The sequence below is a fragment of the Oceanobacillus alkalisoli genome, from assembly GCF_021556485.1.
In the GTDB taxonomy this organism is placed as follows: Bacteria; Bacillota; Bacilli; order Bacillales; family Amphibacillaceae; genus Oceanobacillus; species Oceanobacillus alkalisoli.
On record NZ_JAKGBW010000011.1, the window covers coordinates 1 to 57,671 of the forward strand.

The 57,671-nt window shown below is 40.7% G+C and carries 60 protein-coding genes and 2 riboswitches (1 of these 62 running past the window's edge); of the genes, 25 read left to right on the top strand and 35 right to left on the bottom strand.

The window, feature by feature from the left end:
* Window positions 1–239 precede the first annotated feature (239 nt).
* Window positions 240–344, top strand: a riboswitch (SAM riboswitch).
* 74 nt (window positions 345–418) lie between these two features.
* From LZD48_RS11290 to LZD48_RS11305, 4 genes are all read left to right on the top strand, one after another.
* Entirely contained in the window at window positions 419–1,171 is a 753-nt protein-coding gene (locus tag LZD48_RS11290) for a cyclase family protein (RefSeq protein WP_438822761.1), read from the top strand.
* A gap of 33 nt (window positions 1,172–1,204) precedes the next feature.
* Window positions 1,205–2,323, top strand: a complete 1,119-nt coding sequence (locus tag LZD48_RS11295) for a 5-methyltetrahydropteroyltriglutamate--homocysteine S-methyltransferase (protein ID WP_235762860.1) — start codon at window positions 1,205–1,207, stop codon at window positions 2,321–2,323.
* Between the two features lie 146 nt (window positions 2,324–2,469).
* Complete coding sequence (locus tag LZD48_RS11300; protein WP_235762861.1) at window positions 2,470–3,390, top strand: ABC transporter ATP-binding protein; 921 nt, start codon at window positions 2,470–2,472, stop codon at window positions 3,388–3,390.
* Window positions 3,377–4,333 (top strand): ABC transporter permease, encoded by a 957-nt coding sequence (locus LZD48_RS11305; RefSeq protein WP_438822762.1) that lies wholly within the window; start codon window positions 3,377–3,379, stop codon window positions 4,331–4,333. Before LZD48_RS11300 ends, LZD48_RS11305 begins: the two co-directional genes overlap by 14 nt.
* Window positions 4,334–4,375: 42 nt before the next feature.
* On the opposite strand, the gene LZD48_RS11310 is transcribed toward LZD48_RS11305, so the two are convergent.
* Both LZD48_RS11310 and crcB read right to left on the bottom strand, forming a co-directional pair.
* On the bottom strand, window positions 4,376–4,741 hold the full coding sequence (locus LZD48_RS11310; protein WP_310739814.1) for a fluoride efflux transporter FluC: 366 nt from the start codon (window positions 4,739–4,741) through the stop codon (window positions 4,376–4,378).
* On the bottom strand, window positions 4,738–5,112 hold the full coding sequence (gene crcB / locus LZD48_RS11315) for a fluoride efflux transporter CrcB (RefSeq protein WP_235762863.1): 375 nt from the start codon (window positions 5,110–5,112) through the stop codon (window positions 4,738–4,740). Before crcB ends, LZD48_RS11310 begins: the two co-directional genes overlap by 4 nt.
* 345 nt (window positions 5,113–5,457) lie before the next feature.
* On the opposite strand from crcB, the gene norA reads away from it, so the two are divergent.
* The 10 genes from norA to LZD48_RS11365 all read left to right on the top strand — a co-directional run bounded on the left by norA (window position 5,458) and on the right by LZD48_RS11365 (window position 16,765).
* On the top strand, window positions 5,458–6,630 hold the full coding sequence (gene norA / locus LZD48_RS11320; RefSeq protein ID WP_235762864.1) for a multidrug efflux MFS transporter NorA: 1,173 nt from the start codon (window positions 5,458–5,460) through the stop codon (window positions 6,628–6,630).
* 61 nt (window positions 6,631–6,691) lie between these two features.
* Window positions 6,692–6,793: riboswitch (TPP riboswitch) on the top strand.
* A 491-nt stretch (window positions 6,794–7,284) separates the two neighbouring features.
* Window positions 7,285–7,875, top strand: a complete 591-nt coding sequence (locus tag LZD48_RS11325; protein WP_235762865.1) for a YkoF family thiamine/hydroxymethylpyrimidine-binding protein — start codon at window positions 7,285–7,287, stop codon at window positions 7,873–7,875.
* A 17-nt stretch (window positions 7,876–7,892) separates the two neighbouring features.
* The gene (locus LZD48_RS11330) at window positions 7,893–8,498 is read left to right on the top strand and encodes an ECF transporter S component (RefSeq protein WP_235762866.1); all 606 of its coding nucleotides are present in this window, start codon (window positions 7,893–7,895) and stop codon (window positions 8,496–8,498) included.
* Window positions 8,479–10,071: an ABC transporter ATP-binding protein gene (locus tag LZD48_RS11335; protein ID WP_235762867.1), complete on the top strand. Its 1,593-nt coding sequence runs from the start codon at window positions 8,479–8,481 to the stop codon at window positions 10,069–10,071. Before LZD48_RS11330 ends, LZD48_RS11335 begins: the two co-directional genes overlap by 20 nt.
* Complete coding sequence (locus tag LZD48_RS11340; protein WP_235762868.1) at window positions 10,055–10,834, top strand: energy-coupling factor transporter transmembrane component T family protein; 780 nt, start codon at window positions 10,055–10,057, stop codon at window positions 10,832–10,834. Before LZD48_RS11335 ends, LZD48_RS11340 begins: the two co-directional genes overlap by 17 nt.
* A 240-nt stretch (window positions 10,835–11,074) precedes the next feature.
* Window positions 11,075–12,802 (top strand): ABC transporter substrate-binding protein, encoded by a 1,728-nt coding sequence (locus tag LZD48_RS11345; protein ID WP_235762869.1) that lies wholly within the window; start codon window positions 11,075–11,077, stop codon window positions 12,800–12,802.
* Window positions 12,803–12,904: 102 nt separating this feature from the next.
* Complete coding sequence (locus LZD48_RS11350) at window positions 12,905–13,861, top strand: ABC transporter permease (RefSeq protein ID WP_235762870.1); 957 nt, start codon at window positions 12,905–12,907, stop codon at window positions 13,859–13,861.
* A 17-nt stretch (window positions 13,862–13,878) separates the two neighbouring features.
* Window positions 13,879–14,796, top strand: coding sequence for an oligopeptide ABC transporter permease (opp4C, locus tag LZD48_RS11355; RefSeq protein WP_235762871.1), 918 nt, complete (start codon window positions 13,879–13,881; stop codon window positions 14,794–14,796).
* 5 nt (window positions 14,797–14,801) lie between these two features.
* The gene (locus LZD48_RS11360) at window positions 14,802–15,791 is read left to right on the top strand and encodes an ABC transporter ATP-binding protein (protein ID WP_235762872.1); all 990 of its coding nucleotides are present in this window, start codon (window positions 14,802–14,804) and stop codon (window positions 15,789–15,791) included.
* A complete protein-coding gene (locus tag LZD48_RS11365; RefSeq protein WP_235762968.1) occupies window positions 15,791–16,765 on the top strand; it encodes an ABC transporter ATP-binding protein in 975 nt (324 codons plus the stop codon). The genes LZD48_RS11360 and LZD48_RS11365 overlap by 1 nt, the downstream gene beginning before the upstream one ends.
* A gap of 107 nt (window positions 16,766–16,872) precedes the next feature.
* On the opposite strand, the gene LZD48_RS11370 is transcribed toward LZD48_RS11365, so the two are convergent.
* From LZD48_RS11370 to LZD48_RS11380, 3 genes are all read right to left on the bottom strand, one after another.
* Window positions 16,873–17,169 carry a hypothetical protein gene (locus LZD48_RS11370; RefSeq protein WP_235762873.1) on the bottom strand — a complete coding sequence of 99 codons (297 nt, stop codon included), beginning with the start codon at window positions 17,167–17,169 and terminating at the stop codon, window positions 16,873–16,875.
* 646 nt (window positions 17,170–17,815) lie between these two features.
* A complete protein-coding gene (locus LZD48_RS11375; RefSeq protein WP_235762874.1) occupies window positions 17,816–18,607 on the bottom strand; it encodes an MBL fold metallo-hydrolase in 792 nt (263 codons plus the stop codon).
* A gap of 67 nt (window positions 18,608–18,674) precedes the next feature.
* Entirely contained in the window at window positions 18,675–19,253 is a 579-nt protein-coding gene (locus LZD48_RS11380) for a nitroreductase family protein (RefSeq protein WP_438822763.1), read from the bottom strand.
* A 415-nt stretch (window positions 19,254–19,668) separates the two neighbouring features.
* Here LZD48_RS11380 and LZD48_RS11385 point away from each other — a divergent pair, with 415 nt between their 5' ends.
* The 3 genes from LZD48_RS11385 (at window position 19,669) to LZD48_RS11395 (ending at window position 22,687) form a co-directional block, all read left to right on the top strand.
* A complete protein-coding gene (locus LZD48_RS11385) occupies window positions 19,669–20,865 on the top strand; it encodes a quaternary amine ABC transporter ATP-binding protein (protein WP_235762876.1) in 1,197 nt (398 codons plus the stop codon).
* A complete protein-coding gene (locus LZD48_RS11390) occupies window positions 20,855–21,715 on the top strand; it encodes an ABC transporter permease (RefSeq protein ID WP_235762877.1) in 861 nt (286 codons plus the stop codon). The genes LZD48_RS11385 and LZD48_RS11390 overlap by 11 nt, the downstream gene beginning before the upstream one ends.
* Before the next feature lie 72 nt (window positions 21,716–21,787).
* Entirely contained in the window at window positions 21,788–22,687 is a 900-nt protein-coding gene (locus LZD48_RS11395) for a glycine betaine ABC transporter substrate-binding protein (protein WP_235762878.1), read from the top strand.
* A gap of 568 nt (window positions 22,688–23,255) precedes the next feature.
* Here the strand turns inward: LZD48_RS11395 and LZD48_RS11400 are convergent.
* From LZD48_RS11400 to LZD48_RS11430, 7 genes are all read right to left on the bottom strand, one after another.
* Complete coding sequence (locus LZD48_RS11400; protein WP_235762879.1) at window positions 23,256–24,455, bottom strand: acyl-CoA dehydrogenase family protein; 1,200 nt, start codon at window positions 24,453–24,455, stop codon at window positions 23,256–23,258.
* Between the two features lies 1 nt (window position 24,456).
* Window positions 24,457–24,993, bottom strand: a complete 537-nt coding sequence (locus tag LZD48_RS11405; protein WP_235762880.1) for a MaoC family dehydratase — start codon at window positions 24,991–24,993, stop codon at window positions 24,457–24,459.
* 25 nt (window positions 24,994–25,018) lie between these two features.
* A complete protein-coding gene (locus tag LZD48_RS11410; protein WP_235762881.1) occupies window positions 25,019–26,176 on the bottom strand; it encodes a CaiB/BaiF CoA transferase family protein in 1,158 nt (385 codons plus the stop codon).
* A gap of 22 nt (window positions 26,177–26,198) precedes the next feature.
* Window positions 26,199–27,056 (bottom strand): HpcH/HpaI aldolase/citrate lyase family protein, encoded by an 858-nt coding sequence (locus LZD48_RS11415; RefSeq protein ID WP_235762882.1) that lies wholly within the window; start codon window positions 27,054–27,056, stop codon window positions 26,199–26,201.
* A 175-nt stretch (window positions 27,057–27,231) separates the two neighbouring features.
* Window positions 27,232–27,891, bottom strand: coding sequence for a GntR family transcriptional regulator (locus tag LZD48_RS11420; protein ID WP_235762883.1), 660 nt, complete (start codon window positions 27,889–27,891; stop codon window positions 27,232–27,234).
* Between the two features lie 132 nt (window positions 27,892–28,023).
* Window positions 28,024–28,476: a DUF3887 domain-containing protein gene (locus tag LZD48_RS11425; RefSeq protein ID WP_235762969.1), complete on the bottom strand. Its 453-nt coding sequence runs from the start codon at window positions 28,474–28,476 to the stop codon at window positions 28,024–28,026.
* Window positions 28,477–28,498: 22 nt separating this feature from the next.
* Window positions 28,499–29,845, bottom strand: a complete 1,347-nt coding sequence (locus LZD48_RS11430) for an alpha/beta hydrolase (RefSeq protein WP_235762884.1) — start codon at window positions 29,843–29,845, stop codon at window positions 28,499–28,501.
* 291 nt (window positions 29,846–30,136) lie between these two features.
* Between LZD48_RS11430 and LZD48_RS11435 the strand changes: the two genes are divergently transcribed.
* Both LZD48_RS11435 and LZD48_RS11440 read left to right on the top strand, forming a co-directional pair.
* Window positions 30,137–31,195 (top strand): AEC family transporter, encoded by a 1,059-nt coding sequence (locus tag LZD48_RS11435; RefSeq protein WP_235762885.1) that lies wholly within the window; start codon window positions 30,137–30,139, stop codon window positions 31,193–31,195.
* 52 nt (window positions 31,196–31,247) lie between these two features.
* Complete coding sequence (locus tag LZD48_RS11440) at window positions 31,248–32,276, top strand: 2-hydroxyacid dehydrogenase (RefSeq protein ID WP_235762886.1); 1,029 nt, start codon at window positions 31,248–31,250, stop codon at window positions 32,274–32,276.
* Between the two features lie 50 nt (window positions 32,277–32,326).
* On the opposite strand, the gene LZD48_RS11445 is transcribed toward LZD48_RS11440, so the two are convergent.
* From LZD48_RS11445 to LZD48_RS11470, 6 genes are all read right to left on the bottom strand, one after another.
* Entirely contained in the window at window positions 32,327–33,055 is a 729-nt protein-coding gene (locus tag LZD48_RS11445; protein ID WP_235762887.1) for a response regulator, read from the bottom strand.
* Window positions 33,033–34,673, bottom strand: a complete 1,641-nt coding sequence (locus LZD48_RS11450) for an ATP-binding protein (protein WP_235762888.1) — start codon at window positions 34,671–34,673, stop codon at window positions 33,033–33,035. Before LZD48_RS11450 ends, LZD48_RS11445 begins: the two co-directional genes overlap by 23 nt.
* Window positions 34,674–34,842: 169 nt before the next feature.
* On the bottom strand, window positions 34,843–34,947 hold the full coding sequence (locus LZD48_RS11455) for a YjcZ family sporulation protein (RefSeq protein ID WP_235762889.1): 105 nt from the start codon (window positions 34,945–34,947) through the stop codon (window positions 34,843–34,845).
* Window positions 34,948–35,180: 233 nt separating this feature from the next.
* Window positions 35,181–37,073: a PTS fructose transporter subunit IIABC gene (locus tag LZD48_RS11460; protein WP_235762890.1), complete on the bottom strand. Its 1,893-nt coding sequence runs from the start codon at window positions 37,071–37,073 to the stop codon at window positions 35,181–35,183.
* 14 nt (window positions 37,074–37,087) lie between these two features.
* Complete coding sequence (pfkB, locus tag LZD48_RS11465; protein ID WP_235762891.1) at window positions 37,088–37,990, bottom strand: 1-phosphofructokinase; 903 nt, start codon at window positions 37,988–37,990, stop codon at window positions 37,088–37,090.
* Window positions 37,987–38,736 carry a DeoR/GlpR family DNA-binding transcription regulator gene (locus LZD48_RS11470; RefSeq protein WP_235762892.1) on the bottom strand — a complete coding sequence of 250 codons (750 nt, stop codon included), beginning with the start codon at window positions 38,734–38,736 and terminating at the stop codon, window positions 37,987–37,989. Before LZD48_RS11470 ends, pfkB begins: the two co-directional genes overlap by 4 nt.
* 594 nt (window positions 38,737–39,330) lie before the next feature.
* Between LZD48_RS11470 and LZD48_RS11480 the strand changes: the two genes are divergently transcribed.
* Window positions 39,331–39,555, top strand: a complete 225-nt coding sequence (locus LZD48_RS11480; protein ID WP_235762893.1) for a hypothetical protein — start codon at window positions 39,331–39,333, stop codon at window positions 39,553–39,555.
* 574 nt (window positions 39,556–40,129) lie between these two features.
* On the opposite strand, the gene nadX is transcribed toward LZD48_RS11480, so the two are convergent.
* From nadX to LZD48_RS11500, 4 genes are all read right to left on the bottom strand, one after another.
* Window positions 40,130–40,906, bottom strand: coding sequence for an aspartate dehydrogenase (nadX, locus tag LZD48_RS11485; protein WP_235762894.1), 777 nt, complete (start codon window positions 40,904–40,906; stop codon window positions 40,130–40,132).
* Between the two features lie 155 nt (window positions 40,907–41,061).
* Entirely contained in the window at window positions 41,062–41,817 is a 756-nt protein-coding gene (locus LZD48_RS11490; protein ID WP_235762895.1) for a DUF1129 family protein, read from the bottom strand.
* Complete coding sequence (locus LZD48_RS11495; protein ID WP_235762970.1) at window positions 41,801–42,130, bottom strand: PadR family transcriptional regulator; 330 nt, start codon at window positions 42,128–42,130, stop codon at window positions 41,801–41,803. Before LZD48_RS11495 ends, LZD48_RS11490 begins: the two co-directional genes overlap by 17 nt.
* 151 nt (window positions 42,131–42,281) lie before the next feature.
* The gene (locus tag LZD48_RS11500; protein ID WP_235762896.1) at window positions 42,282–42,827 is read right to left on the bottom strand and encodes a DUF4256 domain-containing protein; all 546 of its coding nucleotides are present in this window, start codon (window positions 42,825–42,827) and stop codon (window positions 42,282–42,284) included.
* A gap of 131 nt (window positions 42,828–42,958) precedes the next feature.
* Here LZD48_RS11500 and LZD48_RS11505 point away from each other — a divergent pair, with 131 nt between their 5' ends.
* The 3 genes from LZD48_RS11505 to LZD48_RS11515 all read left to right on the top strand — a co-directional run bounded on the left by LZD48_RS11505 (window position 42,959) and on the right by LZD48_RS11515 (window position 43,955).
* A complete protein-coding gene (locus tag LZD48_RS11505) occupies window positions 42,959–43,315 on the top strand; it encodes a DMT family transporter (RefSeq protein WP_235762897.1) in 357 nt (118 codons plus the stop codon).
* Between the two features lies 1 nt (window position 43,316).
* On the top strand, window positions 43,317–43,631 hold the full coding sequence (locus tag LZD48_RS11510; RefSeq protein ID WP_235762898.1) for a DMT family transporter: 315 nt from the start codon (window positions 43,317–43,319) through the stop codon (window positions 43,629–43,631).
* 75 nt (window positions 43,632–43,706) lie between these two features.
* Window positions 43,707–43,955, top strand: coding sequence for a hexameric tyrosine-coordinated heme protein (locus LZD48_RS11515; protein WP_235762899.1), 249 nt, complete (start codon window positions 43,707–43,709; stop codon window positions 43,953–43,955).
* 135 nt (window positions 43,956–44,090) lie between these two features.
* Here LZD48_RS11515 and LZD48_RS11520 read toward each other — a convergent pair whose 3' ends face one another.
* The 9 genes from LZD48_RS11520 to LZD48_RS11560 all read right to left on the bottom strand — a co-directional run bounded on the left by LZD48_RS11520 (window position 44,091) and on the right by LZD48_RS11560 (window position 53,665).
* A complete protein-coding gene (locus LZD48_RS11520; RefSeq protein WP_235762900.1) occupies window positions 44,091–44,795 on the bottom strand; it encodes a hypothetical protein in 705 nt (234 codons plus the stop codon).
* 35 nt (window positions 44,796–44,830) lie between these two features.
* Complete coding sequence (locus LZD48_RS11525; protein WP_235762901.1) at window positions 44,831–45,715, bottom strand: ABC transporter ATP-binding protein; 885 nt, start codon at window positions 45,713–45,715, stop codon at window positions 44,831–44,833.
* A complete protein-coding gene (locus LZD48_RS11530) occupies window positions 45,699–46,253 on the bottom strand; it encodes a histidine phosphatase family protein (protein ID WP_235762902.1) in 555 nt (184 codons plus the stop codon). The genes LZD48_RS11525 and LZD48_RS11530 overlap by 17 nt, the downstream gene beginning before the upstream one ends.
* 503 nt (window positions 46,254–46,756) lie before the next feature.
* Complete coding sequence (locus LZD48_RS11535) at window positions 46,757–47,767, bottom strand: ABC transporter ATP-binding protein (RefSeq protein ID WP_235762903.1); 1,011 nt, start codon at window positions 47,765–47,767, stop codon at window positions 46,757–46,759.
* Between the two features lie 15 nt (window positions 47,768–47,782).
* The gene (locus LZD48_RS11540; RefSeq protein WP_235762904.1) at window positions 47,783–48,706 is read right to left on the bottom strand and encodes a S66 peptidase family protein; all 924 of its coding nucleotides are present in this window, start codon (window positions 48,704–48,706) and stop codon (window positions 47,783–47,785) included.
* Window positions 48,707–49,068: 362 nt separating this feature from the next.
* Window positions 49,069–50,745, bottom strand: a complete 1,677-nt coding sequence (locus LZD48_RS11545) for a peptide ABC transporter substrate-binding protein (protein ID WP_235762905.1) — start codon at window positions 50,743–50,745, stop codon at window positions 49,069–49,071.
* 19 nt (window positions 50,746–50,764) lie between these two features.
* Window positions 50,765–51,769, bottom strand: coding sequence for an ABC transporter ATP-binding protein (locus LZD48_RS11550; RefSeq protein ID WP_235762906.1), 1,005 nt, complete (start codon window positions 51,767–51,769; stop codon window positions 50,765–50,767).
* An 8-nt stretch (window positions 51,770–51,777) separates the two neighbouring features.
* A complete protein-coding gene (locus tag LZD48_RS11555; protein WP_235762907.1) occupies window positions 51,778–52,728 on the bottom strand; it encodes an ABC transporter permease in 951 nt (316 codons plus the stop codon).
* A gap of 1 nt (window position 52,729) precedes the next feature.
* Window positions 52,730–53,665 carry an ABC transporter permease gene (locus tag LZD48_RS11560; RefSeq protein ID WP_235762908.1) on the bottom strand — a complete coding sequence of 312 codons (936 nt, stop codon included), beginning with the start codon at window positions 53,663–53,665 and terminating at the stop codon, window positions 52,730–52,732.
* A gap of 165 nt (window positions 53,666–53,830) precedes the next feature.
* Here LZD48_RS11560 and LZD48_RS11565 point away from each other — a divergent pair, with 165 nt between their 5' ends.
* Both LZD48_RS11565 and LZD48_RS11570 read left to right on the top strand, forming a co-directional pair.
* Window positions 53,831–54,157, top strand: coding sequence for a four-helix bundle copper-binding protein (locus tag LZD48_RS11565; protein WP_235762909.1), 327 nt, complete (start codon window positions 53,831–53,833; stop codon window positions 54,155–54,157).
* A gap of 134 nt (window positions 54,158–54,291) precedes the next feature.
* Entirely contained in the window at window positions 54,292–55,062 is a 771-nt protein-coding gene (locus tag LZD48_RS11570) for a GNAT family N-acetyltransferase (protein ID WP_235762910.1), read from the top strand.
* 63 nt (window positions 55,063–55,125) lie between these two features.
* Here the strand turns inward: LZD48_RS11570 and LZD48_RS11575 are convergent, their stop codons facing one another.
* The 4 genes from LZD48_RS11575 to LZD48_RS11590 all read right to left on the bottom strand — a co-directional run.
* Complete coding sequence (locus tag LZD48_RS11575; RefSeq protein WP_235762911.1) at window positions 55,126–55,368, bottom strand: hypothetical protein; 243 nt, start codon at window positions 55,366–55,368, stop codon at window positions 55,126–55,128.
* On the bottom strand, window positions 55,365–55,886 hold the full coding sequence (locus tag LZD48_RS11580) for an RNA polymerase sigma factor (protein ID WP_235762912.1): 522 nt from the start codon (window positions 55,884–55,886) through the stop codon (window positions 55,365–55,367). Before LZD48_RS11580 ends, LZD48_RS11575 begins: the two co-directional genes overlap by 4 nt.
* Window positions 55,873–56,244, bottom strand: coding sequence for a hypothetical protein (locus tag LZD48_RS11585; RefSeq protein WP_235762913.1), 372 nt, complete (start codon window positions 56,242–56,244; stop codon window positions 55,873–55,875). The genes LZD48_RS11580 and LZD48_RS11585 overlap by 14 nt, the downstream gene beginning before the upstream one ends.
* Before the next feature lie 224 nt (window positions 56,245–56,468).
* Window positions 56,469–57,671, bottom strand: partial view of an Msr family ABC-F type ribosomal protection protein gene (locus tag LZD48_RS11590; protein ID WP_235762914.1) — the 3' portion only. It continues 261 nt past the right edge of the window; 1,203 of the gene's 1,464 nt are visible here — the last part of the coding sequence; the start codon falls outside the window, past its right edge — the gene reads right to left on this strand; it ends in the stop codon at window positions 56,469–56,471.

Genomic DNA, 57,671 nt, shown 5'->3' on the forward strand with positions numbered 1-57,671 from the left:
AGACTCTCTTGCTTTTGTAACATGTAATCACCCGCTACTTTCATCGTTATTACTTTGATTATAAAATAGAACAGCTAACAAATCATTTTTGTTAGCTGTTCTAAGGAGACTTTTTCAGTGGCCTCGGTCAGAGCGCTTGTCCCAGTTGGGACAAATGCTCTGACTCCCTGTCCCAAATTAAGCTTGACTTTCTTTTCATTTCGGTATATTGTATTATTTAAATAATTTCATAATGTTTTTTCTTATCCAGAGAGGTGGAGGGACTGGCCCTATGAGACCTCGGCAACAGGCTTTTTTAGTACTGTGCCAATTCCAGGAGCATGCATTTGCTCAGAAGATAAGAAGAGTCGGAGATACAATACCAAACCCTCTTCTTATTTCAAGAAGAGGGTTTTTATAATTTTAGGAGGAGATGAAGTTGACGACAATTCAAGCAACTACAGAACTACAAAAAGCAATCTCACTGCTGAAAGAAAAAGAATGGGTTGATCTGACCCACACTTTCGGCCCGGATTCACCGCATTTTGCAGCCTTTGATGATGCGGCATTCAAGACACTTTACAATCATGACGATGGTTTCTTTGCTCAACAGTTCTCTTTTGCAGGACAATATGGAACACATATTGATGCTCCCGTTCATTTCGTCAGAGACCAGCGCTACCTTGATGAACTTGAATTAAAAGAGCTTGTCTTACCGCTCGTTGTCATTGATAAATCAACGGAAGCAGCAAATAACAACGATTTCACCTTGACGAAAGAAGATATTATCGGGTTCGAAGCCATCCACGGTGAAATTGAGGCAGGGACATTTGTCGCCTTACGCACCGATTGGAGCAAGCGTTGGCCGGATAAAGATCGGTTTGAAAATAAAGATGAAGACGGTAATCCACACCTTCCCGGCTGGGGAATTGACGCTCTCGAATTCCTATTTGAAGAAAGAAAAATTAAAGCAGTCGGCCACGAAACCTTTGACACGGATTCCGCTGTCGACGCTGCAAAAAACGGCAGGCTCATCGGGGAATATTACGTACTGGAACAAGACACCTATCAGATCGAACTGCTGAGAAATCTAGATCAAGTTCCGACAAAGGGCGCCGTCATCTTCAATATCGTTCCAAAGCCTGAAAAAGCAAGTGGATTCCCTGTACGATCGTTCGCAATACTACCTTAAAATAAAACTAAAATCAGAAAGAGGATGATTTTCATGACAAAAACATTAGTAAAAGCTCCATTCAAGGCAGACCATGTAGGAAGTTTATTACGACCGGACAATTTGCACCAGGCAAGAAAAGATGCAAAAGAAGGCAAGATTACCCCAGCAGAATTACGTGAAATTGAAACAGAGGAAATCAAGCGTATTGTTGATAAGCAAATTGAAGTAGGATTAGAAGCAGTGACCGACGGAGAGTTCCGCCGTACCTGGTGGCACCTCGATTTCCTGGAAGGCTTAAATGGAATTGAAGGTTACGAAACAGAAAAAGGCTACCAATTTGCCGATACAGAAACCGAGCGCTATCACGTACGTAACACTGGGAAAATTTCCTTTAATCCAGATCATCCATTCATCAAAGACTTTATCGAATTTAAAGAAATTGTTGGGGATCGCGCCATTCCAAAGCAGACGATTCCAAGCCCAAACCAGCTATTCGAAGCCGGCATCCGCAACCCGGAAATTTATCCAGATCTTGAGGATTATGCCAACGATATCATCCAAACCTACCGTGACGCTGTAAAAGCCTTTTACGATGCTGGAGTTCGTTACTTGCAGCTTGATGACGTCTATATCGCGGGACTTTCCTCCACTGATTTCCAATTGGTTGACTCCGGCGGCTACACGAAAAAAGCTTTAATTGAGCTTGCCGTTCGTATTGTTAATGAAAGTATTGCGGATCGACCGGATGATTTGTTCATCACAACACATCTCTGCCGCGGGAATTATCAATCGACTTGGGCATTCCAAGGAAGCTATGCTGAAATTGCAAGCACCTTATTCGCTAAAGAAAAAGTAGACGGCTTTTTCTTAGAGTACGATGATGAGCGTTCCGGTTCCTTCGAGCCACTTAAACATGTACCAAAAGACGGCGCACAAGTCGTTATCGGAGCAGTGACTTCGAAATTCGGTGAACTGGAAGATAAAGAAGTAATCAAAAATAAAATCCAGGAAGCTTCTAAGTATGTACCGCTAGAACAAATTGCACTAAGCCCGCAATGCGGATTCGCCTCCACTCATCACGGCAACAAACTGACTGAAGAAGAGCAATGGGAGAAATTAAGCTATATTGTGGATTTAGCGAAAGAAATATGGGGTACTGTGAAAGCATAACCCCCCTTAAAAAAAGATGATTGGCCGGAAAACAGGAAATTCCAGCCAGTCATCTTTTTTGTAAATCTTTATCAAATTCTAGAAATGGTGAAACTTTTCCTCCCCTTTCCCCGTACCACCTAGAGAACATGATAGGAGGGAATGGAATGTCAGAAATTGCTATGCAATTGACGAATGTCCGAAAACGGATCGGCAACAAAGAAATCATTAAAGGCCTTTCCTTTACCATCAATAGAGGAGAAGTATTCGGCTTCATTGGACCGAATGGTGCCGGGAAAACAACAACGATCCGTATGATGGTAGGATTAATGAAGCTCACAGAAGGCGACGTACATATTCTCGGGAAGAGTATTAAAACTGAATTTAAAGAGGCGATCCGAGAAGTTGGCGGAATTGTTGAAAACCCAGAGCTTTATCCCTTTTTAACAGGAGCCCAAAATTTAAAGCAGTACGCAAGGATGATTCCGGGCATTACCCAGGAAAGAATCGATGAAGCCGTCAAACTTGTCGGCCTGGAAAAGGTAATGAATGAAAAGGTCGGCCGCTATTCGCTTGGAATGAGGCAGCGAATCGGAATCGCTCAAGCATTATTACATAAGCCATCCGTTCTCATTCTCGATGAACCGACCAATGGACTAGATCCCGCAGGTATTCGAGAAATCAGGAAGTATATCCGGAGGCTTGCAACCGAACATAATATAGCAGTCATCATTTCCAGTCACTTATTATCCGAAATCGAATTGATGTGTGACCGGATTGGCATTATTAAAAATGGTGAACTCGTTGCGATTCAAGCCGTGAAAGAAAATACACCAGCAGGCGAACAACAACTGCTGCAAGTGGAAATGGAAGCAAGTCCACTTGATAAAGCCCTTGAAATCGTCAATCGCAAAGCACCTGCTGCCCAATCGAACGGTAAAATCACCTTCCAAATCGAGAAGGAGAATATTCCACCGCTTATTTCAGACTTGGTGAAAGAAAATATCCTCATTTATGAAGTACAAGTCACGAAATCAACCCTCGAAGATAAATTCTTTGATCTGATTGGAGAGAATGTCATTGACTAATTTTCTAAAACTCGTACAAAATGAAGTGATAAAAATATACCGTTTGAAATCGACATGGGCCATGTATGTCATCCTGGCATTAATCATTATCGGTGTCGCCCTGTTAGCGAAGACCTACGGAGACTATATGACCTACGAAGAAGATACGTGGAGAGAGACTCTAGAAGCAGAAAATGCCGAATACATGGAGAACACGGCTGAATTTCCGGACATGGAGTCTTTTAATTCAACGTTCATCGAAACGAATAATTATTATTTAGAAAACGATATCATGCCAGAAAGCTACGGTGCTTGGCAATTTGTAATGGAAAATGCAATGCTGCTTTCCCTCGTCAGCCTCTTTACCATTATCGTTGCTGCCGGTATTCTTGCTAATGAATTCCGCTGGGGAACGATCAAGCTACTGCTTATCCGGCCAATTTCACGGACAAAAATCCTAATTTCCAAATATAGTGCCGTACTAGTCTTTTCTTTTATAACGTTCTTGTTCGTGCTCCTCTTCTCCTGGCTTATCGGAGGGATTTTCATCGGCTTTGATGGAATCAATCCTCATATCGTTCTTGAAAAAGGCGATGGCTTGGAATATGTTCCGGTCATCGGGGAGATTTTGACCGATTACGGCTTCAGTCTTGTGAACTTGCTCATGATGGCAACATTCGCCTTTATGATCTCTTCCATTTTCAGAAATAGCGCCCTTGCAATTGGGCTTGCCATATTTCTTATGCTTGCCGGAAATCAGATTGTCTTCTTCTTTGTGGAAAGGGACTGGGCGAAATACATTCTATTTGCAAATACAGACTTATCCCAGTACTTTAACGGGAACACACCGATGATGGAAGGAATGACACTCGGCTTTTCCATTAGCGTCTTAGTTGTCTATTATATGATTTTTGCAGTGATCTCCTGGTTTTTCTTTGCGAAGCGGGATGTTGCAGGTCACTAACCCATTTATTCAGGTTCCGCCCTTGTTACGGAACCTGAATTTTTATAAAAATAACGCCCCGCAAATAGTCCCTAGAAATGCCAATGCTATACCAAAAACATACGTTAGAACCGTGTAAAATAAAAACTCTCTTCTATTTCCCTTTCTCCATAACGATCCCATCTCGAGTTTCAACGTGGAGAATGTCGTAAAGGCACCAAGAAATCCTGTTCCCAATAAGAGAAGTAATAATGCATCCACCCCTGCCCCCATAAGCAGTCCAAGTAAGAATGCACCTGCCAGATTGGCGAGAAGCGTGCCCATCGGTATGGCTTTACCAGAATTGTTCATCTTCCCCGAAATCGTATAACGCGCAATCGCGCCAAAGAACCCGCCAACACCAACGATGAATAGATACATCCAGTTCATTTCTCACTCACTCCTTTACCGACTCGAAAACCAATTTCACTCATACCTAGTCCGCCAACCAGGCTTACAAAAATATAGACACATCCGAGCAACATCGACTGATTCTGAAACAATTCAACCGTTTCTACACTGACAGCGGAGAATGTAGTGAACGAGCCTACAAAACCGGTTGTTATTACCATTTTCATTTTTTCTTCTAGGCGGACTTTTTTAAACAGCCCGTAAGTCAGCCACGCAAGCAGAAAGCTGCCTAGCAAATTAACCAATAACGTTGCATAGGGAAAAACATGATCTGTCATAAATAGAAGTCCTGCGCTATACCGGAGCATTGCACCGAATGCTCCCGCAAGGCCAATATAAATATAATGCATTCGTCCAACATCCTTTTTTATATAAGTTAATGCTCAAGTTTTACCTGTACATAAGAGAATAAAACGAGATTTGACCACAATCAATTGAATGAATTTCATAATTACCAAAGTCGGCTTTCCCATCACCATATGTAGTTGGGAACGAACTAACTCAACTACATATGATGATGGTGAAGCATTAAATACGTATTATGAAATTCATTAAATTACTAGCTTTCATAAATTATTCCAGACTGTGAAAATTAAGCTATAATAAATTGTTCAAAAACGCTTGCAACTCTCAGCAAATCGGAGTAAAATTTCTATGTTTAATACAGAATATCATACCACCTAGGAGACAAAGCTATGGAAAAGAAAGATTGGACATTGACGCTTCTGCTTTCAAATATATTCTTTGTATTTTTAGGAATCGGGCTCGTTATACCGGTTCTGCCAACCATCATGAATGAACTCAGCATCAGCGGCACCGTGGTTGGTTATCTAACAGCTGCCTTCGCTTTAGCTCAATTGATTTTCTCGCCTTTTGCAGGAAAAGCAGTTGATAAATATGGCCGTAAGCGTATGATTATTATCGGTCTTTTTATTTTCAGTTTTTCCGAGTTTTTATTTGGCCTTGGTAAAACAATTGAGGTATTGTTCGCCTCGCGGATTCTCGGAGGAATAAGTGCTGCTTTCATCATGCCTGCGGTTACCGCATTTATCGCGGATATTACGACGCCGAAAACCCGGCCGAAAGCACTCGGCTATATGTCGGCGATGATCAGTACCGGATTTATTATCGGACCGGGAATTGGTGGCTTCTTAGCAGAAATTGGTACGCGTGTACCGTTCTTCTCTGCTGCGGCCTGTGGTTTAATTGTTGCTTTCATTTCGATTTTATCCTTACATGAGCCGAAATCAAAAACAGATGATATGGCTGATATGACTGAGGAACTCGGTAAAAGTGGCTTAAAGAAAGTGTTTATGCCGATGTTCTTTATCGCTTTTATCGTTATTTTAATTTCAACATTCGGTCTTGCTGCTTTTGATTCTTTCTTCAGTCTTTATACGGATCATAAGCATGGTTTCGCTCCTTCTGACATTGCGATTGCCATTACAGGCGGGGCGATTATCGGAGCGATTTTCCAGGTTGTCTTGTTCGATTGGTTAACAAGATGGATGGGGGAAATCAATATCATCCGCTGGTCGCTCGTGATTTCTGCTGTATTGGTCTATGCCATGACACTTGCCAACTCTTATTGGCAAGTGATGGCCGTCACCTTTACGGTCTTTATCGGATTTGACCTCATCCGGCCAGCCGTTACGAACTATTTATCAAAAATCGCCGGGAATGAGCAAGGGTTTGTTGGCGGGATGAACTCTTTCTTCACCTCCTTAGCTAATGTGTTTGGTCCGTTGATTGGCGGGATTTTATATGATGTAGATATCAATTATCCGTTTATTTTCAGCTCGGCTGTTATTGTCGTCTGTCTCCTTTTCACTATTTTTTGGAAGAAACCAGAGATTAAAATTAATTAAATACTTTACAAAATACCGAAACATGTATACAATCTTGAATTAGAATAACTGCATAATGAAACATAAGCACTAGGGGAGCTGCGTCATGTGGCTGAGAGGATCAATCCGACCCTTACTACCCGATCTAGATAATACTAGCGTGGGGAAGTGCAGTTTACAGATATTACATTGATAAAATTAATGTGTAAACTGCATTCCCCTTAGGAATGCAGTTTTTTTATTGCATAGGAAACTATAAAATAAAAATGCTGTGGATAACTAAAGTTGCTAGCACTATCCACGTCCGCTCTGCGTCCAGCGACTAGCAGATCTTTTGGTGGGACGAGCAATGCGCAGTCCTAAACTTCACACTCTTCCAATCGATAAAGAAGACTTAGCCGTTTGGTCTTTGTGAGGCTTAGTCGCCCTTATACCCTTGTGGTGAAAGTCAACATCAACTCAAAGAGGAAAGGAAGGCCGACTAAGGACGGACCAAGGCCCAACTCACGTCTACCCCCTAAAGGGGCATGTTTCCTTTATCTCATTTCAGAGTGTTCCAGTTTGTACGTCGCTACGACGCACAGGATGTGCTAGTGCAGGTGTTGCGAAGACGATCGCGTTTTTAACATGCAAGGGCGCTTGCGCCTTTGTTATTATCATAAGGAGGAGATTTGAATGGATAACAGTTGTGGAACAAGTCGAATTGCAGGGTGCCAATTTAGTTTGCATCCCATGAGCAGTAATTTTGTGGATATTATTCTATCAACATTAGACGAGGTAGATACCTCTAAGGTTTGGAAAGAAACAGATGATGTAAGCACGTGTATCCGCGGGAAAATGGTTCATGTTTTCGATGTAGCGAAAGCAATCTTCCTGCATGCTGCGAAAACAGGTGAGCATGTTGCGATGAATGGAACGTTCTCTATAGGCTGTCCTGGTGATACGGAAGCTGACGCATACATGGATGAAACAGACACACCGCTGAACGAAGAAAAGGCAAAATCGATCATCCAAATCGCTGGTTGTAAATTTTCCCTTTATCCATTGGGGCATGAGGATTACATGGATAAAATCTATGAGCAGATCAATTTATCAAAGCATCGTAATGTCACCGTTACTTCTGCACATTATGCAACAAGGTTAGACGGAGATGTTCATGATATCTTCCATGCTTTACATGAATCCTTTGAACTCGTTCAAGAAAAAGTTTCGCATGTCACCATGACCTTCAGCCTTTCCGCCAACAGTCCTACTACTATAAAATAAACCTAGGGAGAAGTGAAATGACAAAGCATTGGAAATTAAAAGAGATTGTTCTCATGTCGATATTAGGTGTCGTCTTCGGGATCATTTACTTGGCATTCTTTCTTGTTGGTCAAGGAATTCGAAATGTCCTTGCTCCATTTGGTCTAGCACCATTTGGATATGAAATTATTTTTGGCATATGGTTCATTGTTTCCATCATTGCCGCTTACATCATTCGGAAGCCAGGTGTTGCCTTTACAGCTGAACTGATTGCAGGTGTTACCGAAGTATTGCTAGGAACTGCCGCGGGACCTGGACTTATTCTAGCTGCTGCAATCCAAGGCTTAGGAGCAGAACTTGCCTTTGCATTAACAAGATGGAAGGATTATCGTTTACGCATTTTAATTCTTTCCGGTATATTTGCAGCTATTTTTAGTTTCACTTGGAATTTATTTTCATCCGGAAACATCGCATTAGCTCCTACATTACTTGTAGCAATGTTAGTCGTTCGCGTCATCAGTGGTGCACTCTTAGCTGGTGTCCTAGGGAAATGGCTGAGTGATCAACTTGCAAAAACTGGGGTACTTCGTGGCTATGCCTTAGGAAAGGAGTTACAGAAGAAACGTGAAAAAGGAGCAGCTTAATCCATTACTCCATATGGACCATTTTTCATTTGACTATGAAAGTTTAGATAAACCATTACTCAATCAGCTAAACTTTTCCTTAATGGATAAGGAGACGACTCTCCTTATCGGTTCAAGCGGTTCCGGGAAAAGCAGTCTATCTTTATGTTTAAATGGATTGTATCCGGAGGCGGTTGAAGGTGTTTCTTCCGGCAATATCTATTACCGAGGGAAAAATATACAAGACTATCAAAAAGGAGAGCTCAGTCAGTTGATTGGCATTGTCTTTCAAGACCCGGAAAGTCAATTTTGCATGATTACCGTAGAGGACGAGCTTGCTTTTACATTAGAAAACAGAAAAATTGCCCCTTCCGAAATGCCTGAGCGCATTTCGGAAGCGTTATCTGTCGTTGGAATGGACGGTTTTCAAAAACGAAAGATCCATGAGTTATCGGGGGGACAAAAGCAGAAAATTGCTTTAGCAGCTGTTCTTTTACTAGAACCAGAGCTATTGATTTTAGATGAACCTACGGCAAATTTAGATCCGGTTTCCCGAATAGAATTCATCCAATTAATTAAGCACATCCAAGCAAAACAAAAATTAGCTGTGTTTATCATTGAACACCAACTCGAGGATTGGCTCGATGTTGTCGACCGTCTTCTTGTTTTAGGAAAACAGGGTAAAATCATTGCGGATGGCAGTGTAACATCCATCTTTTCAGATCATCATTCTTTATTAAAAAAGGAAGGCGTATTTTTACCAAGGCAGTATTCTAACGCTGAAGATTCCTATCCAACTTACGCTGAATCCCCTCCTCGAATCAAGCAAGATGTTCTGATAACGATTAAACAGATGGGCTTTCACCGCAAAAAACACACTATTTTACAAGATATAAATTTAGAAATACACCGCGGGGAATTCATCGCAATTGTTGGAGAAAACGGCGCTGGCAAATCTACCTTACTGCAATTAATGGCTAGGTTGTTAACTCCTCAAAAAGGAACAATAATTTTTCACGATAAATTGATGGATCAGTGGGAGGAAAAAGAGTTGCGAAAGAGAATAGGATATGTTTTTCAAAATCCAGAGCACCAATTCATTACGGACACTGTATATGATGAATTAACATTTGGAATGAAATTGAATGGATGGACAACAGCTGAATCAGATACTGCTGCAACGGCACTTTTAAAGCAGTTCCATTTAGAAAAACATAAATACAGTAATCCCTTTTCCTTAAGCGGCGGACAAAAACGCCGCTTAAGTGTTGCAACGATGCTGGACGAAACACCTGATATTTTGTTTTTTGATGAGCCGACATTTGGCCAGGATGCTAAAACTACAGATGAATTGATGTATATGATTGAAGCCCTGAGAAAAAATGGAACGGCCATCGTCTTCGTCACCCATGATATGGACATTGTGGACACAGTTGACCGCGCTATCGTCTTGTATCAGCAGCATATTCATTATAATGGCGAGCCGGAAAGTCTTTGGAAGCAAGCTGATTTGCTGGAAAAAACTCGATTACGTTTGCCTTACCGGATTCGAGTACTTCATAAAGAAGGTGTAAGCCTTGATCTCGTCCATTAATCCAACAATCAAAGCATTTGCCATCTTCATTCCAGGCATTTTGCTCAGTTTTACATTCGATATGTTTACACCGCTTGTTTATTTTTTATTTATTCTTATTGTGACATTTACAATGAGCGACATCCCCTTCCTAAAATGGCTTAAGATTTTCAGTCCATTTCTGCTTGTTGCGCTTAGTTTCGCCTGGATGACCATTCTATATACGAATCAAACCTTTTCCTATGGTGAAGTTTTATTTACCCTTTTCGGAATCGAGATTACAAGGGGTAGTATGATAACAGGAATCAGTCTCGCCTTACGTTCTCTTTGTTTCGTGTGCTTGTCGATTCTCTTTGCTTTAACGACGAACTCGACTAAATTCATGCTGAGCTTGATGCAGCAATGCAAGGTTCCACCGAAAATAACATATGGTATTCTAGCCGGATATCGCTTTTTACCGATGTTCCGTGAAGAACTACAAATCTTAAGACAAGCTCATCGTATCCGCGGATTTAGCAGAACGAAAGGGCTAAAAGGAAGATGGAATCAATTCCGCAGATATTCTATTCCATTATTAGCAAACGGAATTCGGAAAGCAGAACGGGTTGCTATTGCAATGGAATCAAAAGGTTTTACAGGGGATACCGACCGCACGCACTATCATGAAATGGACGTCTCAGTTAGAGACTGGCTCTTTTTTACACTTATCGTCGGTGTATTTTTTATTACCGTCGCTTTCTCTTATTCTCTAGGGTACTTAAATATATTTGGAAAGCAGTTTTAAAAAGGATCTATATAGTGAGACTTCAATCCGTGGGGTCATCCCCTACTTATTGTTAGTTAAACGGATCCGGGAATTAGCGTCCGTTATCCCCCCGCCTAAACTATCTCGACATGACCTGAAGCTTTCAGCTGGGAATTTTACGGAATGTTAGACCGGGATGAATACTCTCTACCCAACTATTCCTACTTGACTAATTGGATTTATTATATTAAGTTATTGATGTCAAGTTAAATAAACATAATGGGGGAAATTTCAGTGAAAAGAATCAATTGGGGATTATTCATATTATTAATTGGATTACTTATCCTTACTGCTTGCAATTCGAATGACGATGCTGCAAGCACAACAGAAGATACTGAAAAAGTTCAAATTGTAGAAGATACAGTTCTTGAAGCAGAACAACCGGAACTGGCACCACAATTATCGATCAATCGCGGGAATACAGTTGTTGTAGGGCTTCAAGAGCCTGGTGGAATCTTCACTCCGTACTTCAATACGAGCGGTTACGATGGTAACGTACAATCCGTCATGTTCACACCATTAATTGAAGTAAATGAAAGCGGTGAGCCAATTCCTGGACTTGCTGAGTCTTGGGATATTTCTGATGACGAACTAACCTATACATACCATCTCCGCGATGACTTGAAATTCGATGATGGTACGCCATTAACGTCGGAAGATGTGGCTTTCACGATAACACTTCTGCATGATCCAAGTTATGCTGGAGGAACAGATATAACGAAAGCGAATGTCGTTGGCGGGCTTGATTATAAAGAAGGTGACGCGGAAGAAATAGCTGGAATAAACATTATTGATGATCAAACGATTGAAATAGAAACTGAAGAAGTAAATGCACAATCCCTCCGTCTCTTAGGCGGGCAAGTGCTAAAGAAAGATTACTATGGAGAAGGTTATGAGAAAGGAAACATCGATTATATCCGTGATCTCCATTTAGAACCAATCGGAGCTGGACCATTCCGGTTCGTCGAATATAAACCAGGTCAGGAAATCCGTTTTGAGGCAAATGAACATTATTACGATGGTAAACCAGATGTCGATACGTTCATTTATAAAACAACAGAAGGAGATTCCACACAATTCTTCCAAACAGGAGAAGTTGATTACAGTGGATTCACTGCAAATGCGGATAACTTCGAATTATTACAGACTCTCGGGTTTGCTGATATAAACCTTTATACATCAACAGCTTATAGCTATATTACATTCAACCATGACAGTCCTATTCTAGCAGATCCTAAAGTAAGACAGGCGCTTAATTACGGTTTAGACCGTGAAACAATTTTAAATGTCTATGCTCAAGGATATTCTGAAGTAGCGAACGTTCCGGTTGCGCCAGTTTCCTGGGCTTATACCGATGAAGTAGAAGGCTTCCCATATGATCCCGAAAAGGCTAAAGAACTTCTTGAGGAAGCCGGCTGGGTTGAAGGGTCGGATGGCATCCGGGAAAAAGATGGTGAGAAACTATCACTCTATTATTTCTCTAGCTCAGGAGGGTTATCTGACACCTTAGTACCGATTGCCCAAGAGAATTACCGTGAAATTGGTGTGGAATTCCAAGTAGAATTAATGGACTTTAACGCATTACTAGCGAGAGTGGAGCAGGGTGACCACGACTTGGCTTCCTTTTCGACAACGATGCAAACTGATCCATATCACGGAGTCGAAATCTTCCATTCGGAAAACACATCTGTAACAACCCAAGGATATGCGAGTGAAGAAATCGATGGATTAATTGAAGCAAGTGTTGCAACAAACGATATTGAAGAACGAAAAATAGCCTACCACGAACTATATCAAGCACTAGAAAATGATCCGCCTTTAATTTTACTTGGGTACAATAAAGTACTCTCTGCAAGTAATTCCCGTGTAGATGGATTTACTCCAAATGGCTTCCGCGGAATTACGCCAAGCTTGCCGAATTTACAAGTCGTTGATGTGAATCAATAATTGAATAAATGATAATGAATGAAAAGGGAACAAAAGCATCTGAGTTATTGCGGATGTTCCTTTTTCATGTTTAAACAGAAATTAAAGAGGAGGGTCAACACGGTGAACAGCTATTTTATAAAACGAATTCTTTACTTAATTCCTACTTTAATAGGTGCATCTATCTTAATCTTTTTCCTTTATTCACTCATTCCGGGAGATTATGTTGATACGGACCCTAATTTAACAGCCGAAAGAAAAGCGGAACTGAAGGAATTATATGGACTAGACCAACCAGTCATTACCCGATATTTCACATGGGTAGGAAATCTATTTCAAGGTGATTTAGGATACTCCTTACAATTTCAACGACCTGTAACCGAAGTGCTTGGCAATTACATATGGAGTTCATTTTTCGTTGCCTTAGCTTCCTTAATTATCACCTGGTTCTTAGCAATTATCATTGGAGTTATTTCAGCAACCCGGCATTATTCTCTCTTTGATTCTACCGTTACTTTCCTTGTATTTGCTGCGATGGCAACCCCATCATTCTTCCTTGGGTTAATTATGATTAAGTTCTTTGCTGTTGATTTAGGCTGGTTCCCGGCCGGCGGAATGATTACAACAGGAAGTAACTTTACTGGATTGGAGTATTTTAAAGACTTAGCAGAACATATGATACTGCCAGTCCTTGTATTAGTCATGCTGAGTGTTGGAGGATTAACACGATACTTCCGGACAAATATGCTTGAGGTTGTCAGACAGGACTTTGTACGAACAGCACGGGCAAAAGGATTAAAAGAGCGGGTCGTGATTTTCAAGCATGCGTTCCGAAATGCCATGCTACCGGCGATTACATTGTTCGCTTTTGAACTGCCTGCCCTTTTCAGTGGAGCAATCATTACAGAGCAGATATTTAATTGGCCAGGAATCGGTGCCATTTATATGCAAGCCTTTACTGTACGTGATTATCCGTTATTAATGGGCTTTACGATGTTTATTGCAGTGTTGACCGTCATCAGTAATTTAATAGCCGATTTATTATACGGCGTTGCGGATCCGCGCGTCCGTTTGAAATAGGAGGGTGACAAATACATATGGAAGAAACTACAGTTCAAACAGAACATATGGCCAAATACAGGAAATCCAACTTATGGAAACAAGTTTTCCGCCGTCTAGTGAAAAATAAAATGGCTATGACAGGATTAGGTTTTCTCATTTTCATCTTTGTTTTTTGTATGATAGGCCCTTTTTTCTCACCATATGCCAATGGTGGTGTTGATGCGATAAATATTAATCAGCCACCTAGTGCAGAGCATTGGCTCGGTACAGATGCTTTAGGAAGAGATGTGTTAACTAGACTAATGGAAGCTGGGAGAATTTCTCTTACAGTTGGTCTTGGTGCAATGGTGATGTCTGTTTTTATCGGGACACTACTTGGTGTTCTTGCTGGATTTTACCAAGGTATCGTTGACCAGATTATTATGCGGACTGCCGATGTCTTAATGACGATTCCAGGACTCCCTCTCCTCTTCATTATGGCAGCTGTTATGTCAGAGTGGAAAGTCCCTGCAGAAAATCGACTCTATATCGTGATGGTTATGTTAAGTATTGTCGGTTGGTCTGGACTGGCACGATTAGTAAGAAGTCAAATTCTGAGTTTAAGAGAGCGTGAATATATGCATGCTACCGAATCCCTTGGACTTCGGGACAGAAGAAAGCTATTTGTCCATTTACTTCCAAACATTGTTCCTCTCCTTATCGTAGTTGGAACATTAAGTGTTGGTGGTGCAATTTTGAGCGAATCGGTATTGAGTTACTTTGGGTTAGGAGTCGTCCCTCCTACCGCATCCTGGGGAAATATGATTAATGCCGCCAACTCCTTAATTGATTTCCAGAACCGACCTTGGCTCTGGATTCCACCTGGAGTTGCCATATTTCTAACAGTAATTAGCATTAATTTACTTGGAGATGGATTACGAGATGCAATTGATCCAAAAATGAAAAGTAGGTGACAACAATGTCTGATAACACAATTCTTGATGTAAAAAAACTCAGCACACATTTTTTCACAGAAAATGGTGTTGTTAAAGCAGTTAATGATGTAAGTTTTAGTGTTTCTGAAGGGCAAACAGTTTGTATTGTTGGAGAATCAGGCTGTGGAAAAAGCGTAACTGCTATGTCAATTATGAGGTTAATCGAAGACCCACCAGGTAAAATTGTCGATGGTGAGATCTTGTTTCAGGACAAAGATCTAATTCACGCATCAAAGAAAGATCTGAGAAGACTTAGAGGAAATGATATTTCGATGATTTTTCAGGAGCCAATGTCTTCCTTAAATCCCGTTTTAACGATTGGTGAACAAATTACAGAGCCATTGTTTGAACATCGATTACTAACAAAAAAGCAAGCAAAGCAAGAAGCAATTAAATTGATTGAGCTTGTTGGCATCGGACGCAGTAATGAGATCTTCCATTCCTATCCGCATCAATTAAGCGGAGGAATGCTGCAGCGAATTATGATTGCAATCGCTCTAAGTTGTGATCCACTGCTTCTCATTGCAGATGAGCCGACAACTGCACTTGATGTAACAATTCAGGCGCAAATTTTAGAGTTACTAAAAGAAATTAAAGAAGAACGCAATATGTCGATGCTCCTTATCACCCACGATTTAGGAGTTGTTGCAGAAGTTGCCGATTACGTCGTCGTCATGTATGCAGGTAAAGTAATTGAGCAAGGTTCTGTTTTGGATATTTTCAAAGACCCGAAACACCCTTACACACAGGGCCTACTGCAATCAAAGCCTGTTTTAAACCAACGGAAAAAGCGTCTATACTCCATTCCTGGTCAAGTACCTAATTTAATTGATTTAAAGCCGTCCTGTTACTTTTACGACCGATGTGAACACCGAATGAGCATATGTGGCGGTAGTATACCGGAGAAAATGGAAGTAGATGATAATCATCAAGTTGCCTGCTGGCTATATGAGAAAGAAGAGGTGAGAACGTGATGGATCAAAAAGAACCTTTAGTCGAAGTAAAAAACTTAAAGAAACACTATAAAGATTCATCCCGATCTCTTTTCAAACGAAATCAATCCGTTGTTAAAGCAGTCGATAATGTCAGCTTTACAATAGAAGAAGGGGAAACATTCGGCCTTGTTGGCGAGTCTGGAAGTGGAAAAAGCACAATAGGAAGAAGTATATTACGATTAACGGATATAACGGATGGAGAAATACTTTATAAAGGAAAGAGCGTTCATCAGCTATCCAAACAAGAATTGCGCGAACATCGGAAAAGCTTCCAATTTGTTTTTCAAGACCCTTTTAGCTCTCTAAATCCTCGTATCCGGATAGGCGATGCAATTGGAGAAGCCTTACTAGATCATGGCTTAGCCACGAAAAAGGAAATCCGTGAGAAAGTATTAGAAGTATTGAACCTTTGCGGACTTGCTCCTTATCATATCGACCGTTTTCCCCATGAATTCAGTGGAGGACAACGCCAGCGGATTGGGATCGCCCGGGCAATTATTATGGATCCAGAATTCATTGTAGCTGATGAACCAGTGTCTGGATTAGACGTGTCGATTCAGGCACAGATCATTAATTTATTTAGTGATCTCCAGGAAAAGAAACAATTAACCTACCTCTTTATTTCTCATGATTTGAGTGTTGTAGAACATATCGCAACAAGAGTTGGTGTACTTTACCTCGGCACACTGATGGAGTTAGGTTCACGAGACGAAATATATGAAAATCCTTTACATCCTTATACGAAGTCATTACTTTCCGCTATTCCAATTCCTGACCCAACAGTGAAACGTGAGCGGATTGTTTTACAAGGTGATGTGCCGAATCCAGCCAACCCACCAACGGGTTGTAAATTCCATACCCGTTGCCCATTTGCAAGGGAGAAATGTAAAACAATCGTTCCTGAGTTTAAAGAAGTCGAGGCAAATCATTTCGTTGCTTGTCATCTAGTATAAGCTAGTATAAGACACTCTGATTGCTATTAATTGCTATTCAAGAATAAGGAGCAATTAGGGTGTCTTTTCCCATAACGATGCAAACTCCCCTCATAGATTAGCTTTAACTATGTTAGCCTTTCCAAATCGTGCGGCTTGATGAATGCTAACGATTTATTTAACTCCACACTTTCACTCTGCTGCAGGACAACAGCAACAAACTGGGAACAGTAAAAGGCATTCTCTCTATTTAATGGAATATTAAATAGAATTACAATCAAGCCTAACCTATTATAACGGTAGTCCTCCTTCCGATTGTCTAGCGTATGGATAGACTTCCGCATGCTCTCATAAGCATGCTCACTTACGTTTAAACGGTAAATAACACGAGTTGCTTCTTTTATAAGTTGATCTAAATATTTCATGAAAAGTTTTCCTTGAAATTATGCCTTGTAGGGACTTTATTAGACACAATCGGCCGTAATTCGGGATAGATGTCTATTAGAAGAGCTCTATTAGACACTTCAGCTCTGAATCCTTGTAAAATGTCTCATAGAAGGATTCTAACGGGCAAAATGAGCAACATAACTTGCTAATAGATGGATTAGCTCCCATACAGATGTGAAAAACCTAAGTTTAACCTATAATAGAATAATATTTTGGTTGTCCTTCCTAATAGACTGGCAACTAATCCTTTTTCTATCTACGCTTCACATAGTGCGTTGAATATAAATAAGCATCCTCCGATTTAGAATAAGGCAATAACGTTTTTCTAGATTTCCCCCATGATTTGTAAATAGTTAAAGAAGTTTTTAAATTTTGTTTGCTAGCAAACTTCTGCAAGCATTTTAATGTATGATTTAACTTTTCTGTGGTATCCGACATAACACGTTCTAAATAAGCTATTCTATTAAAGCGTCAATCTTCCACATTCTTTTAGGTTAGTCTATTCATTTTAACCAATAATCCAATTGGAATAACAAAACCTTTTTCTTTTAATAATTCTGAAGCATGACAATAAACATTGGCTTTTATCTTTTTCTTACTCATTTGACACGCTCTTTCTCTATGTTATCTTCTAGCTAAACTTATATTATCAAAATGAATACTTTTCATTCCATCAAAGAACGTATATTTATTGCGTAAAACATCGATAAGACTGTCATTATTGCGAGACAGTTCCTTTAAATAATACTTCGAAAAGTAAAGCCTACTTATAATTTCATCTTCATTTTGTGTAGCAGTTCCATGACCCGGTACAAGTACCCGGATCAAGTGATCTTCTAAAATCCGTTCAGCCGTTCTGATCGTCTCTACATAATCTTTATAACTGCTAAAAACAAATGGAAATTCTACATCAGATAAATAATCACCCGCAAGAAATATTCCATAAGGCTCGATCACTGTAAACAAACTATCCTTTGTGTGACCCGGCGCAAGATAAAATGTTAAAGTAACTTCTCCTAACTGTAATGTTTGCGCGTCTTGGGATACAATAATATCCGCTGATGGATAGATTGGTTTATAATTGCGCTTCAAATAATACTTTTGATCAAACGCTTCTATCTCCTGCAATACTTCCTCTTTATTTAGGTTATGATGAAGTGTCCGTGTAGCGATGACCTTTGCCTCTGGGAAGGCTCCTGCGCCGATGATATGGTCGAAATCGCTATGGGTATAAATAATATATAATTGCCGATCACCTATCATTTCATCAACATGATGTTTAATTGTTTCAATTTCTTTCGGAAGCCATGTCGGATCCGTCATAATTACTGCTTTTTTCGTTTGAATAATGGCCGTTGTCGTCATGTAGAGAGCACTTTGGAAAATAGTGATATGTTGGTTTTGGAATTGGATCATAGAATCCTCCTCAAAAGTATTAATGAAAAATAGCCCAAATGAAAAAACTCTCATTTGGGCACTCCCATTATTTCTTAAACTTTCCATTAAAAATAAAATTCTCTAGTGGCATGCGTTGGTTCGGTTGTTCACGCTCTTGTAAAGCTTTAGGCAGTTTTCCTTTCTCATCCTGATAGCCAATCGCGACGAGCGCTTCTATATTGTACTCATCCGGAATTTCAAGTATGTCCCGGGCTTTATCGAAGTCAAAGCCTGTCATCGGATGGGTAATCAGTCCTTTCTTATTCGCTTGAAGGGCTAAGAAAGCCCAAGCTGCTCCTGTATCAAATGAATGCGATCGGACCACATTCCCGTCCTTTTCTTTTTTAGAAACAATCATTGCTAATACCGGTGCCTTTGTACACCAAACTAAATTACCCTCATAAATGAAGGAATGGTACACTTCCCGCTCTTCAGCTGTCTTTGCAAGAATGAATCTCCAAGGCTGAAAATTGAATGCAGAAGGTGCCCAATGGGCAGCCTCAAATAAAGTTAACAATGTATCTTCTGGCACCTCTTTTTCCGAAAATGAGCGGGGCGACCAGCGTTCAAGAAACATCTCATCAATAGTATACTCGGACATTCTGTACTTCTTCGTTTCAGTCATAACCATTATGTATTTCCTCCTTCCCCCCTTATTATACAAATAGACCAAGCATTTTAGAAATCATTCGTCTCCTTACACGAAAGCTGTGACATATAATGGAAATCCCTCCCCTATTTCAATGCATAACATTCCCCAAAAAGCCCTACCCTAAGAATGTCGTCGAATATTAGAGGTAAAAGTAGAATGATTTAAAGGATTTAAGAGAAAATAGAAGAAATGAGCCAAAAAACGGGTATATACTTTATAAAATATATACTCTACATTCTAAATCAACGTAAATAAGAACACACAATGTTTGAGTTAATGATTTTATATGCGTATAGTTGTTAGGTAGATTATTTTTATGGATAAAAAGATACAGATGGGTATCGTATGCTTCGTATATCAACAAAAAATTAGACAAAGAGGTGAAAGAATGCCGATTATTGAAGTTAAAGACTTAACGAAAGTGTTTGGAAGAAACACGAAACAAGCATTAAAACTTCTAGACGACGGCCGCACAAAAGAAGAAATTTTAAAAGAAACAGGTGCAACGGTCGGAGTGAATCGCGCAAGTTTCTCTGTAGATGAGGGAGAAATATTTGTTATTATGGGACTTTCAGGAAGTGGTAAATCAACACTTGTCCGATTGATCAACCGCCTGATTGAACCAACACAAGGAAATATTTATATTGAAGGGGAAGACCTTTCAAAAATGGATAAAAACCAGCTAAGGGAAGTTCGCCGCGAAAAATTAAGTATGGTCTTCCAGAAATTCGGACTATTTCCGCATCGAACTGTATTGGAGAACGCTGCTTTCGGCTTAGAAATTCAAAAAGTCGATAAAGAAGAAAGGGAAAGACGAGCTACAACCGCACTTGAAATGGTGGGACTTGGCGGATACTTGGAACAAAAGCCAGGCCAGCTTTCCGGCGGGATGCAGCAACGTGTTGGTCTTGCACGGGCTCTCACGAATGATCCAAAGGTACTTCTAATGGACGAAGCTTTCTCAGCACTTGATCCCCTTATCCGTAAAGAGATGCAAGATGAACTTATCCAATTACAATCTAAAATGAAAAAGACAATTCTATTTATTACACACGATTTAGATGAGGCGCTGCGCCTAGGTGACCGAATCGCATTAATGCGGGACGGGAACATCGTACAAATCGGTACACCGGAAGAAATTTTGGTTAACCCGGCAAATGATTATGTAGAGAAATTCGTTGAAGATGTTGATAAATCGAAAGTATTAACGGCCCACCATATCATGAAGCGTCCTGAAACCATTCAAATTGAACGACATGGTCCGCGGGTAGCCCTCGAACGAATGCGTGAAGAAGGTATTTCAAGCATCCTCGTGACAGATAGAAATCGTAACTTACAAGGTTATGTAACAGCAGATGACGCTTCAAAAGCGCGAAATGAAGATGTTAGAGATTTAAATGAAATTATTCGTACGGATATACCGAAAGTAGATAAAGATACACCTTTACAGGATATCTTCTCTATCATCTATGACTCCCAGACTCCTGTAGCTGTTGTCGAGGACGGGGAGCTATTAGGCATTATTGTGCGCGGTGCTGTCATTGCCGCACTTGCTGGAGAAGGAGAGGTGACAAATGGTGCTTAATGTTTCAAGTATCGTACCAAGAATTCCTGTGTCAGAAAGTGTTACCGATGCTGTTCGCTGGATAACAGATAAATTTTCTTTCTTGTTCAACCCAATTAAAGAACACTTCGGTAATCTCATGGAATTCATTTCTGAAACTGTATTGATGAATATTCCGCCGTTCGTACTTATCCTGATTGTTGCAGTTATTGCCTTTTTCATAACTGGGAAAAAATTCGGTCTTGCTGCTTTCTCTATTGTTGGACTTTGGTTTGTATATAACCAAGGCTACTGGGATCAGATGATGAATACAATCACGCTCGTCATCGTAGCGAGTCTACTTTCCATCATCATTGGAGTTCCGGTTGGAATTTTAATGTCGAAAAGTAAAATTGCTGAAACAATCATCACGCCAGTTCTTGACTTTATGCAGACAATGCCTGCCTTTGTTTATTTAATCCCTGCGGTAGCCTTCTTTGGAATCGGAATGGTGCCAGGTGTAATTGCTTCGTTAATTTTTGCAACACCACCTACCGTACGTTTTACAAACTTAGGTATCCGTCAAGTGTCTGCTGAACTAGTTGAAGCTGCGGATGCGTTCGGAAGTACTGGTTCACAAAAACTATTTAAAGTAGAGCTCCCAATGGCACGTCCAACCATCATGGCTGGCATTAACCAGACAGTAATGTTATCATTATCTATGGTGGTTATCGCATCAATGATAGGGGCACCTGGTCTTGGTAGAGAAGTACTATCTGCCTTACAGCGTTCACAAGTAGGTCCAGGATTCGTATCCGGTGTAGGAATCGTTATTCTGGCAATTGTCATCGACCGTATGACACAGAACTTAAGTAGAGAGAAAAAAGATTAAAATTAATGGTACCTTTTCTAAGGGAAAGTTTCCATAAATAGTATTAATTTTTATAAAGGAGAGTTGTATAATATGAAGTTCAATTGGAAACGTCTAGGCCTTGTATTTGGATTATCTACAGCATTATTTGCTGCAGGCTGTGGTGCTGGAGATGATGAATCAAGCACGGATGCAGGTGACGATGCAGCAGGTTCTTTAGAAGGTGAAGTTGAACTAACTTATGTAGAATGGGATACGGAAATCGCATCTACACACGTTATTGGTAAAGTCTTAGAAGACTTAGGATTTGATGTAACATTAACTCCACTTGACAATGCTGTTATGTGGGAAGCTGTTGCGAATGGTGAAGCAGACGGAATGGTTGCTGCTTGGTTACCTGGAACTCACGAAGCTCAATTTGAAAACTATGGTGATCAAGTAATTGATCTTGGTCCTAACCTAGAAGGTGCGAAAATTGGCTTAGTTGTTCCGAGCTATATGGAAGCTGACTCTATCGAAGACTTATCAGATGAAGCTAACCAAACCATCACTGGTATCGAGCCAGGTGCTGGAGTAGTTGCTGCTTCTGAACGTGCTGTAGAAGAATATGATAACTTGGATGGCTGGGAAGTTCAAACTTCTTCAAGTGGTGCCATGACTACGGAGTTAAGAACCGCTTATGAAAATGAAGAAGATGTTATTGTAACTGGTTGGTCTCCACACTGGAAATTCCAAGCATTCGATCTGAAATATCTAGAGGATCCACAGGGTGTTTTCGGTGATGCTGAAACAATCAACACAATGGTACGTGAAGGTCTAGAAGAAGATCTTCCAGAAGTCTATCAAGTTCTTGATAACTTCTACTGGACTACAGATGATATGGAAGAAGTCATGCTTGAAATCTCGGAAGGTACAAGCCCTGTAGAGGCTGCTGCAGCTTGGGTTGAAGAGAACCAAGATAAAGTAAACGAATGGACAGAAGATATTGAATAGGTAAGAGAACAAAGGCGCAAGCGCCCGTTTAGCAACGTACAAACTGGAGCACTCTGGAATGAGATAAAGGAAACACGGCGACGTAAGGAGCCGATGTTGACTTATTGATTGGAGGAGTGTGAGGTTTGTCAGTTGCTGGGCGCTGGAGCCGGACGTGGCTATCGCTTGGAACTCAAGTTATCCACAACATTTTTGCTTTATAGTTTCCTATGTAATAGAAAAAGGGACTGGTATAATTATTACCGGTCCTTTTTTGTTGAAAAAATAGATTGATTTTACTATAGAACACTAGTTCTGTTTGTGATATACTTGCGTTACCCCCAAGTGGAAAGGGGGTGGACCTATGGAGGTATTGGCAATAATAGTAGCTTTCCTTGCACTAGTAACCGCAGTGGTTAATCTCACATCCGCTCTACTAAACGCAAGAAAAAAGAAAGACCATCGCTCGGGCAAGCGATAGTCAGCTATTATGGGCAAGGGGATCAATCCCCTTGCCTCCTCCATATTCTATTTTAAATATAACCGATTTATGCATGAATAGCAACAATTAGAAGCTCCATCAAACACATTAATACGAACGTGGCAGTCCTAACACATGTTGACCGAGATATGCTAAAATCATATTGTTATGGACTGGAGCAATTTGATACATTCTTGTTTCCCTGAATTTCCGCTCGACATCATACTCATCGACAAAACCATTCCCACCAAATGTATTCAAGCAGACATTCGCTGCTTCCCAGCTCGCTTCACTCGATAACAATTTCGCCATATTTGCCTCTTCTCCGCACTGCTTGTTATTATCAAACTTCTTCGCCGCTTCATACCGAAGAAGATCAGCAGCTTTAATCGCAGCATATGCTCTTGCAATTGGGAATTGAACCCCCTGATTCTCACCAATTTTACGATTGAATACTTCACGCTCCCTCGCGTACTCCACTGCTTTATCGATAAAGAAATAGCCATCTCCAATCGTTTCTGCTGCCAGTAGAATTCTTTCTGCATTCATCCCATCTAACACATATTTAAACCCTTTTCCTTCTACTCCAATTAGAGTATCATGCGGGATTTTCATATCTTTATACCAAACCTTGTTCGTTGCATAGTTGAACATGGTGCGTACCTGTTCGATGATGAGAGCATCCGGTTGATTTTTTCTAATATCACGTAAATCTACAAGAAAGAGACTGATCCCGTCTGATTTCTTCTTCACTTCCTCTAATGGTGTCGTGCGGGCAAGAACAAGTAGTAAATCCGATTGTTGAATGCGACTCGTCCAGTTCTTATGACCGTTCATGATGTAACCGTCTCCCGTTTTTTTAGCAAAAGTTTTTATCGCTGTTGTATTCGATCCAGCTTCCGGTTCAGTAATCGAGAACGCCTGTAATCGAATCTCCCCTTTTGCAATACCTGGAAGATACTTTTCCTTTTGCTCTTTACTCCCATGACGCAGGACTGATCCCATTGTATACATTTGGGCATGGCAAGCAGCTGCGTGACCACCTGCACGGTGAATCTCTTCTAAAATAATTGTTGCCTCTTGAAGACCGTAACCTTTCCCACCGTATTCTTCCGGAATTAAGACAGAGAGATACCCAGCCTTCGTCAGCGCATCAACGAACTCATAAGGATATTCCCGTGGTTCGTCGAGTTTTCTCCAATACGCATTCCCGAAAGACTCACATAATTCCCGTACATCTTTACGCAATTGTTCCCTTTCTTCCCCGCTTAATTGAATTGGCTTATGCAGCTCTTTTATTTCTGCCATTCTATTCGTCCCCTTTTTTAACCTTTTCTTGCTCAAGCACTTTGTTCAATAACGTATTTTCCTTTTTTGGTGCATCGTCACGTTTATAAATCATAAAGGTACGCTTGAATGTAATTACAATTTCTCCCCGCTGATTATAACCACTTGTTTTCACGTTAACGATTCCAACATTTGGTCGGGATTGGGATTCACGTTTACTTAGTACTTCAGAATACGAATAGATTGTATCTCCTTCAAATACAGGATTCGGCAGGCGGACTTCATCCCAGCCGAGATTAGCCATCGCATTTTGTGAAAGATCTGTTACAGACTGTCCCGTAACTAGTGCAATTGTAAAAGTCGAATCCACCAACGGTTTACCGAATTCTGTTTGCGCGGAATAATATTCATCAAAATGAATTGGATTCGTATTTTGCGTGAGAAGCGTCATATAAATGTTATCCGTTTGGGTGACGGTTCTCCCGAGTGGGTGCGGATAAATATCTCCGACTTCAAAGTCTTCATAAAATCTGCCATTCCAACCTTGTTTTACTGTCATGTTTTTCTCCTCCATCAACCTATATTTATTTGTGTAATTCCTCTTGTTTGATCCCTATTTCTTCTAGTATTTTCTCCGTATGTTCACCAAGTGCCGGGATTGGTTTCATCACCGCTTCCATCCCAGCAATCACAGCGGGAGGTTTCAACGCGTCAATCGTTCCATTCGGCGTCTCTACTTGTTCCCAGCGGTCTCTTGCTTTGAGTTGAGGATGTTCAAAGAAGTCTTTCATCGTATTCAAACGAGCATTTGCAACCTTTGCTTTCTCTAGTCTATCGATCACTTCGCTCGAGCCAAGCGCATCGAAAGCCCTTTCAATAATTTCTTTCAATTCTTCCCGATTCGCTGAACGATCCGAGTTCGTGCTAAATCTAGAATCTTTATTAAGTGTGGGATCCTTCACAACTAAATCACAGAAATGCTTCCACTCCCGCTCATTTTGTAAGCCGATGAATACCGTCTTCCCATCACCACAAACAAACGGACCATACGGATAAATTGTCGCATGACTTGCTCCAGAGCGTTTTGGCTCTTCTCCCCCATAAGCTGCATAGTAAGCGGGATAACCCATCCATTCACCTAACGCTTCGAGCATGGATACATCAATCACTGCACCTTCCCCTGTTTTCTCCCGGTTCAATAAGGCAGTTAAAATCCCAGTATAAGCGTACATTCCAGCGGCAATATCCGCAATGGAAATCCCGGCTTTTGAAGGGTTATCCTCACTGCCCGTAATCGAAACGAGTCCCGCTTCACATTGCACGAGCAAGTCGTAAGCTTTTTTCTGCTCGTACGTGCCGCCCTTTCCATAACCGGAAATACTGCAAACGATTAGTTTTGCATGTTTCTTCACTAATACTTCCGGAACGAATCCCATTCGTTCTAATGCACCCGGGGCTAGATTCTGAATGAGCACATCTGCTTTATCAAGCAAACGATCGAGCACTTCTTTTCCGTACTCAGACTTTAAATCAAGTTCAATCGATTCTTTGGAGCGATTCGTCCAGACAAAATGACTCGACATCCCATTTACCGTCGTGTCATAGTTCCTTGCAAAATCTCCTACTTCCGGACGCTCCACTTTAATTACCCTTGCCCCGAGATCAGCTAATTGCCTGCTCGCAAAAGGGGCTGCAATCGCTTGTTCAAGGGCTACTACCGTAATTCCTTCTAAAGGAAACATTATAATTCTCCTCCCATTCGTCTTATACTGTTCGCTTTGCATAAGCGAGTAATCTTCTTGCTCGTTCTGCAATGGGTACGTCAATCATCTTCCCGTCCAGTTGAATAGCTCCTTCCCCTTTATCTATCGATGCAGTGTATATTTCAACAATACGCTTTGCCTCATCAATCTCCTTTTGTGTTGGAGAAAAGATATGGTTTACGATGTCAATCTGTTTCGGATGGATAAGCAATTTTCCTTGAAATCCAGCCTGCTTACTTACGATAGTTGCTGCCTCGAGTCCCGCTTCATCATGGAAATCTGGATAAACCGCATCAACTGGTGCTGCTTTTTTAGCTGCCGCAGAAGCTACTACAAGTTTAGAGCGCGCATAGTTTAATGCGGTTTGCGCCGAATCTGCTTCAAGATTCAATTCAAGCATGTAATCTTCTGCTCCAAAACAAAGGCAAAGAATCCGCTCACTGGATCCTGCTATTTCTGAGACATTTTCTATTCCCTTCGCTGTCTCTATTAAAGGAAGAAGTACCAAAGTTCCCTTTTTAATCCCATGCTTCACTTCCAATTGCCCAAGTAAATAATCTGCAATTAAGACATCATCCCGGCTGTTCACTTTTGGCAACATAAGCCCGGTAAGTTCCGCAGAGACGATTCCATGTAAATCGTCTACAAAGTAATTTGTGTCTAGTCCATTTACGCGCACGATATTTACCTGATGATTTGCTTTTGTCATTGTTTCTTTTACTTTTAATCTTGCTAGCTGTTTATCTTCATCTGGTACGGCATCTTCTAAATCATATATAATGACGTCCGCTTCCAAATCAATCGCTTTTCTCAAGTGCTTATCCCGATTTCCCGGAATAAATAGCCATGACCGGTACATATAATCAACTCCTTTTCCCCACTAAAGTATACGTTTACATTAAATTTATTGGATAATGGATATTGGATACAATTTATTTTAAAGGAAGTTCACATGTTTGTAAAGAGTTTTCTAAATAATTATGTAAAGAGTGCAAAAAAATAACTATCAGTTCACTTGCAAGTGGACTGATAGTCTACGCCTGTTTCTCATCCAAATATTTAACGAGTTCCATTCCTGTTCGGTGGATATGTTCTACAAGATATTCCGCAGCACCTTCAGTATCATTTTCTAAAATAGCCTGTACAATTTTTTCATGCTCTTTATTGGATTTCTCCATTTGGCCAGGGATAACTAATGGTGTATCTTGAGCAAGCCCTCGTGAGATGGTATTAATGAAGCCTAGCAATCGTGGACTCTCGCAGCTACTCGTTAACAAATTATGGAATTCCTTATTCAGCTCGATATATTCTTCGGTCGTCGCTCCTATCATGGAATCATGATACTGCTTAATGAGTTTCCGATCTTCTTCTGTAAAATACTGCATGCTCTTTTTTAATGCCATAGATTCCAGCACGGAGCGAAGTTCATAGATTTCTTCTACATCTTCTTTTTCCAATACCCGTACGACTGCTCCTTTATGTGGTTCCATCGTGACTAGTCCTTCTATTTCCAATGTGCGTAGCGCTTCTCTAATCGGCATCCTGCTTACACCAATCATTTCTGCGAGCTCTGTTTGCACAAGCCGCTCTCCTGGTTCAAAGTCACCTCTTAATATAGCACTCCTTAAAATACTACAAACCTGGTTATGTAACATTTCTCTATTACCAATTTGCAGATTCTTATGTTTAGACATTCTAACGTCCCCTTTACGCGAGCATCATTTATCTAAATTGTATCGCAGGACGGAAGGAAAATGAAGTAAAAAGTTGAAAGCAGGCGTTTTTACTGCGCCCGCTTCCGACTCTTGTCAACCTTACCTCTTTTTCTACACAATATAAAAACCGGCAATTTCCATATTCTCATTTATGGTCACTTGGAATGTCGCATCTGCATCATTAAAGACTCCTTTAATTAATATTACTTCGTAGCCATCGCCAGATTCGGTCTGGTCATACTCAGAAGCAATGAATTCTCCGAGTTGCTCTTCCAGGCTCCCCCATAATTCTTGGAGCTCTTCCGCTCCTATTTGTTCAGCCATTGTGTCATCAAAGTTTTCCGTTGCTTCTGCGTACTGCCCTTCACTCAACTGGACAATGAATTCCTCTGCTACGGCAACTGTCTCATCAGTTGTAGCATTTGCACTCTCATCCGTCACCTGTTCCTCTGGTTGCACCGTGTCTTCGTCTACCGGCCCCTCTGCTTCTTCCCCTCTGCTGCAACCTGCTAAGAACAAAATTGCTACGATAGATAAAAACATTACTGTCCGAAATCTTTTCATCAATTCTAGTCCACTCCTTAAATTAATGTGATTGCTTAAATATCCATTCGCCGATATCTTGGATCACTTCTTCATCCACTTGATTTGGGATCTCATATTCAGCAAGGGTTCCCTTTCCAGCTCCTTCGTATGCTATGAAAAAATGATTCAACCCTGGATAACTGATGAACGTCACACCCTCGTGTTTTTCCAAAATTTCTTGCCAACGTTTATAGTCCTTATCATAGAAAACTTGGAAATCGTCTTCACCTTGTAAAATGAGTAGCGGCTTCTCCTGATCTTCAACAAGTTCGGGAATATTATATTCAGCCATTTCTTTTAAATAATAGCCATCGATACCAAACAATGTTAGCTCTTTCGCTTCCTCATCCGTCATCGTTTGCAGCCTTTTTGCCTTCTCATACTCTTCTTCCACGAAGATTCGTTGTTCTTCCTGTTCCTTTTCATCTGCTATAATGTCTTCTATCAAGTTGCGATTCTGATCATAAATAATCTCCCATAAAGGCCGAGGTGACCCAGCAAGAATGATGAGGCCAGAAAAATCCCCACCTTCTGCATCGATGCGAGGGGCAAGCATCCCACCTAGACTGTGGCCAGCCAAGAAAACATGCTGTTCATCAATACGTGAATCGGTTTTAATTAATTCAGCAGCTCGAATCGCATCCTCCACCGTCTCTTCATACACCGTTAGATTGTCTAACCCCTCTGCCATCTCGTTGCCATAAGTAAAGGTGCGCTTATCATACCGAATAACAGCGATTCCCTGCTCAGCAAGTCCCCAAGCAATGTCACGGAACGGTTTATAGGCAAAAGCTGATTCATCCCTGTCTGACGGTCCTGATCCATGAACAAGTACGACAGCCGGAAGTTCCTCTTTTCCATCTTTAGGTAAGGTGAGCAAGCCGCCAAGTTCATATTCCGTACCTTCACCAATAATAATTTCTTCTTCCATAATCGAACCCGGTAATTTTTCCGTTATAAATCCATCTGATAAACTCAATCCTACTAAACGCATCCCTTCATTAAAAATCAGGCGGATATCAAATGTGGCCGCTGTATACTCAAGACTCGCTTCCACAACATCCAGATTTTCCGTGCGCCGCTCAGCTTGTAGAGCGCTCACTTCAACAAAATCTCCATCTGTTACCTTTTCTTCCCAATCACTAGAAAGTTCAGCGACCGACAGGGATTCTTGTAATTCACTAGAAAACCATGCTTCATATAGTTTGTCATACTCCCTTCCTTGTAATAAACCTATCACTTCTTCCCCAGCTTCTTCAACTGTGAGGGTGGTCTGATTATCCTTTGTACAACCTGTTAATAAAACTAGGAAAACCAAGCAGCCCAACATCAGCCAATTTATACGCATGGACGTTACCTCCATTATGTATGTTTTTTCACTTGTATTACGGAGCAATTAGTAAAAAGTTTCACTTCTCATTCACTAACAACAACCTATTTGTTCAATAATTCACTTACTTAAGTTACATAAGTTCCGTTAGTTATATAATATTTTCATTCATCGACTTCTGTAATACACTTTAATTGCAAGGAGAACAAGTAATTTATTCGTGTAATCATATGTGAAATTAATCACAATTAATTTTATTTTTTACACTATATTGTGAATCATTGAGCATAAAATAAGGAGGAATTTTTTATGGAAGTACTAGAAATTATGAAAACAACATTAACGGATATGAACATCGTCAGTGCGATTACATCTACAATCTTCATTATATTACTCGGCTTCTTCTGCCGGAAGAAAGGTATATTCAATGATCAGGTCGGTAAGCTGCTTTCCAAAGTAGTATTAACCGTTGCGCTCCCTGCACTTGCATTCAATTCATTCATGCAGGATATAAACAGGGAATCCCTTGCAGAAGGAATGAACATCCTCATCTGGGGACTCGTCATTTACATCATTCTCATTTTTGCAACGAAGCCAATGTATATGAAGTTTAAGGAAGACAAAGAAACAACTTTACGTGTTCTCACCATTTTCGGCTCAACAACATTTTTCGGAATCCCGATTGTTGGGGCAATCTACGGAGCAGAGGGTGTATTGTACGCATCCATTTTCAATATCGGTTACCGGATCTTCCTTTACTCTTACGCCTACATCAAGATGAGCGGATTGAAAATGGAAATGAAAAATATTAAAGAAATGTTCCTTAATCCCATTGTCATTGCAACATTTGCTGGTTTATTCATCTGGATTACGCAAGGCTCCCTCCCTCAAGTCGTTCATGCAGCAACAGAAGGAGCAGCGTCACAAGCAGCATTTTTACGACTGGATCAGACAGCAATCTGGCTCCATAAGCCAATTTCATTCCTGGCCGGCTTAGCTTCACCGCTTGCCTGGCTATCGATTGGCGCAACACTAGGTTCGGTTAAATTCAACACAGCTCTAACAGACCGGACATCTTGGATATACAGTATCAATAAAGTTATTCTCGTACCATTAATCAATATCGTGTTACTCGCGATTCTACAGATGACAGGCATTCTGTCTATGAGTGCAGTCTGTGTCGGAGTTGTTGTCATCATGATGGCAACACCAACAGCAACTGTCGCAACGGCTTATGCAATCAGCTTTGATAAAGACGCAGTGTTGGCATCCAATGCTTCCCTGCTGTCGACCATCACCGCCGTTGTTATGATTCCCGTATGGATCATCGTTCTTAACTTAATTAGTTCATTCAATTTGTTTGGTTGATGTAAGGAAAGCAGATTTATCTAAAAAAATCATGATAAAGGAGAAATGCAATATGGCTATCAAAGTGGTTTGCTACGGAGTTAGAGAAAACGAGGTTGCTTATTTCCATAAATTAAATAAATATAACTTTGAACTAACATTAATTGAAGATTTACTTACCCATGACAATATTGAAACGACGCGAGGAATGGATGCAGTTCTCCTGCGCGGAAATTGTATCGCCGATAGAAAAAATATTGCCATGATGAATGAATATGGTGTGAAATACTTGTTCACCCGAACAGTAGGCTTTAACCATATCGATCTACAAGCAGCAGCAGATTATGAACTTGATGTTGCAAGAGTCCCTTCGTATTCTCCAAATGCAATTGCCGAACTTGCACTGACCCTTGCGATGTCCCTGTTAAGACATACAGCATACACGACAAACCGGACAGCAGACGGTAACTTCATGGTAAACAGTGTCATGTTCAGTAAAGAAATCAGAAATTGTAAAGTTGGAATCATCGGTACAGGTAAAATCGGTCTCACAGAAGCAAAGTTATTCAAAGGGCTCGGAGCAGAAGTACTCGGCTATGACATCTATCAGAGCGAGGAAGCAAAGGAAGTCGTCACATTCAAAGAAATGGATGAATTGCTCCAAGAAAGTGATATCGTAAGTATCCATGTCCCTTATTTTCCTGGTAAAAATGATAAGATGATCAATGACGCATTTATTTCAAAAATGAAAGACGGTGCAATTCTCATTAATACAGCCCGCGGGGAACTCCAGGATAACGAGGCCATCCTCCGTGCAATTCAAAGCAATAAGCTCGAAGGATTCGGCACAGACGTCCTTCCAGGCGAGGAAAGGATTTTCTTCAAAAACTTTAACGGAGAAAAAGAAGCACTTGATGCGACGGTTCAAGAACTGATAAATTTATATCCGCGAGTTCTCATTACACCACATATCGGTTCCAATACAGATGAAGCACTATCTAACATGATTGAAACAAGCTTTGAAAACTTCAACGACATGCTTACAACCGGAAGAACAGAAAATGCGATTCCTTTGCCAGAGAAAAGCAGGCTTAGTTCTTAATAAGGTAAAAGGACTCAAAAATCCTATTATTCTAGAGACTTTGAGTCCTTTTATTGAAAATCCGCAATTAAATGCTCCTGATTTCCATGCACCTTATACATCGTAATCGGCCTGCCAATCGTCAAATACTTCAGTTCATCTTTCAAATATCCGATTTCATTTAAATGCTGCAAATACTTTCGAGTGGAAATCCTTGATAAACCAACTTCACTTGCGATATCTTCTGTTGAGAAGAAGTCATCGTGCTTAGCGATCTCCCGGAGGACTTTCCTTAGCGTAAGCTTCGATAAGCCTTTAGGCAAAGCCGGTTCAACCGCTTTACCTTTTTTTTGTGCTCCTTCATTGGAATTTTCACTCATCAAGAGTTTATCAAGTGTCTCCTGATCCGTCGTTTCCGAACTTGTTGTAAACCCATGATAAGCTTTAAACTTTTCAATCGCCTGTTCAAACCGTTCGAAGGTAAATGGTTTGATTAAAAAGTCAATGACACCGTATTCTAACGCTTTTTTAATTGTCGGCATATCATTTGCCGCCGTAATCATAATAATCGGGATAGAGACTTCCTCCTTGCGCACCTCAAGCAGAAAATCAATCCCTGTCTCCCCCGGCAAATAGACATCCAGCAAGATTAGGTCAGGGATTTCCTCTTTAAGCTCCTCCCATAATTTATCAATGCTGTCAACGGATGCAATGATTTCGAATTCAGGAAACCGCTCGATATACTGCTGATTGATCATTGCAACCATTGGATCATCCTCAACGATAACCACGTTTACCATCTGTCTCCTCCGCTCTATAAGGCAATTCTACCCGGAAAATACTCCCGGATTCTGTGCTTGACTGTACATCCACTATTCCGTCATAGTGATTTGCTATCGTCTGCACCGCATCAAGTCCATAACCGCGTGTTTCTCCCTTCGTAGAGAAACCCCGTTCAAAGATTTTCTCCAGATATTCATTCTCTATCCCGCTTCCAGTATCTTCGACTTCAATCATGATGACAGCCTCATCTGTATCAAATTTCAAGAATAGAGTTACATGCTTCTGTTCCGATTTACTTACCGCTTCCTTGGCATTATCGAGTAAAATGCCAATAGAAAGCAACAAATCATGAAGAATTTCGTCCATTTTTATATTTGGAAAATGAGAATATTCATCAATCGTAAGCTCAACGCCTTGCTCCCTAAGTTCACTTCGCTTCCCAAGCAAGAAACCTGCAATAGCCGGACTTTTTATCTTATCTGTCACAAATCCGATTTCCTCATGGTAATCCATATTCAAGACACGGATGAATTTCTCCACATCATCATATTTTTCAAGTTCAATTAGTCCAAGAATCGTGTGGAGCTGATTCATGAATTTATGATTCTGCGCCCTTAAAGAATCGATATATTGTGTTGTACCACTAAGTTCGCGAGCCAATTGTCTAAACTCGGATTGGTCCCTTAATGTCGCCACCGCTCCGTACGTTTCGCCATCTAAGTGGACCAATTTGACATTCGCAATAAGTTCTAGCTGATTCAGAACAAGCTGCTCGTTCACAAGCGGTTTCTCTTTCTCAAATACTTCTTCAAAAAGAATAGAAAATATCTCCTCGCCAAGAAAACCACTTTCCGTACTACTTATTTGAAGTCCAGCCTTATTCATTAAATCAATGAAGTTATTATTTTGCAAAAGGACTTCCCGATTGGGAGATACTGCTATAATTCCTTCACTTACGGAATCAGTGATCTGATCTCTTTCTTTCATTTTTAAAACTATTTCTTTCGGTTCCATTCCCCATAACAGCTTCTTTAATTGCCGAGCGAGATAAAATGCACCGATGAGACCGACAGCAAGCCCGAACAGCAACCCGGCATAAAGACTTTTATAAGCATTCGAAAGAGCTTGATTCACATTTTCCTGCACGAAACCAACACAGACAACACCTATTTGCTCTCCTGCCGCGTTCCAGATAGGCGTGAAGAATCTTGTCCCTTCTCCGAGTACACCCTCTTCTTGGGAATAATGCTCCGTCCCGTTCAAGGATCTTGCCGCATCTTCCAAATTGGAAAAAGGTTCACCAATCACCTCAGGTTGTGGATGGGATTTCCGAATAAGATCATCATCCAGTACAACGACAAAACTAATATCTGTTGCTTCCTCAACTTCTTTTGCATACAGTTGAATGGCGTCATTTAAAGCTTCATCGGTTACCCCTTCGATTACCCGGGGATCCTTAGCCACCATTCTGCCGATGTTTTTCAGTTTGGTATTTACCGATTCATGCTCCCGATTTTCAATCGCCTGGTGTAGGAATATAGCCGCAGCAACAAGAGATGCTAAGACAGAGAGTAATACGAGCAACGTCGTCATCTTCTTTAAGCTTAATTTGAAAAGCCATTTGTTTTCAAACACGGCGATTCTCCTTTTTCGTAGTCAGTCTCTGGATTTCTCGATTTTTTCTATATTTATCATACCATAATGCAAAAAGGATTAACCAGATAACCTGATTAATCCAAATGCACATGAGTAATAAAGTATACACTTTTCCGATAGGGAGAGAATCAATGGATGTAGGCGAATCCTAATAGCCCCAGCCAACATAGGATGTACCTACAATAATTAAAAGGATGAATAACACAACAATCAGGGCGAAACCTCCGCCATATCCACCTTTCACTTCACTCATGCCTAACACCTCCCATTTCTTGATACTATAACTATATGAATGAAAGTGAAATCGGTTATAGGTAAAAACCCAGGATTTAAAATATGGCGGATGAATGATGCTATTTATCTGCTGTGCTCCTTTACTAAGGTATTAGACATTAAAAAAATACTCCCCATATCGTAGCAGAGATTTTCATTATTTCTCCGTCTACCATATGGGGAGCATATCAACATTTCAGAGCTCTTATCTATTTATTTTTCTTCAACAGGCTTTTTCCATAAACCTAGTACGATTCCTGCAACAACCATCCCAATAATAAGGGACAGTAAAAAGAACCAAGGATTTTCTGCAAGTGGAGCAACGAATAATCCTCCATGCGGAGCAGGTATCGCACTATTCCAAACTTGAGTCAGTCCACCTGCAATTGCCGCACCTAAAACGGATGAACCAATTACACGCAATGGATCAGCAGCTGCGAAAGGAATTGCACCTTCTGTAATAAAGGAAATCCCCATTACATAGTTGGTCATTCCTGACTTCCGTTCCTGATCGGTAAATTTATTTTTAAAGAACGTTGAAGCGAGTGCAATCGCGAATGGTGGAACCATTCCGCCTGCCATAACAGCAGCCATCAAACTTCCGTCACCCGTATCGGTGAAGATCCCAATTGAAAAAGCATAGGCCGCTTTATTGAAAGGTCCACCCATATCAATGGCCATCATTCCACCGAGTAAAGCACCAAGCAGAACTGCATTTCCAGTACCAAGGTTTTGCAGAAAATCAAGCATTGCATTATTAACAATAGAGAAGATTGGCCCAATGATGAAATACATTAAAAGTCCTGTAATAAATAATCCGACAACAGGATAAAACAGAATTGTTTTTAACCCGTCGAGAGACTTAGGCAATCCTCGGAATGCCCTTTTCAGAAAGACAATTACGTAACCTGCGAGGAAACCGGCAACGAGTCCGCCAATAAATCCGGCATCACTTTGAACCGCCATTAATCCGCCGACAACCCCTGGCATTAAACCAGGCCGGTCTGCAATACTCATTGCGATAAATCCAGCAAAAATAGGGATGAGGAAGTCAAAGGCACTTCCACCAACTCCATTTAAGAATAGGAATATCTGACTCTCATCCCCAACAAAACGTTCAACTAAGAACGAGAGTGCCAATAAAATTCCACCACCAACAACAAATGGGAGCATGTGGGAAATGCCATTCATTAAATCCTTGTAGATTTTATTCCAGATAGATCCCGTTGCCGTTTTAGTAGTGTCATTTTCACTTTTTTCTCTTTCATTGGATGAGTGATAAATCGGGGCGTCCTTCTTAATTGCTTTTGTAATCAGTTCTTCTGCTTTACTAATTCCGTCACTGACAGGTCGGTCGAGAAGAGGTTTTCCGTGGAATCGATCCATTTCCACTTTTTTACTGGCAACGACGATAACCGCATCCGCTCGTTCGATTTCTTCATCCGTCAATTTATGCTTTGCACCGTCCGAACCGTTCGTCTCCACACGAATATTGACATTCATTTCAGCCGCTTTTTGTTTCAAAGCATCCTCTGCCATATACGTATGCGCGATTCCTGTCGGACAAGCCGTGACCGCTACCACGAAAGGTTTTTCTTCAGTTGCTTCTGTTTTTTCAGATTCCGTTGGTTCTTCTGGTGCTTTAGGTTCCTCCGCATCGGCTTCGGCAAAAAGGGCGTGAACTTCCTCTGGTGCAGTAACCTGCTTTAACTTTTCTACAAATTCCGGATCAATCAACTTCCGGGAAAGGGCCGCTAATGTTTGCAAATGTGTATCGTCCTCACCATCCGGTACTGCTATCATGAAAAATAGATAGGTTGGCTGACCATCCAACGCTTCAAATTCAACACCTGACTTGCTCTTCGCAAATAATACGGTCGGCTCTTTCACTGCCCCGTGCCGAGCATGAGGCATTGCAATCCCATCACCGAGACCAGTAGATGTTTGAGCTTCTCTTGCTAAAATAGCCTCTTTAAACGAAACAAAATCATTTACGACTCCATGCGCTTCTAGGCTTTTTATCATTTCGTCAATGACGGATTCTTTTTCCTGTGCCTGCAAATCCATAATCATAATATCTTTTCGCAGTAAATCGATAACTTGCATCTCTCTCACTCCTTTTAAAGTTTTGTTACTGTCGTTTGATTGATTAAAGCATTTATTTCATCCGCTTTCGCCAAATCATAAGAAAATGCTGTTGCACTTCCTGCAGCAAGTCCCATTTTAAAGGCTTGAACTATATCTTTCGTCTTTACGCATTCTCCAATGAAGCCTGCAACCATGGAATCCCCTGCTCCGACAGAATTTTTCAATTCACCCTTAGGACTGATTCCTTTGTAGACCGCATTTTCCGTAAACAAAAGTGCACCATCCGCGCCCATCGAAACAATGGCATGACGAGCACCTGCCTCGATTAATCTTTTCCCTGTTTCAATTATGTCCTGTTCTTCCGTCAACTTAACGGAATATAATTGCTCCAACTCTTGTAAATTCGGTTTAACGAGCAGCGGCCTGTAGGATAAAGATTTTTCTAAATCATCGCCAGTTGTATCGATTACAAATTGGGCTTCGATTTCTTGAATGATCCTTTCATAAAAATCAGCCGGCAAAGAGGGTGACTTGCTTCCCGATAAAATAACGATGTCATCAGAAGAAATCGCTTTAAGCTTTGCCATTAATTTTTCAGCTTCTTCAGACTGGATGACAGGCCCTTTTCCATTAATCTCCGTTTCTGGATTCGTTTTTAATTTGATATTAATCCGTGTATCGCTGGCAATTTTTGTAAAATCAGTGGCAATCCCGTCACGCTTAAGCCATTCCGCAATAAAATCACCTGTAAAACCACCTAAAAATCCAAGCGCCTTTGTGTCCATCTTTAATTCATGTAAAATACGCGACACATTAATTCCTTTCCCGCCAGGTAGCTTGAAGTCCCCATCCATATAATTCAATTCGCCAATATTCACTTGCTCCAATTGCACGATATAATCGATGGATGGATTCAACGTCACGGTATAGATCATTGTTCCGCCTCCAATATAGTTGTTTTTTCTTGATAAGTTTTTAATGAACGTTCTGTTTCGTTTGTAATAATCATTGCTTCTTCGATATCTCCGACCTTGGAAAATGTCACCTTCTCCCATTTTGAATCATCCGCTAACACATAAGCCATTGCAGATTGAGTGATAGCGTTTTTTTTGAGTGCAGCCTCATCCGGGTCTGGTGTCGTGTAGCCATATTCTGAATGTATTCCATTCGTGCCTAGAAAGGCTTTGTTGAATTGATAGCTTTTCAAGTCCCGTAAGCTGTCCGTTCCGATAATCGCCTTTGTAGAATATTTTACTCTGCCGCCAAGCAAGAATGTCTGTATTGCTTTATCCGCAAGCAGGGATGCATGAGCAACCCCATTCGTCACAACAGTAATATTTTTCGCTGTTAAAAAATCAATCATTGCTAGTGTAGTTGTACCCGCATCGATATAAATTACATCATTTTCCCTCACGAGGGAAGCAGCCAATTTGGCGATGTTTTGCTTTTCTTGAATGTTTTTGGATGATTTTTCGGAAACTGATAATTCTTCTTCCAACTGATATGTACTTCTTGCTCCTCCATGAATCCGTTTAAGAAGCCCTTTATTTTCCAACTCGCTTAAGTCTCTTCTAATCGTTGATTCTGAACATTGGAGTTTGTTCATTAACGTCTGAGACTTTACAATTTTGTTTTCTTTTAATTGATTCAGTATGAAAGCATGTCTCTCTTCCGTTAACATAACAACACCTCCATCAACCTTATAATACCACCAAAATCAGTCATAATCAATCACAAAAAGTCGTTCAATGTGTATGACAGAATGACTTTTTTACCGTTTATTATTCCAATTCTTTCATCTTAAGATGCACCATCTGCCAAAAAAAATTCCGTATCCAAAACCATGCGGAGTGTTTCAAGATATGCCCATTGAAATTATCATCAAATTCAACAACTACATTAAATCCATTTGCTTTGTAAAACGTTTTTCCGATTCCATTATCTCTTTCTACATTAAGATAGATTAGATAGATTTCTTTTACTCCTTCAAATCGATTTATTTTCCGATGGAATAATTCCTTTATAGGTTGCGTTCCACGTCTTTCTTGCGATTGCTTGAACGCTTAGAATATCAGCTGTCGTCATTTTGCGGATGGTGAATGACAATGGACTTTCCCCCTTTTTATAATTAAATACTTCTCCTAAGTATATCCAACTGCATATGCATTTCACAAACAATAGATTATTCTGCGTTGTATGGGACAACATTCGAATTTGAACGCTTTCAAAATAACGAGATATCGCCTATAATAATCGTACAAGGGAGGTGAAAAGAATGGAACAAGAAACTGTTTTAAAAGAAATACTGCATGCATTTAAACTTCATGCACAACATATTGATGAAAAAATGGATGGTTTGAAAACAGAGCTGGAATCTAAAATGAATGACATGAAAACAAGCTTAGAAAGCTTAGAAACTAAGATGGACAAGGGCTTCTCCCGTGTTGACTATCAAATTACCGAGCTTGGAAAAAAGTCGATGGAATCCGTACTGAATTGAATGAAACAAATGAAAATGTGGATTATCTATTAAGCAAAAATGCTCAACACGAAAAGAAACTACGCCAAATCTCCGAACAACAACAAATGTAACCACTCATGCTGCATAATCCCTATATAAATGAACCCCTTTCTATTTCCTCATGTTTACAACTAAAAAAGTGGAGATAGGAAGGGTTTGTAGTTTCCCAATAACAGTAACCTTTTGAATGAATTTTATTTATGGTGCTATAATCCTCATTTTCAATCCGCGCTCGTGCTTATTCTATATTTTTTGTTTCCTCATTTATTTCATTTTCTTGTTTAAATGTTTGCTAAAACAACCTTTTAATAGTAGTATTTTTTAATTCTTTTTTTTTCATATGAATTGAAAATTTGTATTGGCTCAAAATAAAGAATAAAAGGAGTGATTCAAATGAGTAAAGGCAAAAAGAAAAAGAACAAGAGTAAAGAAGAGTTAAACGCAATGAAAGATGATAAAAAATATCCGCAGAACCGTCCGCCAAGATAAAGGAAACTTCATTCATTGAGGGTGCTTTTATCCCCTCAATGAATGGTTGATTAATCCGCTACACTTAGCCAATCCTTATATTCTTACCGAGCCTGTCCAAGGTCCCTAATATGCTCATCGCTGCCAAATAACTCGTTTTCGGATTGGATGGAAGCGGGTTATTTTTGATTGTAAAAGTTGTCTCTCCAAAATCCCCGGCCATTTCAATCTGATGGATATTTTTCTCAATATGCGGGTCAGCAATAATGCGCACCTTTGTCCGCTCTATTCCCAAGCCAGCAAGGGAAAGGACAATCGAGACATTGATATTTTTCGGAAATTGTTTAATCGCCTCTGCTGCGTTTCCTTCAAATAGAATCGTTTCCTCTGTTACCGCCTCGTCCATCAAAGTATGAGCTGGTTTTCTTGTTGTTAGCGAAACCTTCTTCACTACTTTCAATGCATGAGCATTTTGCAATAAATCAAGACCGCCGATTGCTCCGGATGGTAGGTGGATGACATGATGATGTCTACTCGCAAGCTCGGTAATCTCGGTCAATAGTGTTTCATCAACTAGTGCACCAATACTAATTAACACAGCGCTCTTCTTTTTGATTGTAGCTGGGAGCAAGTTTCGTACAGCGTCCACATTCGCCGCTTCCACAACTAGATCAATGTCCGATTCCAAGAATGTATCAAAGTCGGTATAAAGCTTTACGCCAAATTCAGCTTCCAATCCCTGATATTTTTCTCTGTTACGCACGTAAACACTCGTAATCCTGAGTTGCTCATGTCCAGCATCGTTAATTTCTTTTAATAAAAAGTTCGCAATAGCTCCAGCGCCAATTAAACCGATATTCATGGTAACCCTCCTATGATTTAGTGAGTTGAGATAAGTTCCGAGGCGGAAGATAGAGCATTGGAAGGGGGTATCCGTGGCTTTCAATAATTTTGAGATCCATTTTTGATCACTGAGCCACGCCGTATCTGGGACAGTTGCTCTGACCCCCTACCCGCTTATATCTCTTTTCTCTTGCTGCTGCGGTAAATGAAGTATATTACAGCTACGGTGATAGTGACGAATAAGAAAATAGTCAGCGTAATAAAAACGGGATCTTCGTTAATATGTGCCGGAATGAATCTGTCTGCGATCGGCCCCCACGACATAAAGAATGGCACAATAATGGTGATCCATGATTTGGCATAAATTGCCCAAATGATGAAGATGGTGATACAGCTGATTACGATTAAATTATTTTGCATTGGTGTTGCGATAAAAAATGGATTTTTATCAAGAATTTCTACGATGATAAAAATACCGAATACAAGCAGATAAGCGAGTCCGGCAATAAGGTAAAATCCTTTCGAATGAAAAAATCTCGGTAAAACCTTTACAAATAAAAAGCCATAAAGAGTAAATGAAAGAACTGTAGCAATACCCATTCCCCATAGTCCGACTTTAGACAATGTAAAGTCTCCCCATAAGGCTGGTGTAAACAAAAGAAAAGCGAGAATCAGTAAAGCTGACATTGGTGCTAATATGATAAATTGCCTGGCATCGAAACCTAATTCCTCACCAATACTTTTCATATATTCCCTTGGTGAATCCCCGGTAACGTCCTTGACACTTTTCCCTTCTGTCTCGGCTTGTATAAGATGATCTTCCAGTTCAACAATGATTTCATCCATTTCCTTTTCGTTTTTCCCTTTTGAGAGTAAATACATTCGCAGTTCGATAATAAATCGTTCGGCCTCTTTAGATAACCTCGTCATTCCCCTCATCCCTTTCTTCAAGTAATGAAAAGACCCCACTGGACAGTCTCTCCCAATGTTCTTTAAATCGTTCCAGTTCTTCCAACCCTTCGTCCGTTATCGAATAATACTTTCGCTTCGGGCCGTTCGGCGATTTTCTTAAAACAGAGGTTACAAAGTTATTTTTCTGCAGTCTCATAAGAACCGGATAAATACTGCCTTCACTTACTACGGCAAAGTTATGCTCCTGCAATTTTTCCGTCATTTCGTAGCCATAAGTCTCCCCTTTTGCGATTAAAGCAAGCAGACTCCCCTCCAATAGTCCTTTCAGCATCTGTGTTGTTGTTGACAAGGTGGTCACCTCAATTGATTTGTTACCACTATCTTACAATACAATATAGTGTAATGCAAGGTAGCTTTTAAAGAAAAAACGGAAGACCCAAACAGCCCGCCACTCTTTTTCAATCTTACACTGATTTCTTCAATTAAACGCGGAGCAACCCTCTGAACCCGCGAGAACCATAATAAGAATCCGCCCCATTATGGTAAACAAAGACTTGACCATACCGGTAATCACAAAAGATCGCCCCGCCGCGCTCACGAATCGACGCTGGGGTCTTCACCCAACTTGATGTTTTCTGATCAACTACCTCAAGTTCCTGTAATTTACGATATTCCTCTTCAGATAATAACTCAATGCCCATCTCTTCTACCATGTCCATAACACTCGTTTTTGGTGGGTACTTTTTCCGGGATTCCAAAGCCGCACGGTCGTAGCAGACACTTCTACGCCCTTTAGGACTTTCTTTCGAGAAATCATAGAAAATATACTCTTTTGTACCTTCATCATATCCGGCGACATCTGGCTCTCCCTCTGTAGCTTCCATTTGTTCTAGGGACTTTAGCTTTTCAGGTAACTTCTGCAACTTGGCAGCTATTTCTTCCCAATTCAAATTCTCGTGACGGTGCATATTCGCTTTAAAGCGTTCTTCCAACGCATGGAGAAGCTGTTCATTATGATTGTTTGTCATGCTAATACTCCTTTTCGTTCATTCTTCTTTATGAATCATTATATCCGACCTGAAACTGATTTAATAGACTTTTTCCCAATTCTGTCGTTAAGATAGTAGTAATTAGTTTAGCTACAAGGAGGTTCCCTATCATGGGATGGACATATGTTTTATTCGCTGCAATTATTGAAGTAGTATGGGTGCTCGGTTTAAAGTACTCGGATAATTTCTGGATGTGGACTGGGACAGTGATCGCAATCATATTTAGCTTTTACTTTGTGATCAAAGCATGTGAAGTGCTTCCTTCAGGTTCAGTCTATGCCACATTTACAGGTTCCGGGGCTGCCGCAATTGCCATCATAGACTTCTCCTTTCTTGGTGAGGCTTTTACAATAGGTAAAGGTTTCTTTATTTTTCTCATCATCATTGGTGTGGTCGGCATTCAATTAACGACAGGGGAAAAGGATCAGTCCGATGATTCGCTTTCGACAAAAGAGGGGGATGTGTAAAATGGCTTGGTTTTATTTATTTCTTGCAAGCTTCGGTGAAATCTTCGGGGTTGCAAGTATTAATATGTATTTAAAAAGGAGATCATGGAGTTGGCTTTTCGTATTGGTTGTGTGTTTTTCCCTCGGCTTTTATTTCCTCGGACTTGCCATGCGTGACATACCACTCGGAACGGCCTATGCGATTTGGACAGGGCTTGGGGCTACAGGTGCAGTAATCATGGGAGTTACATTCTTTAAAGAAGCGATGAATTTAAAGCGGGTTCTTTTTCTCCTATGTATTATTAGTGGTGCGGTTGGTTTAAGGCTGGTTTCTTAAAAGCCAGGAACAAAGAGTCTCTCAACTTAATAAGCTATATTGGGTCATTATCTCGAGAATAGGAGTTGGGAGCTCATGAAGAAGAAGTGGCTGAGAAGCTTAAAAACAAACACGCCCCAGGAAGGTTTCGAATTGGCCATCCTCCTGGCGCAAAAAGGGATTGAGTATACACAGCCATCAGAAACCATCCGGAAAAAGATACGTCCCAAGTATTCAAGAAATCCAGATAATCTTATCGCTGCCTCCGAGGTAATTGCAATTCATTATCAAACGGTTGCCGCTGCGAATGACTACTGGAAATCAAATACGAAGGTGCATTTTTAAAGCATTTTCAAGAAGGAAGTATCCCATTTGTTTTGGGGAGCTTCCTTTTTTGTATCGGTTAGTTTTATTTTCCTTATTAAGGGTGGAATGTTTCTTATAGGAAAATAACGGATGTTTGTTTTCCCGACAGTAAGTCTAGCGCAACCGTTTTGCTAGCTGTAAAAATAAAAAAGTGATTATAAATGAATAAATAATAACCCAAATAAAAGGGAATAATGCAAGATTATCGATATGCCGACCATTCCAATCTAATAATGGTATTTGTGTAATCGTTGCAGGTGGAAGAATCCATAGAATATTTTTTAAAAATGGAGGTAAGACACGTTCAATTCCAACGGCTGCCAGCGATAATACGATAGTTAGCGTAAGGCCACCAAAAGAATTAATTGTGCTTTTCATTATTACTTTACTAAACAGGCTTGCAAGACTAATCCCTAAGATAGACAAAATAATGTGGTTTGCGAAAGTAACGAGTCCTGTTGTAAAGGTAACCGGCTCACTAAACATCTTAAAGACAATTGGATATAAAAAAGCAAAAGCAGAAAGGATGATGGAGATGACTAAAACAGAGACTAACTTTGATAAATAGTAACGATTCCAGCTTCCTACATGGATGGCCATTAATTGTCTTTGAACCGGTGGATCAAGTTGTAGCATGCTCAAACAAACCCATGCAGATATAATATATAGAACTACTGCAGTTACGGCATAACTGTCAATAATCGGATTAGGTGTGTATGTATAAAACACAAAAATTATAATGATGAATGTTGAAATAGGCGGGAAGTATTTATGAGAACGGATATAATCATGTAACGTATATTTTATTAAATTTTTCAATTGAACCGCTCCTTATATTGATGGAAGCCATGATATCATGTATTATCTTCTCCTGGTGTTTCTACTGTTACAACACGTTTAATACTTCCTTCTGATTGAAGTATTCGATACAATACTTTGTCACTGTCTTTCGCATGGACATACAGTAACAATTTATCTGTCTTCTTCTCTATGTTGATTATTTCATCCCACTTTTCCACATTCGATTCATCCAGGCGTTCCACTTCTAGTAGCTTAATAGGCTCTTTTACAATATCGATCGTCTTTGTAAGAACCCCATTTTTTACATAGTAAGCAGCATCAACCATCTTCTCAAATAGATTGGATTCATGATAAGTAAGTAGAATGGTAGTACCTTCCTTTTTAAGCTCTTTCATAATTCGCAGTAATTCTTGCTGAGCGAGGGAATCAAGACCTGACAACGGTTCATCCAGAATCAACAAATCCGGACGCTTTATAATGGCTTGGATAATTCCAACTTTTTGGATGTTCCCTTTCGATAAATTCATCACCCATTGATCATTGAATTGTTCCAGTTTAAAACGCTTAAGCAAATCTGGGATAGATTTATGCATAATAGACCTAGGCATTCCACTGATCTTCCCCGTATAATTTAAGTATTCTTCAGGGGTAAAACGAATATTTTTTGGAAATCTTTCTGGAGCATATCCAATTTTTATTTTTTTGTTTTGAAAAATCATCTTGCCTGAAGAAGGTCTTTCCATTCCTGCTACTATTCGCAATAATGTACTTTTCCCAACCCCATTTCCACCTAATATAGCAATGATTTGTTGTTTACCGATAGTTAGTGAAATATTTTTTAAAACACTTTCTCTATCATAGGCTTTACCGATGTTTTTAAGTTCAACAAGCATTGTTACCGCACTTCCCCCTCCATTTTCATCACGATCTCCAATCATCCCATATCCGTTTGTATTGGCTATTATCTTTCATTACATTTAATAAAAACACATCAGGATTCGTGAGCTTTCTCCACTGTTCAAAACCGAATGTCTTATCATAATGACGCAGTAATAAAGAGATAATCCCACCATGCGCAACAAGTACGATATTTTCAAGATCACTGCTAATCATCTCTTCTACAATCTCTACAATCCGGTTCATCGCTTCAATTCCAGATTCTCCCCCTTCATATTTCAAATTCATGTCTTCGTACGAGGCTTCAAGTTTAACCTGCCAGTCGGGAAAGAACTGCGAGCTTAATATACGCTCCTTTAACCGGGGATCTGTCTCAATTTTTAATTGATGTTTTTCCGCCAGTGGCTCAATTGTCTGAACGGCACGCAAATAAGGACTTGATATTATCTTATCCACTTTCATGTCTGTAAACAAATCACACAGCTCTTCCGCTTGCCCGAAACCTTTTTCCGTTAAACTTGCATCAGGTTCCTGCCCGGTTGCTTCTGCATGCCTCACAATATAAATATTTTTATTCATGTTGATCATTCATCCTTCCGTTTACCATCCCATAGTATCCATCTTCAGCAAAGCCAATGATGTCCAAATATGCCAGCCAGAGAATGAAATCTTCTCAGAAAATATCCAGTACGTGAACAACGAAATTACCAGCTCTCCTCCGAAAACTATTATATATTTCTATTTTCCCACAACTCTACATGAATTTAAAAAGTGGGTCAAACTGGAAATATAAGCTTTTGAATGGAAACACTCGTTCCCCTTCGTCGGATATGATATTCTAAAACTAGACAGACATCCAGAAAAGCTCCAAAACGATAAAAAGGATGTGTTAAAATTGCTATTAACAAGATGCAAAGAAGTCTACTCCCCGACGCATGATTCCCCAGTTACTGTTATGGAAAAACCGAGCGATTATAAGAACAAGCCAGAAAGAAAGCCAGACTCCTTATTAGAAAAAACTTGAAAGAGATTAAATAAAGCAAAACTTCACTCATTGGGGGCATCCCCCACTGAGTGAAGTTTCACTTTATATTCACAGTCGGCATCTTCGCCTTTTCATTTTTCACCTCATCATGAAACAAGTGACAAGCAACAAAATGGTTATCGCCCGCCTCCTTCCACTCCGGTTTTTCCTTTCCGCAAATTTCCATAGCAAAGGGACAACGCGTACGGAAAACACAGCCGCTTGGAGGGTTAACCGGACTCGGAAGTTCTCCTTGCAAAATAATTCGTTCTCTGGAAGCTTCTACATCTGGGTCAGGTATAGGTATTGCGGATAGCAAAGCTTGCGTATAAGGATGAAGTGGTTGTTCATAAAGTGTTTCACTACTTGTCAGTTCTACTAAACGTCCTAAGTACATGACTCCAATCCGGTCTGAAATTTGTTTCACCATGGAAAGATCGTGGGCGATAAATAGGAATGTAAGACCTTTCTCTTCCTGCAGCTCTTTTAATAGATTTACAACTTGCGCTTGTACGGAAACATCAAGTGCTGAAATTGGTTCATCAGCAATGATGAAATCCGGATCTAACGCAAGAGCTCGGGCAATACCAATCCGCTGGCGCTGTCCACCACTAAATTCATGGGGGTAGCGATTGGCATGCTCACGGTTTAAACCAACCTCCTCGAGTAATTGATACACCTTTTCATTTTGTTCCTTTTTTCTCTTATACAATTGATGGACTTCCATCGGCTCTGAAATTATCTCTCGGACTGTAGAACGCGGATTCAGTGATGCATATGGATCTTGAAAAATCATTTGCATCTGTCTCTGGAGTATAAATAATTCTTTATCCGTTAATTCATGTACATTGTTATTACTAAATAATACATTGCCCGCCGTCTTCTGATAAAGTCCCATGATTGTCCGGCCGATTGTTGATTTCCCACAGCCCGATTCGCCTACTAGTCCAAATGTTTCTCCTTTATTTATATGAAACGTTACATCATCAACTGCTTTTAACATACGGTTTTTACCGAGGCTGAAATACTTCTTTAAGTTGTTTATCTTTAATATTTTCTCCTCTGCCATCGTCACTCCTCCGTCTTAGTTTTCTATGACTCCAGGCATCATCGATAATGTTTTTGTTTGAGTATTCATCGTCGCTGGAACACCGAGTGGAATACCAATATTAGGGGAACAATGTCCAATTTCAAATCCACTCATTACAGGTAGGGGCAAATCGCTTAAATAATGGTGAAAAATTTCATCTAAGGTGTAGGATGATGTGCTATTTGCCTTAATTTGGGTAAAGGAGCCAATAGCCACCCCAGCTGCTTGTGCGAGCTTACCGGAAAGTTTCAATTGATTCAGCATGGAGTCAATCCGGTAAGGCGATTCATTCACATCTTCTATAAATAAAATTTTTCCAGCTGTGTCGACTTCAAAAGGTGTTCCTAAAGTGCTTGTGAGTAATGTCAGATTTCCCCCGACCAATTTCCCGCTTGCTTCTCCTACTCTAAGCACTTCTAGTGATGAAAGATTTTCACTATACTGCAAGCTGGTCGGTCTCAATAGCTGTGAGAAGGATGCAAGAGTTCGCTCCTCGATATCAGGGGATGCTAAATCTGAAGCAGGCATTGGGCCATGAAATGTGACGAGTCCTGCTTTTTGTTGGATTGCTACATGTAAGTACGTAATATCACTATAGCCCCAAATGACTTTAGGATGGCTGGCTATTAAATCATAATTAAGAGATGAAGCAAGTCTAGGTGTGCCATAGCCACCGCGGGCAATGATAATTGCTTTCACTTCCTCATCCGCTATCATTTCATGAAAATCAGCTAATCGTTCCTCGTCTGTTCCAGCTAAATAGCCAGATACTTTTGCAATATTTTTCCCAACTTTAACCCGAAGACCGAAATTCGTGAAAAAAGGAATCGCTTTCCCTAAGCGCTTCATATTTGGCGGACTTGCCGGGGCAATGATTCCAATCGTATCACCTTTTTTTAATGCCTTTGGCAGTAGCATAAGAACACCTTCTTTCTAAAGGTTATAGACGTATTTTATTAGTTTAAAATATTTTCTATGTCCCATATGCTGCTCCTTCCAATCGTTCCAACTTGCTCTCATACTGTGAAAAGTTATAAATGATGCCGGTTCAGGTAATTAGGGTATCTCTTATAGACTGAAACGAGCAGAATGTTAACGTTTGAAGGAATTAAAGCACCTCTCATCGACCGAAGCAAGCAAAGCATCGGCGATTCATGCAATTAGAGCACCCTTCATCGACCAAAGTACACTAATGCCGGATCCCCTACGACTTTAGAATTCCAATAATTTATTAAGGGAGGCTCACCCCATAGATGAGCCATCCCTCAATCAAACAAATCTTATTTCTTCTCCGCGTATTTCAAATCAAAGTACCCAACCGGGTGACGAAGAATTCCCTCTACTCCATCTGCTTCAAGCACAACAGTATTATAGTAGCGTAAAGGTGCAGCAATCATTTCATCAGCGAGCATTTTTTCTGCCTCATATAAATACTCCCAGCGCTTCTCTTCATCTACTTCAGATTTACCTTTCGCAATCAGCTCATCATACTCTGGGCTGGAAAACCCGGTACGGTTCATATACGAATCAGTTATGAAACTCTCAAGGAAGTTGACCGGATCATTGTAGTCGTTAATGAAAGAACTACGGGAAAGCTGCAGTTCGAGTGCCTGCTGTGCTTCTGCAAATACGTTCCATTCCTGATTTTCCAACGTAACTTCAACACCTAAGTGTTCGTTAAACATTCCGTGCAGTGCTTCTGCCACCGCTTTATTCGTATCACTCGTGTTATAGCTTAATGTGATCTCCGGCAATTCTTCATACCCTTCCTCAGCCATACCTTCTTCGAGCAACTGCCTCGCTTGATCCGGATCAAAAGTGACAAGTTCGCCATTTACATCACGGAAATCTTCGCCTGTCGGACTTGTGTAACCCGGATTAATGAATCCATAGGCAGGTTCTACCCCTGTTTTCACGACAAATTCAGCAATGTCAGCCCGATTGATTGCGTACGAAAATGCTTGGCGAATTTTCTTGTTTTGGAATGGTTCCATTTCTACATTAAATCGGAAAAACTCTAATCCACCATACGGTCCTATAAATACATTGTCCCCATCAATCAGCTGATCAGATAACTCTGGTGGAATGCTTGCGGTATCAAGCTCACCCGCTTCAAACATCTGATATTGTGTATTCGTATCATTTACCATCGCAAAGTGGATATTATTCAATTTCACGGCATCCGCGTCCCAATAATGCTCATTTTTTGCAAACAACATTTCTTCATCATGCTTCCACTCTTCCAATGTAAATGGACCATTTCCTACAAAGGTTTCGGCCTCAGCATGCCAATTCGGATCTGCCTCTGCTATCTTGTGATTAATTGGGAAAAATGCCGGGTTCGTCAGTAAGTCGAGGAAAAACCCTGTCGGTTGTTCAAGCACGACCTCGAGTGTCTTCTCATCAACTGCCGTTACATTCACATCATCCTCTGAACCCTCACCACTGTTATAGCTTTCAGCTCCTTCAATAAAATAGCCTAAGAACGCTGCCGGTGAGGCAGTCTCTGGATTCAGCATATATTTCCACGCATACTCAAAATCTGCAGCTACAACAGGATCACCATTCGACCAATTCGCATTTTCCCGTAAATGAAATGTGTATGTTAATCCATCATCCGAAACATCCCAACTCTCTGCTGCCCCAGGTCCTGCCAAATGTTCCTGATCTAAGCGAGTCAGCCCTTCCATTAAATTATTGAGCGGATCCCAAGATACTGCGTCAAAACCAATCGACGGATCTAATGAAGCCGGTTCTGTTCCATTGTTCAATCGCAACACATTCTCACCCAACGCAGTTTCCTCTTCCGTAGTCTCATTCTCTTCCTCTTCGGCAAACGTTTTTTCTGTTTCCTGTTCCTCTGGCTCAGCTTCCCCTTCTGGGTCATCTGTCGCTGTACATGCAGCCAGGAATAAAAACATAAATACCGCCGATAGATAGATAAGTAGCTTTTTCATTCGTATCCCCCTCGTATTTTTACTTGTCTTTGACCGCTGTTGTCAGCAATTTCTTCGCCCGATCATCCTGCAGCCAGCAATCCACTTCATGGGAATCACTCTGGTTAACGGTTTTCGGGTATACTTTATCACACACTTCCATAGCAAACGGACACCTTGCTGTAAATGGACATCCTAATGGAGGTGAGAAAAGATCTGGCGGGGTCCCTTCGATTGGCTGTAATTTCTCTTTTCTATCTAAGCGAGGAACCGAATGAAGCAGACCTTTTGTGTAGGGATGCTGTGGATTATAAAAAATTTCCCGCTTCGTCCCAGTTTCAATGATTTTACCGGCATACATAACGGCAACTCGATCAGCAATTTTCGCAACAACACCAAGATCATGAGTAATAAGGATAATAGAAATGCCGGTTACTTTCTGGATTTTTTCAAATAGTTCTAATATCTGCGCTTGAATTGTAACATCAAGAGCGGTCGTCGGCTCGTCCGCAATGAGAAGCTCTGGTTCACAAATCAAGGCAATCGCGATGACAATTCGCTGCCGCATGCCGCCACTGAATTGATGCGGGTATTGTTTCAGCCTTTCTTCTGGATTCGGAATCCCCACAAGTTTCATCATTTCAAGCGCCCGCTTCTCTGCTTCCTTATCCGAAATGCTATGATGCTGTTTCACCCCCTCTTTCAGTTGAGTGCCAATCGTTAACGTCGGATTGAGTGCAGTCATTGGATCCTGAAAAATCATCGATATATCTACACCTCTGATTGCACGCATCCTTTTTTCTTTCAATTCCGTTAAATCTTGATCTTTAAATAAAATTTTTCCCTTCGTAATTTTTCCAGGAGGATTTGGGATAAGACGCATTACGGCATTTACAGTAACACTTTTACCACAGCCCGACTCTCCAACAATTGCAAGTGTTTCCCCTTTATTTAAATGAAAGTCCACGCCCCTTACTGCTTGAACGGTACCGCCATAAGTTGTGAAGGTGACGTGCAGATTATTGACTTCAAGTATTTTTTGCATCCCTCCACCTACTTTCTTAATTTCGGATCGAGTGCATCTTGTAATCCATCACCTAAAACATTAAAAGCAAACATCGTAACCGAGATGAAAAAGGCGGGAAAGAATAATGTCCACCAGTTTCCTGAAAGGATAGCACCAAGGGAATCACTCGCCATCACTCCCCAACTTGCATTCGGTGAGGATATCCCAAGGCCGATAAAACTTAAAAATGCTTCTGCAAAGATGGCAGATGGAACCGTCAACGTCATTTGCACGATGATTGGACCCATTGTATTCGGCAGAAGTCCCCGCCGGATAATCCGAGATTGCTTTGTACCGAATGATCGTGAAGCAAGAATGTACTCATAGTTCTTAATCTGCATGACCTGTCCCCGCACAATCCGTGCCATCCCGACCCAGCCAGTGACGGTGAGAGCTATAATAATCGTCATTAAGCTGGGTCCCATGACGACGAGTAATAAAATGACGACTAATAAATAAGGAATTCCGTAAAGAATCTCAATAATCCGCATCATAAAGTTATCAGTACGCCCACCTTTGTACCCTGAGATACCTCCCCAAATAATGCCAATGGTGACGTCAATTAATGCCGCCATAAACCCAACGAAAAGAGAAATTCTTGCCCCCTGCCACGTCCGTGTGAACACATCTCTGCCTGCATTGTCCGTCCCAAACCAATGTTTAGCAGATGGTGGCTGGTATTGCTCGGATAACACTCCCATATTTGCTTCGTAAGGGGAAAGGATCGGACCAAAGATTGCCATGGACACTAGTATAGTAATGAATGCCATACCAGACATGGCTAAATAATTTTTCTTTAACCTCCGCCAGGCATCTTTCCAGTAGGAGAGGGATGGTCTTGCCAATTGTTCCTGTTCTTTTTTATTCTTCTTGCGCCAGGTAAACCACTCGTCTGGCACATTGTTTCTTGTAACTTCCCGGGGATGCTGGTCATGCATGTTATTCCTCCCCTTCCTTCTTGTTTACTTTGATTCTTGGATCGATTATTCCGTAAGCGATATCCACGAGAAAGAGCATGATGATGAGGAATGAGCTGTAAAATACGGTTGTTCCCATAATGACCGGGAAATCCCGATGATTGATGCTTTCCACGAAGTATTTCCCCATACCCGGGATGGCAAAAATTTGCTCAATGACGAAGGAGCCAGTCATAATCCCGACAAGTAATGTTCCCATAATGGTGATGACTGGCATGAGCGCATTCCTGAGGGCATGTTTCACAATGATTTTCCAAGGGGCTAGTCCTTTTGCTTTGGCCATCTTTATATAATCCTGCGTCAATACTTCAAGCATCGTTGATCTCGTAAGTCTGGCGATAATTGCCATCGGACCGGTCGCAAGCGCCAACACCGGAAGTACCATATATAGTGGGCCTTGCCATGTCGCTACCGGGAAAATGCTCCAGTTAACGGCTAGTTGTTGAATTAATAATGTCGCAAGTATGAAGTTTGGAATCGAGATTCCGAGAACAGCAATCCCCATCGCAATATAATCGATTATCCGGTTATGCCGGAGTGCGGCGAGTATCCCAATCGCAATTCCAGAAATAAGCGCAACGATGATTGTTACAAGTCCGAGTTCTGCAGAGATAGGAAACCCTCTTCCTAATAAATCATTTACCGTCTGGTTCGGCTGTTTGATGGACGGACCGAATTCTAAGGTGATGATTGATTTTAAATAAAGGACATACTGGACGGCTATAGGTTGATCGAGATTATAATGCTTCTCCAGATTCTGCTGTACAATTTCATTCGAGCTGCTTTCACTGTTGAACGGTGAACCTGGAACCGACAACATTAATACAAAGGTCAACGTGATGATGATCCACAACGTGAACAGCATCATAAGCAATTTTTTTAAAATGTATTTGAACATGGGCTCCAACTCCCGCGCAAGAGCTAGGCTCTAGTTTTGTCTAATACACTATATGCTTGTACTTCTATATAAATGAATGCTTGTTTCGGGCCAGCGAGTAATTTCCGTTTACTTAAAACGTTTTTGGGAAAAATATAACTATAGACTATTTAGGAGGGTTAAGAAATGTCACATGTACAACATCAAGAATTGATCGAGACACTGCATGAATGCGTGATGGCATGTAACCATTGTTTTGATGCATGCTTGAAGGAAGATGACGTGAAAATGATGGCGGAGTGCATCCGCTTGGACAGGGAATGCGCGGAAATCTGCGCCTACTTTGAACAAGCTTTAGCTAGGGACACACCATTTATATCTGAAATTGCTGCTCTTTGTGCGAAAGTATGTGAGGCATGCGGAAATGAGTGTAAAAAACATGATCATGAACACTGCCAGAAATGTGCTGAAGCTTGTTTCAAATGTGCGGATGCTTGCAAAAAGATTGCATAATCAAAAAAGCTGGAGACATTAGGTTATCAAGCTATGAAAAAAGAATGGGAAGGGGTCGGAAAATGATTATCCAATGGAAGTAATATTTTTTCACAATGAATGATATATATGGTTCGTTTAAAGATGAGGAAAATATGCCGCAAGCGGATGTACATTGCTATTTTCAGCAATCGGATTATCTTGTTGAGGCAAACAAGCCATTAACGCTCCATAAAAAAAGTAAAACCCTTTGCATCGACCTGCATAAATCAGAGGACCAATTGCGGAAGGAGATGAACAGAACAACTCGATATCAAATCAACAAGGCTGGAAGAGACGATTTACGTGTCCGTTATCTTACGGCTCCTTCAGAAAAAGACGTCGAAGAGTTTGCTTCTTTCTTTAACCCATTTGCGGCCGCCAAAGGAATTGAGCTCTGCCGCAATGATAAGGTTGCAGCACTTAAAAAGAATGGAAATCTTGTCATCAGCTATGTTCACCATCAAGATAATCGGATACTGGCCAGCCATCTTTATATCATCGACGGCAATCGTGCGACCATGCTGTACTCTTGTTCAGGGCGTTTCGTCGAAGAAGATATCCCGCCGCTGCATATCGGACGCGCAAACCGTTACTTACACTGGAATGATATATTATTTTTTAAACAAGCCGGTTATCAAGTGTATGACTTCCTGGGCCTGTCAATCAATGAAAAAAATGAAGAAGAGCAAAATATAAATAAGTTCAAAAAAGGATTCGGCGGAAGAGAGGAAACCAATTATCAGAGCTTCGTACCCCAGACAAGGAAAGGAATGCTCATGTTATTTCTCTTACGTTTCAAATGGCGTAATCAATTGGAGCTGGTGAGAAGAAGCGAGGCTTTAGTCGGGAAACAAGAGCATATCTTGCATAAAAAACACACGTAAAATAAAATGGGCACCCTCTAACTAGGTGCCCTATTCCATTATTCACCTTAATGCTTCCTACCTTCAAATCAATAGACTCGGTGCTAAACAAATAAGAAAGATGAGAACCGATGGGTACAAGACGACTTTTATGATGGAATCTCCTTTGACACGAAGCACATCCAGCGGGTTCTTTGCCGGCGCATGAATCCAATTGGCAAGACGTTCCCATCTACTCCTTTTTAATGGAATATCTGGTGCTCTCACCTGAAACTCATCCAATTTATTTTTAAGCTCATCCGGAAATTCACTTTTACTCTTACTCATTCGCCCACCTCCAACATTTTCCTTAACTTCTTTAACGAAGCATGCAGACGCGATTTCACTGTACCTAAAGGGATGCCAAGAATCTCGGATATTTCCTTTTGAGTTAAATCATGATAGTAGGTTAATAAAATAACAGCCCGTTGTTCAGCTGGTAATTGTTGTATTGCTGCTTGAACGGTCAGTTTCTCTTCTGTCGAGACGTTATCCCTTTGATTTTGAATATATAAGAAGGGCAATAATTTCTTCATCCGATTCCGTTTATTCAACCGGTTGATCATAAGCTGGTAGGCCATCCGAAATAAATAAGTTTTCATACTCGACTTTTTCTCATCAAAGTGTTCTTGGTATTTAGAATAGCGGATAAATGTATCTTGCACAAGATCAAAGCTCATTTGCTCATCTTGACAATATCTATAGACGAATTGGTAGATGGCAGTTTTATAAGTTACAAAAAGTGTTTCTACCGAGTACGGATCTTGCTTCTCCATATGGGAATTGATTTCCTTATTCGAATTCATCGGACCACCGCTCTTTGATTCCTTTAAAGACATATGCAATTCTTGTGACGAACCAAATAAACGTGATTAGAGAAAACACAAAGGTTTGATGAATAAAAAATTGTATCCAAGGGCTATCGATATTATCACCCCGCAACAAAAATACGAATAGGCCTGTTATACATAAAAATGTATAACTAGCAGCGATAATGATGACATAATCCCATCTCGTCCACTGGAAATAAATATCGGATTTCTTAAAGTCAATATTCCCCAATCTGTTTCGGACGACCTTTTTATTCATTGTAGCTATGATTATAACGAAAATCGCCCCTAAAATTGCAGCCACAACACTGCTTATTAACCAGCCTAACGCCATCGATTATCAAACTCCTTTTTCATCCTTTACTTTCTTATACAATAATTAGGATGAAAAGGTTCGATTATTCTTTAATTTTATTATATGTTTTCCTTGTAATTATGACTTGGACTTGGTGGGCGACGAAACAATTAGACACACCCGGCTATAAATCCGTGGAAAGTGGCTCATAGAAGAGATCTATCGGACAAAAGCGGGATTTGAGCAACATAACTTTAAAGCTCTTATATTGTTAGATTTAACTTCTTACCTTCCAAACGATACTCACAATCCGCCACATGTTCAACAAAGGTCCGGTCATGCGACACAAGAAGAACGGTTCCCTCGTAACCTTTTAAAAACCGCTCCAACGCTTCAATACAAAACACATCAAGAAAGTTCGTCGGCTCATCCAAAATCAATAGATTATATCTGTCTAAAAACAACTGACAGAGCACTAAACGAGTTGCTTCTCCCCCACTCAAATCTCTGATGTTTTTCTCCAAGTCATTACCTGTAAAACTCATCGCATGCAGAACGGAACGGATTTTACTTTCTGCGTAATCGCTATGATCTTTCATATAATCGATGACGGTTGCATCTTTCGTAAATTTATAGTCCAGCTGCTCATAAACTCCGAATACAGCTTTCGGAGAGATGGTCAGCCCCTCGCCCTGGTTCATTATATGGCGGAGTAAGGTTGTTTTTCCTGAACCGTTCTTTCCCGTGATTGCAATCGTCTTACCAAGCGGGAATTGAAAGCTCGCTTCTTCAAGTAATGTCTTTCCCCCTGCCTGCAGCTTCAAGCGTTCTGCCATGATTGGGAATTTATTATGAAGCTCAAGTGCTTTCGTTTGGTGGAAACGGATGATTTGTTCTTCTTTTGGCGCTTCGATTTCACCCAGGTGTTCGACCCTTTTTTCCAGTGCTTTTGCTGCTCGCTCGACGGATTTTTGGCTTGTGCCTTTTGATTTCGTCTCAAACATCCGATTCGCCTTTGCTTTTGTTTCCTTTTTAGACGTTCGGCTGCTGGCTTCGGTTATCTTCTCTGCCTTCTTCATCTTTTCCTCGGCCGCTTTCAAGAGGCGTGATTTCTCTTTTAGATACTTTTCACGTTCTTCCGCTTGCTGACTTCTTTCCTGTTCTTTTTGCGCGGTATAGTTCGAGTAATTTCCTGTATACTCTTTTACACGACCGTCCTCCACTTCCCAAATCTTGTTCACTAGCTTGTCAAGCACATAACGGTCATGACTTACAAGCACAAGGGCACCATAGTAGTACGTTAATTCATCAATAAAAAACTGAGTCCCGTCTGCATCAAGATGTGTCGTCGGCTCATCCAGCAGTAAGCCTTCGTGATAATCGGAAAAAATTTGTGCCAGCTTCAATCTTGTCTGCTCCCCGCCGCTGAAGTGATCAATTGAAGTCTCCGGAATCGCTAATTTCCC

Bases quoted from the DNA above. Each gene is read 5' to 3' on its own strand.
- LZD48_RS11460 (WP_235762890.1), bottom strand. From the start codon at position 37,073: ATGCAAGTTATCGATTTACTGCGAAAAGATATTATGATTATGGATTTG.
- LZD48_RS11325 (WP_235762865.1), top strand. From the start codon at position 7,285: ATGGATAACAGTTGTGGAACAAGTCGAATTGCAGGGTGCCAATTTAGT.
- LZD48_RS11330 (WP_235762866.1), top strand. From the start codon at position 7,893: ATGACAAAGCATTGGAAATTAAAAGAGATTGTTCTCATGTCGATATTA.
- LZD48_RS11390 (WP_235762877.1), top strand. From the start codon at position 20,855: ATGGTGCTTAATGTTTCAAGTATCGTACCAAGAATTCCTGTGTCAGAA.
- LZD48_RS11445 (WP_235762887.1), bottom strand. From the start codon at position 33,055: ATGGTAAACGTGGTTATCGTTGAGGATGATCCAATGGTTGCAATGATC.
- LZD48_RS11560 (WP_235762908.1), bottom strand. From the start codon at position 53,665: ATGTTCAAATACATTTTAAAAAAATTGCTTATGATGCTGTTCACGTTG.
- LZD48_RS11580 (WP_235762912.1), bottom strand. From the start codon at position 55,886: ATGAATTCGAATAAGGAAATCAATTCCCATATGGAGAAGCAAGATCCG.
- LZD48_RS11360 (WP_235762872.1), top strand. From the start codon at position 14,802: ATGTCTGATAACACAATTCTTGATGTAAAAAAACTCAGCACACATTTT.
- LZD48_RS11490 (WP_235762895.1), bottom strand. From the start codon at position 41,817: ATGACGAGGTTATCTAAAGAGGCCGAACGATTTATTATCGAACTGCGA.
- LZD48_RS11375 (WP_235762874.1), bottom strand. From the start codon at position 18,607: ATGATCCAATTCCAAAACCAACATATCACTATTTTCCAAAGTGCTCTC.
- LZD48_RS11295 (WP_235762860.1), top strand. From the start codon at position 1,205: ATGACAAAAACATTAGTAAAAGCTCCATTCAAGGCAGACCATGTAGGA.
- pfkB (WP_235762891.1), bottom strand. From the start codon at position 37,990: ATGATCTATACCGTGACGTTGAATCCATCCATCGATTATATCGTGCAA.
- LZD48_RS11435 (WP_235762885.1), top strand. From the start codon at position 30,137: ATGGAAGTACTAGAAATTATGAAAACAACATTAACGGATATGAACATC.
- opp4C (WP_235762871.1), top strand. From the start codon at position 13,879: ATGGAAGAAACTACAGTTCAAACAGAACATATGGCCAAATACAGGAAA.
- LZD48_RS11365 (WP_235762968.1), top strand. From the start codon at position 15,791: ATGGATCAAAAAGAACCTTTAGTCGAAGTAAAAAACTTAAAGAAACAC.
- LZD48_RS11515 (WP_235762899.1), top strand. From the start codon at position 43,707: ATGAAGAAGAAGTGGCTGAGAAGCTTAAAAACAAACACGCCCCAGGAA.
- LZD48_RS11570 (WP_235762910.1), top strand. From the start codon at position 54,292: ATGCCGCAAGCGGATGTACATTGCTATTTTCAGCAATCGGATTATCTT.
- LZD48_RS11575 (WP_235762911.1), bottom strand. From the start codon at position 55,368: ATGAGTAAGAGTAAAAGTGAATTTCCGGATGAGCTTAAAAATAAATTG.
- LZD48_RS11555 (WP_235762907.1), bottom strand. From the start codon at position 52,728: ATGCATGACCAGCATCCCCGGGAAGTTACAAGAAACAATGTGCCAGAC.
- LZD48_RS11530 (WP_235762902.1), bottom strand. From the start codon at position 46,253: ATGAATAAAAATATTTATATTGTGAGGCATGCAGAAGCAACCGGGCAG.
- LZD48_RS11405 (WP_235762880.1), bottom strand. From the start codon at position 24,993: ATGACAGTAAAACAAGGTTGGAATGGCAGATTTTATGAAGACTTTGAA.
- LZD48_RS11480 (WP_235762893.1), top strand. From the start codon at position 39,331: ATGGAACAAGAAACTGTTTTAAAAGAAATACTGCATGCATTTAAACTT.
- LZD48_RS11370 (WP_235762873.1), bottom strand. From the start codon at position 17,169: ATGAAATATTTAGATCAACTTATAAAAGAAGCAACTCGTGTTATTTAC.
- norA (WP_235762864.1), top strand. From the start codon at position 5,458: ATGGAAAAGAAAGATTGGACATTGACGCTTCTGCTTTCAAATATATTC.
- LZD48_RS11410 (WP_235762881.1), bottom strand. From the start codon at position 26,176: ATGTTTCCTTTAGAAGGAATTACGGTAGTAGCCCTTGAACAAGCGATT.
- LZD48_RS11505 (WP_235762897.1), top strand. From the start codon at position 42,959: ATGGGATGGACATATGTTTTATTCGCTGCAATTATTGAAGTAGTATGG.
- LZD48_RS11425 (WP_235762969.1), bottom strand. From the start codon at position 28,476: ATGAAAAGATTTCGGACAGTAATGTTTTTATCTATCGTAGCAATTTTG.
- LZD48_RS11415 (WP_235762882.1), bottom strand. From the start codon at position 27,056: ATGTACCGGTCATGGCTATTTATTCCGGGAAATCGGGATAAGCACTTG.
- LZD48_RS11545 (WP_235762905.1), bottom strand. From the start codon at position 50,745: ATGAAAAAGCTACTTATCTATCTATCGGCGGTATTTATGTTTTTATTC.
- LZD48_RS11300 (WP_235762861.1), top strand. From the start codon at position 2,470: ATGTCAGAAATTGCTATGCAATTGACGAATGTCCGAAAACGGATCGGC.
- crcB (WP_235762863.1), bottom strand. From the start codon at position 5,112: ATGCATTATATTTATATTGGCCTTGCGGGAGCATTCGGTGCAATGCTC.
- LZD48_RS11510 (WP_235762898.1), top strand. From the start codon at position 43,317: ATGGCTTGGTTTTATTTATTTCTTGCAAGCTTCGGTGAAATCTTCGGG.
- LZD48_RS11430 (WP_235762884.1), bottom strand. From the start codon at position 29,845: ATGCGTATAAATTGGCTGATGTTGGGCTGCTTGGTTTTCCTAGTTTTA.
- LZD48_RS11525 (WP_235762901.1), bottom strand. From the start codon at position 45,715: ATGATTGGAGATCGTGATGAAAATGGAGGGGGAAGTGCGGTAACAATG.
- LZD48_RS11585 (WP_235762913.1), bottom strand. From the start codon at position 56,244: ATGGCGTTAGGCTGGTTAATAAGCAGTGTTGTGGCTGCAATTTTAGGG.
- LZD48_RS11380 (WP_438822763.1), bottom strand. From the start codon at position 19,253: ATGACTGAAACGAAGAAGTACAGAATGTCCGAGTATACTATTGATGAG.
- LZD48_RS11550 (WP_235762906.1), bottom strand. From the start codon at position 51,769: ATGCAAAAAATACTTGAAGTCAATAATCTGCACGTCACCTTCACAACT.
- LZD48_RS11440 (WP_235762886.1), top strand. From the start codon at position 31,248: ATGGCTATCAAAGTGGTTTGCTACGGAGTTAGAGAAAACGAGGTTGCT.
- LZD48_RS11535 (WP_235762903.1), bottom strand. From the start codon at position 47,767: ATGGCAGAGGAGAAAATATTAAAGATAAACAACTTAAAGAAGTATTTC.
- LZD48_RS11500 (WP_235762896.1), bottom strand. From the start codon at position 42,827: ATGACAAACAATCATAATGAACAGCTTCTCCATGCGTTGGAAGAACGC.
- LZD48_RS11420 (WP_235762883.1), bottom strand. From the start codon at position 27,891: ATGTCTAAACATAAGAATCTGCAAATTGGTAATAGAGAAATGTTACAT.
- LZD48_RS11305 (WP_438822762.1), top strand. From the start codon at position 3,377: ATGTCATTGACTAATTTTCTAAAACTCGTACAAAATGAAGTGATAAAA.
- LZD48_RS11455 (WP_235762889.1), bottom strand. From the start codon at position 34,947: ATGAGTGAAGTGAAAGGTGGATATGGCGGAGGTTTCGCCCTGATTGTT.
- LZD48_RS11540 (WP_235762904.1), bottom strand. From the start codon at position 48,706: ATGCTACTGCCAAAGGCATTAAAAAAAGGTGATACGATTGGAATCATT.
- LZD48_RS11345 (WP_235762869.1), top strand. From the start codon at position 11,075: ATGGGGGAAATTTCAGTGAAAAGAATCAATTGGGGATTATTCATATTA.
- LZD48_RS11310 (WP_310739814.1), bottom strand. From the start codon at position 4,741: ATGAACTGGATGTATCTATTCATCGTTGGTGTTGGCGGGTTCTTTGGC.
- LZD48_RS11470 (WP_235762892.1), bottom strand. From the start codon at position 38,736: ATGTTAACGGAAGAGAGACATGCTTTCATACTGAATCAATTAAAAGAA.
- LZD48_RS11395 (WP_235762878.1), top strand. From the start codon at position 21,788: ATGAAGTTCAATTGGAAACGTCTAGGCCTTGTATTTGGATTATCTACA.
- LZD48_RS11565 (WP_235762909.1), top strand. From the start codon at position 53,831: ATGTCACATGTACAACATCAAGAATTGATCGAGACACTGCATGAATGC.
- LZD48_RS11495 (WP_235762970.1), bottom strand. From the start codon at position 42,130: ATGCTGAAAGGACTATTGGAGGGGAGTCTGCTTGCTTTAATCGCAAAA.
- nadX (WP_235762894.1), bottom strand. From the start codon at position 40,906: ATGAATATCGGTTTAATTGGCGCTGGAGCTATTGCGAACTTTTTATTA.
- LZD48_RS11385 (WP_235762876.1), top strand. From the start codon at position 19,669: ATGCCGATTATTGAAGTTAAAGACTTAACGAAAGTGTTTGGAAGAAAC.
- LZD48_RS11400 (WP_235762879.1), bottom strand. From the start codon at position 24,455: ATGGCAGAAATAAAAGAGCTGCATAAGCCAATTCAATTAAGCGGGGAA.